This window comes from Rathayibacter sp. AY1A7 (assembly GCF_002930845.1).
Classification (GTDB): domain Bacteria; phylum Actinomycetota; class Actinomycetes; order Actinomycetales; family Microbacteriaceae; genus Rathayibacter.
Genome location: NZ_PSTL01000010.1, coordinates 1 through 57,259 on the forward strand (window position 1 = coordinate 1; position 57,259 = coordinate 57,259).

Consider the following 57,259-nt stretch of genomic DNA (forward strand, 5'->3'; position numbering starts at 1 on the left):
CCCCACGCCCCTCCGCGCCGCCTCGTCGACCCCGCCCCGTCACTCCTGATCCCCCCGCTCACGGGGCAGGCGCCCGCGAGCCGACGCGGATCCTCGCGCGGTGACCCCCGGTCGAGGGACGCCTCGACCTCCGGAGCATGGGTGAAGATGGGCGGATGACATCCGTGGGGGGTGTTCCGGAGCTCGGGCTGGCCGTCGTCGACGACCAGCCCCTCTACCGGCACATGCTGTCCTCGCTGCTGCGCGCGGTGCCGGGCGTGCGGAGCGTCGTGGAGGCCGGATCCGCCACGGAGGCGCGGTCGGTGCTGCGGCCCGCGGAGCTCGACGTGGCGATCCTCGACATCGAGCTCGGCGACGGGGACGGCATCGAGCTCGGGCGCCGGCTGCGGTCCACCGCGCCCGGACTGGGCATCGTCCTGCTCTCGGCCGTCGACGCGATGCACCGCTTCCTCCGCCTCGACTGCGCCGAGGCCCGCGGCTGGAGCTACCTCTCGAAGACCTCCTCCCTCTCCGCCCCCGCGTTGCTCGCCTCCGTCCGCGCGACGGCGGACGGCCGCACCGTGCTCGATCCGGCGCTGGTCGCCGCCCGCGCGGCCCGCCGCGACTCCCCGGTCGCCGCGCTGAGCCCGCGCCAGTACGAGGTGCTCTCGGGTCTCGCATCGGGGCTGACCAACGCCGCGATCGGCGAGCGCCTCGGCATCGCGGTCCGCTCGGTCGACAACCACGTCAACGCCGTCTACGCGTCCCTCGGCGTCCGCTCGGATGGCGAGCGCAACCCGCGGGTCGACGCGACGCTCCTCTTCCTCGAGCACACCGGATGAGCGCCGGCCCGCGCGACGCGCGCGAGGACAACCGCATCGTCCTCGGAGCGATGGCCCTCCTCGGCGGCGTGCTCTCGCTGCTGGCCGCGCTCCAGGCCGTCTTCGCGCTCGGGATGCTGTCGCGGACGCTGCGGGGCGTCGATCCGGGGCCGCTGCTCGACGTGACGACGCGCGTCCTGGTCAACGTGTCGACGATCGGGCTCGCGATCGCCCTGGTCGCGGTGCTGCGTCCCGAGCGCTCGACCGGCAGCGGCCGGGTGGCCCGGACGGCGGTCATCGCCGTGGGGATGGGACTCCTCCGCTGCTGCCTCCAGGTGCTGACCGGCGTCTACCCGCTCTCGGCCCTCCCCGCTCTCGCGGTCGAGCTGGTCGTGGGATCCACGGTGATCGCGCTGATCACCGCCTACGGCTACCTGCTCGTGCGCGCGGCGCGGCGGGTTCGCGAGAAGGAGCGGGAGCACGCCCGCGCCTCCGTGCAGGCGCTCGAGGCGGTGCAGGCCCTGCAGCGGGAGGAGCTGCGGGTGCGGCGCGACGTCGCGCAGAGCCTGCACGGCGGCCTCCAGAACGGACTCGTGGTGCTGACCGCCGAGCTGCACGCGGTCGCGAGCACAACCGACGAGGCGGCCTCGGAGCGGCTGCTCGCCATCGCCGCCCGGCTCGACCGGCTCCGCGAGGACGAGGTGCGCGCGGTCGGCCACGCCCTCTACCCGGTCGAGATCGACCACGGCCTGGTCCCCGCCGTCCGCGACCTCGTCGCGCGCCTCCCTCCCGAGATCGCGGTCGACCTCGACCTCGGCCGCATCCCGGCGCTCGCCGCCGAGGGCGCCGAGCCGCCGCTCGACCAGCGGATGCTCCTGGTCCGGTTCCTGGAGGAGGCGGTCACCAACGCGCTGAAGCACGGCGGCGCCTCCTCGCTGCGGGTGCGCGGCGACGAGGAGGCGGGCGTCGTGGTGCTCACCCTCGACGACGACGGCCGCGGACTCGTCGAGGGGTCGACGCGCTCGGGCCTGGCGCGGCTGGAGCGGCAGCTCGCGGTCTACGGGGGCTCGCTGGAGCTCTCGGACTCGCCCGTGCTGGCGGGGGCGCGGCTGAGGGCGCGGCTCCCGCTGTCCGACGCGGACGGCGGCGGGGCGGAGTAGCGGGACGCGCGCTCGCGCCGTCCCTCACGTCGAGCACAGGGCGGTCCGAGGGACGGATTCATGCCGGATGGCGAGCCGTCTCCTCGTGCCCGCCCCTCACGCCGGGTAGACCAGCAGATCCTGCGGAGCGACGGTGAAGCCTGCCTCGCGGCCGGGCGCGAGGTCGAGGCGCGCCGCGTCGGCCGCCGGGACGTCGGCGGTCAGGAGCGCGCTGCGCACCCGCACCGCGTCTCCCCGCTGCTCCACGTCGGTGATCACGGCGCGGAGGCCTCCCTCTCCGACGGAGACGGCGGAGGGACGGACCGCGGCGAGCACCGCGGCGCCGACCGCGACCGGCTCGGCCGCGACTCCGGACAGCTCGTGCCCGTCGGCGGTGCGCAGACCCGTCGCGGTGCGGACGCCCTCGAGCAGCTCGAGCCCGGCGAGCTCGGCGGTGAATGCGGTGCGCGGGCGCGTGAGGACGCGGGCGGTCGGCCCCTCCTCGACCACCCGGCCGCCGTGCAGCACCAGAACCCGGTCGGCGAGGGTCCAGGCGTCGAGCACGTCGTGGGTGACCACGATCGCCGAGCGGTCGGCGAGCACCTCGCGGAGCATCCGGCGGAGGACCGGGGCGGTCCGGGCGTCGACCGCGGCCAGCGGCTCGTCGAGCAGCAGGAGGCGCGGGTCGGTCGCGAGGGCCCGGGCGAGGGCGACCCGCTGCGCCTGGCCGCCGGAGAGGCTCCCCGGGCGCCGGTCGGCCAGGTCGGCCACGCCCGCGGCGGCCAGCTCGCGCTCCGCCCGCTCGCGGGACCGCGCCCGCCCGGCGCCGGCGCTGCGCGGACCGAACGCCGCGTTCTCGCGCACGCTGAGGTGCGGGAACAGCAGCGGATCCTGCGCCAGCAGGGCGACGGGGCGCCGGTGCGGAGGAGTCCACCGGCGGTCATCGAAGAGCAGCTCGCCGCCGGCGGTCGCCCGCCCGGAGTCGGCACGGACGAGGCCGGCGATCAGCTCGAGCACGGTCGACTTGCCCGCGCCGTTGGGCCCGAGCAGCGCGATCGTCTCGCCCTCGGCCACGTCGATCCGCACGTCGATCCCGCGCGCCGCGAGCCGCGCCTCCAGCAGCAGGCTCACCGCGGCACCCCCCGGGCGGAGCGGCCGTGCGCGAGACCGATCACGAGCACCGCGACCACCACGAGCACCAGCGCGAGGGCGACCGCCGCGTCCGGATCGCTCTCGCGCTGCAGGTAGATCTCGAGCGGGAGGGTGCGCGTCGTGCCCTCGAGGCTGCCGGCGAAGGTCAGCGTCGCTCCGAACTCGCCGAGCGCCCGCGCGAACGAGAGGATCGCGCCCGAGGCGAGGCCCGGCAGGATCAGCGGCAGCGTGATCCGCCGGAGCACCGTACCGGGGGAGGCGCCGAGCGTCGCGGCGACCGACTCGTACCGCGCGCCGGCGCTGCGCAGCGCGCCCTCGAGCGTCAGCACCAGGAACGGCAGGGCCACGAAGGTCTGCGCGATCACGACGGCGGTGGTCGAGAACGCGATGCGGACGCCGAGGGCCTCCAGCGCGCCGCCGAGCAGGCCCATCCGCCCGAAGGTGAAGAGCAGCGCCAGCCCGCCGACCACCGGCGGGAGCACCAGCGGCAGCAGCACCAGCGAGCGGAGCAGGCGCTGGCCGGGGAAGGCCGTGCGGGCGAGCACGAGGGCCATCGGGGTGCCGAGCAGCAGGCACAGCAGGGTCGCGACGGCGGAGGTGCGCAGGCTCAGCAGGAGCGCGGCGACGGAGGAGTCGGAGGTGATCAGCGGCAGGAACTGCGGCCAGTCGACGCGGGCGAGGATCGCGGCGAGCGGGAGCAGCACCAGCAGGGCGCCGAGCGCGGCGACGGCCACGACCCAGCGCGGCAGGCCGGACCCGGTGCGCATCAGCCGCGGGCGAGCGGCGTCTCGACGATGACCGTGGTCGCCTTGACCACCGCCACCGCGGGAGACCCGGGCTCGAGCCCGAGCTCGCGGACCGCCTCGCTGCTCATCAGCGAGACCACGCGGTGCGGACCGCACTGCAGCTCGACCTGCGCCATCACGGTGTCCATCACGATGCCGGTGACGATCCCGACGAAGCGGTTGCGGGCCGAGCGCGCGACCGGGGACGGATCCTCCGGCAGCACGGCGTTCGCGCGGGCGAGCCGGGCGACCTCGAGGCCGTCGACGACGCGTCTCCCGGACGCGTCCTTCGCGCTCTCGAGCGTCCCGTTCTCGATCCAGCGCCGCAGCGTGTCGTCGCTCACGCCGAGCGCGGCGGCGGCGTCCCTGATCCGTATCTGCGGCATGGAGTCGATCCTACGTCCGCGGCTGAGCCTGTGCCGTGTCCCTCTCCTCTCCACGAGGCGCCGCCGCGGTGCGCCTCCTCCGGAGCGCCGCGTACCCGCACGGCATCTTGTGGAGAGGGAGGAGAGGAACGCGGAGGAACGGGCGCTGGGGATCCCGGGCCGCGCGCGCAACCCCCTGGAGGACCGGCGGGAGCACGACGCACGCTGAAGGGACGACGACACAGGAGGCGGCATGCGCGCGATGGTCTACCGGGGCCCCTACAAGGTCCGCGTGGAGGAGAAGGACCGGCCGAGGATCGAGCACCCGAACGACGCGATCGTCCGGGTGACGATGGCGGCGATCTGCGGATCCGATCTGCTTCTCTACCACGGGCTGCTCCCGGACACCCGGATCGGCCACACCTTCGGCCACGAGTTCATCGGCGTGGTCGACGAGGTCGGCTCGTCGGTGGAGAACCTCAGCGTCGGCGACACGGTGATGGTCCCCTTCACCACCTACTGCGGCTCCTGCTGGTTCTGCTCCCGCGGCCTCTACTCCAACTGCCACAACGTGAATCCGAACGCCACCGCGATCGGCGGCATCTACGGCTACTCGCACTCGGCAGGCGGCTACGACGGCGGGCAGGCGGAGTACGTGCGCGTCCCGTTCGCCGACGTGGGCCCGACGAAGATCCCCGAGTGGCTGCCGCACGAGGACGCCCTGATGCTCACCGACGCCTTCTCGACCGGCTACTTCGGCGCGCAGCTCGGCGACATCGTCGAGGGCGACACGGTCGTGGTGCTCGGAGCCGGACCGGTCGGCCTGGCCGCCGCGCGCTCCGCCTGGCTGATGGGCGCCGGCCGCGTCATCGTCGTCGACCAGATCGACTACCGCCTCGCCAAGGCCCGCGACTTCGCCTTCGCCGAGACCATCGACTACACCGAGGAGGACGACCTCGTCGTCACCCTCAAGAAGACCACCGGCGGGCTCGGCGCCGACGTCGTGATCGACGCGGTCGGCGCGGAGGCCGACGGGAACCTCCTCCAGCACGTCACCGGCGCCAAGCTCAAGCTGCAGGGCGGCTCGCCGATCGCGCTCAACTGGGCGATCGACGGCGTCCGCAAGGGCGGCACCGTCTCGGTGATGGGCGCCTACGGTCCGCTCGCGAGCGCCGTCAAGTTCGGCGACGCCGTCAACAAGGGCCTCACGCTGCGGATGAACCAGGCCCCCGTCACCCGGCAGTGGCCGCGCCTGTTCGAGCACATCCGGGCCGGGCACATCACGCCCAGCGACCTGATCACGCACCGCATCCCGCTCGAGCACATCGCCGAGGGGTACCACCTGTTCTCGTCCAAGCTCGACGGCTGCATCAAGACCGTCGTCGTCCCGTAGGAGGATCCCGTGCCGTACACCGCCGACCGCCCCGTCCGCGTGCCGACCGCCGAGGAGCTGCGCGCCCGCATCCCGGGCTGGGGCGCCGACCTCGATCCCGCCGACCGGCCCGCCTTCCCCCGCGAGCGCAGCGACCTCGTGTCGGGCGCGCACTGGGAGCGCCCGGAGAGGATGCGGACGCACGGCCGTCGCGAGAAGAGCATCGAGCACCTCGAGCTGCCCGCCGTCTTCGGCACGGCGCAGCCCCTCCACGGCCTCTCGGGCGCGATCCGCCGCTACGCCTACGACCGGTTCAGCGAGGGGCGCCACGCGCACTGGCTGCTGCTCGTGCTGGGCGACCGGGTGGAGTCGACCGGGGCGCACCTCCGCTCGCTGCTCACGACACGGCCGGACGATCCGATCACCGAGACCGGTGTGCTGGCCGAGGCGCACGCGCACCCGATCGCCTCGCGCCGTGGCCGGTCCGACGTGCGCCACCAGATCCTCGACCCGCTGCTCGTCGGCGGTCCCTGGGTCCTCGCGGCCCTCGGCGCCGTGGCCATCGCCCGCCGCCTCCTGCGCTGACGCCCGTTCCCCTCTCGCGAGAGGCCGCTCCGGTACGCCTCCGTCGGCGTGTCGCGGACCGGAGCGGCGTCCCGCGGAGGAGGACGGGGGTCAGCGGCTGCGGGGCGCGGCGCCCGCGGTCGGCGCGGTGCGGGTGTCGACGCTCGCCGTGAGTGCCGCGGAGTAGCCGGACGCCGGGCTGCCGGACATCGTCGCGAGCTGCAGGGCTCCGCCGTCGTCGCCGAAGACGGAGTCGGTGTCCAGGCCGACCCGGGCGAGGTTCGCGGCCGAGCCCGCGTATGCGTCGAGGGCGTAGACAGCGGTGCACGCCTCCACCTGCAGGGCGACCTGCGAGGTCGCGATCGCGTTCGACGCGTCGGCGATCGAGTCCACCCCCGGGTACACCTCGAAGTGGATGTGCGGCCAGCGGCCGGAGTAGCAGGCCGGGACGATCGAGGCGAAGGAGACGACGCCCGACGCGTCGGCGACCTGCACGCCGCGGAGGTACGTCTCGTCCTCGACGCCGCGGGAGTACATCGAGTAGTCCCCGTTCGCGTCGCAGTGCCAGACGTACACGGCGGCTCCGGCGAACGGCACGCCCCCGCTCGCCGCGTCGAGGATCGTCAGAGTGAGCGCCAGGGGGACCCCGTCGGCCGTCGCGCCGCCGCCGATGCTGGTGCGCAGGTCGCTGCGGACGATGCCGGAGCGCTCGAGGACGTCGACCCCGTTCGAGCCGTCGCCCGGGTAGGGGCCGGCCGTCTCGTCGGGGATCTCGCCGGCGACCGCGGTGCCGGCCCCGGCCGTGGCGGTCGCGGTGGGAGTCGCGGTGGCGGTCGCGGCGGCGGAGGAGGCGGATCCCGATGCTCCGGTGGCGCACGCCGCGAGCCCGAGGGTCGCCGCCCCCGCGCCGACCAGCGTCAGCACGCCGCGCCGCGAGAAGAGGGTGCCCACGTCGAACGGGAGGCCCTGGTCGACCACCTCCTCCTCGGGGCGGTCGAGCCGGCGGCCCTCGTAGGCCGGTCCGTCGGGCGTGCTGCGGGGCTCCGGGATGCGGGTCATGGTCGTGCTCCTCGTCGATCGTGGTGTCCGTCGCGAGCAACCCTGGCGGCCGGGGCTCTGCGCCTCCGATGACCGTCCTACGACCCTCCTATGACCGACCCGCCGACCGCCCTGCAGGCCTCCTCCGACGCCGCGACGCCTCTCACGGTGCTCCGAACCCGGCCGCCGCGAGCACCGCGCGCCCGGCGTCGGAGGCGACGTACGCGACGAAGGCCGCCGCCGTGGCCGGGTCGCCCGCTCCGGTCAGCGCCGCGATCGGGTACGTGTTCACCGCCTCCGAGGCCTCGGCGAAGGGGATGCCGGTGACCGAGCCCGCAGCCCCGCGGACGTCGGTCGCGTAGACGAGCCCGGCGTCCGCCTCGCCCGAGGACACCTTGCCGAGCACGTCGGTGACCGACGACTCCTCGCTCACGGGAGAGATGTCGACGCCGGCGGCCTGCTCGACCGCGGCGGCCGCCGCTCCGCACGGCACCTGCGGCGCGCAGACGACGGTGGCGGTCCCGGGCCGGGCGAGGTCGGCGAGCGAGGCGACCTGCGCCGGGTTGCCGGGAGGCACGGCGATCTCGAGCGTGTTCGTGGCGATGTCGACCGGGTTCCCGTCGACGAGCCCGGCCTCGGCGACGGTGGACATCGTGCGCTCGTCGGCGGAGGCGAAGACGTCGGCCGGGGCGCCGTTGACGATCTGCGTCGCGAGGTCGGAGGAGCCGGCGAAGGAGAGCTCGACCTGCGCTCCGGGCTCGGCGGCCTCGAACCCCGTGGCGAGCTCGGTGAACGCGCCCTTCAGCGAGGCGGCGGCGAAGACCGTGAGGGAGCCGCCGACCGAGGACGTCGCGCCGCCGGGGGCCGCATCGCCGGCGGGGGTCGACGGAGCGGAGCAGCCGGCGAGCAGGAGGAGCGCTGCAGCGGCCGGGACGAGGGGGAGCAGGCGACGACGCACGGGGACCTCCGGATCAGGAGTCCGCAGATGCGGCGGACAGCTGATCCTAAGACCTCAGGTGCGGAGAAGGGCTGTAAGTGAGGCCTCAGGTGCGGCGGAGAGACGATCCGAGGACCGCACCGGCCGGGCGACGCACCTGCGCGGGGAACGACCGCCCGCGCGACGCACAGCGGCGGGCGGACCGCAGCCCTCCGGCTCCGGCCCGCCCGCCGCTCGTCGCGGCCGCCTCGACGGCGGCCCTCCGCTCAGCTCTGCGGCGGCGAGTAGAACTGGAGGTCGTTGCCCTCCGAGTCCTTGAAGGGGAGGATGCGGCCCCACTCGTGGTCGCTGATCACGCCCTCGATCGACGCGCCCCGCGCCGTGAGGCGCTCCAGCTCGTCCTCGATCGAGCCCTCGGGCTGGAACGAGATGACCGCCCCGCCCTGCTCCGCGACCGTTGCTGACTCGCGGGCGTTCAGGCCGATCATCAGCCCGCCGGCGTCCAGCTCCGACCAGTCGTCCGAGGTGTCCTTGACCTCGAGGCCGAGCGTGTCGCGGTAGAACGCGACCGCCCGCTCCATGTCCGTGACGGGGACCCAGACCGTTGCGACTCCTGATGCCATGTCGTGCTCCTTCGCTCGATGATGCCGTTCCTCCGACGCTAGGTCGGGGACGCCCGGAGCGGGGGCCCTTGCGCCGACGCGCGGAGGCTGCTCTCGCGCGGCGCCTCTCCGCCGAGCTGCCGTGCTCACGCGCCCGGCAGCGGTGAGGCGCCGGCTTCCCGCTGCCCGTCAGTGCCGAGACACCGCCCCGCGCCGAGACACCGCCCCTCGCCGGCGTCCCGGCGCGCAGCGGGACGTCTCGGCCCGGCCTCCGCCCGCGAGCGCTCCCCGCCGACGTCACCGACGACGAGGCCGCCGAGGCGGGCGTCGCCTGGATCGAGGAGGCGGTGGGCCCGCTGCGCATCCTGGTCAACAACGCCGGCGTCCAGCACCGCGTGCCCCTGCTCGAGCTCGAGGTCGCCGACTGGGAGCGGGTGCTGCGCACGAACCTCACCAGCGCCTTCGTGGTCGGCCGGGCGGCGGCGAAGCGGATGATCCCGCGCGGCGCCGGGAAGATCGTCAACGTCGCCTCGGTGCAGGCCGATCTCGCGCGGCCGACGATCGCGCCCTACACCGCCTCGAAGGGCGGGATCCGCAACCTCACCCGCGCGATGACGGCGGAGTGGGCGCAGCACGGCATCCAGGTCAATGCGATCGCTCCGGGGTACATCCACACCGAGATGACGCAGGGCCTCGTCGACGACGAGGCGTTCGACAGCTGGATCCTCGGGCGCACGCCCGCCGCGCGCTGGGGTCGCGTCGAGGACCTGATCGGCCCCGCCGTCTGGCTCGCCTCCGACGGCTCGGACTACGTCAACGGGCAGGTCGTCTTCATCGACGGCGGCATGACCGTCGTCGTCTGAGCCACCCCTCGACCCACCGAACGGAACCCGCATGACCGCGCTCGTCCCCGCCTCCACCACCCGCGTCGTCGTCCACGCCGCCGGCCACCTCCGCGTCGAGGAGGCGCCACTCGCGCCGCGCGGCCCCGGCGAGGCCCTCGTCGCCGTCGCGTACGGCGGGATCTGCGGCTCCGATCTGCACTACTGGACGCACGGCGCCGCGGGCGAGTCGATCCTCCGCGAGCCGCAGACGCTCGGCCACGAGGTGGTCGGCACGGTCGTCGAGGCAGCGGCGGACGGCTCGGGACCCCCGGTCGGCGCGGCCGTCGCCGTGCACCCCGCGACCGCTCGCGGCGAGTGGCCCGACGGGCGCCCCAACCTCGCGACCGAGGGCACCTACCTGGGCAGCGCCGCGCGGATGCCGCACACCCAGGGCGCGTTCGCCCGCCACGTGGTGCTGCCGGTGCGCATGCTCCGCGAGCTGCCCGCCGGCCTCGGGCTCCGGGAGGCGGCGCTCGCGGAGCCGGCGAGCGTCGCCTGGCACGCGGTCTCGCGCGCGGGGGAGGTGGCGGGACGGCGCACGCTGGTGATCGGCAGCGGCCCGATCGGGGCGCTGATCGTCGCCGTGCTGAAGCGGGCGGGGGCGGCCGAGATCGTCGCGGTCGACCTGGCCGAGGAGCCGCTCGCGATCGCCCGCGCGGTCGGCGCGACCCGGACGATCCGCGCGACCGACGCCGACGAGATCGCCGAGGTCGCGGCCGACGTCGTCTTCGAGTCCTCGGGCAGCACGCGCGGCCTCGCCTCGGCCGTCCGGGGCGCCGCCCGCGGCGGCACCGTCGTGATGGTGGGACTCCTCCCCTCGGGCGAGCAGCCGGCCCTGATCTCGCTCGCGATCACCCGGGAGCTGCGCCTGATCGGCTCCTTCCGCTTCGTCGACGAGATCGACGAGGTGCTGGCGGCGCTCGCCGACGGGAGCCTCGCGGTGGCGCCGGTGGTCACGCAGGTGGTGCCGCTGGAGCGCGCGCTCGAGGCCTTCGAGCTCGCCCGCGACGCCTCGCGCTCGAGCAAGGTGCTGCTCGACTTCACCCCGTGACTGGCGCTCGAGGCGCCTCCGGAGGGTCGGGATCGCCCGAGCGTTCGGGGTTCCCTCGGACGGCGGCGCCGCCGGAGCACTACCGTTGCACCATGGCGTCCACCGATACCCCCGATTCCGCCCCCGAAGCCGACACCGCTTCCGAGAGCGCCCCCACGCTCACCTTCTCCGACCTCGGTCTCTCCGACCCGGTCCTCAAGGCCCTCAAGGAGGTCGGCTACGAGACGCCCTCGGCCATCCAGGCCGCGACGATCCCGTCCCTGCTCTCCGGCCGCGACGTCCTCGGCGTCGCCCAGACCGGCACCGGCAAGACCGCGGCGTTCGCGCTGCCGATCCTCTCGCGCCTCGACGTCTCGCAGAAGACGCCGCAGGCCCTCGTGCTGGCCCCGACCCGCGAGCTCGCGCTGCAGGTCTGCGAGGCGTTCGAGCGCTACGCGTCCGGCCTCCGCGGCGTCCACGTCCTCCCCGTCTACGGCGGCCAGGGCTACGGCACCCAGCTCTCCGCGCTCCGCCGCGGCGTCCACGTCGTCGTCGGCACGCCCGGCCGCATCATGGACCACCTCGAGAAGGGCACCCTCGACCTCTCGCAGCTGAAGTTCCTGGTGCTCGACGAGGCCGACGAGATGCTCAAGATGGGCTTCGCGGAGGACGTCGAGACGATCCTCGCCGACACCCCCGTCGAGAAGCAGATCGCGCTGTTCTCGGCGACGATGCCCGCGCAGATCCGCCGCATCTCCGGCAAGTACCTGAAGGAGCCGGAGGAGATCACGGTCAAGAACAAGACCACGACCTCCGTCAACACCACCCAGCGCTACCTGATGGTGTCGTACCCGCAGAAGGTCGACGCGCTCACCCGCATCCTCGAGGTCGAGAACTTCGAGGGCATGATCGTGTTCGTCCGCACGAAGAGCGAGACGGAGACGCTGGCCGAGAAGCTGCGCGCCCGCGGCTACACCGCGGCGGCGATCAGCGGAGACGTGGCCCAGGCCCAGCGCGAGCGCACCGTCGAGCAGCTGAAGTCGGGCAAGCTCGACATCCTCGTCGCGACCGACGTCGCCGCCCGCGGCCTCGACGTCGAGCGCATCAGCCACGTCGTCAACTACGACATCCCGATCGACACCGAGTCGTACGTCCACCGCATCGGCCGCACCGGTCGCGCGGGACGCAGCGGAGCGGCGATCAGCTTCGTCACGCCGCGCGAGCGCCGCCTCCTCGCCGCCATCGAGAAGGCCACCCGCCAGCCGCTGACCGAGATGCGGATGCCGAGCGTCGAGGACGTCAACGTCACCCGCCTCTCGCGCTTCGACGACGCGATCACCGCGGCGCTCGCCGACACCGAGCGCCTGCAGCGCTTCCGCGACATCATCGGCCACTACGTCGAGCACCACGACGTGGTCGAGTCGGACGTCGCCGCCGCGCTGGCCATCGTCGCGCAGGGCGAGGAGCCGCTGCTGCTCTCGCCCGACGACCCCCGCTTCGCCCGTCGCGAGCGCGAGGACCGCGACTCCCGGCCCGACCGCGGCGACCGCCCCGAGCGCGGCGACCGCTTCGACCGCGGCGGCGACCGGGGCGAGCGTCCCGAGCGCCGTCAGCGCCCGGCGAACAGCAACCTCGCCTCGTACCGGATCGAGGTCGGCCGCCGCCAGCGCGTCGAGCCCCGCCAGATCGTGGGCGCGCTCGCGAACGAGGGCGGCCTCAACCGCGGCGACTTCGGGCACATCGACATCCGCCCGGACTTCTCGATCGTGGAGCTGCCGGCCGACCTGCCCCAGGACGTGCTCGACCGCCTCGCCGACACCCGCATCAGCGGGCAGCTGATCGAGCTGAAGCCGGACCGCCGTCCGAGCCGCGCCGGCGCCGACCGCGGCGCACGCCCCAGCGGCCCGAGCCGCTCGAGCGAGCGCCCGGAGCGCAAGCCGCGCTACTGACGGCTCCCGCCTCTGCGGACGGGCTTCCGCGAGACGCCACTCCGGTACAGCGACCCTCGCGTGTCGCGTACCGGAGTGGCGTCTCGCGTTCGTGCGGGGGGCGGCCTCAGCGGCGCAGGACGCGCCGGGCCAGCACGTTGCCGAGCAGCTGCACCAGCTGCACGATCACGATGATCACGAGCACCGCGGCCCAGGTGACGACCGGCTCGAACTGCCGGTAGCCGTACTGGATCGCGAAGTTGCCGAGCCCGCCGGCGCCGATGTATCCGGCGACCGCCGACATGTCGATCACGGCGACGAACACGAACGTGTAGCCGAGGATCAGCGGACCGAGCGCCTCCGGCAGCAGCACCGTGCGGACGATCCGGAACCGGCTCGCTCCGACCGACCGCGCCGCCTCGATCACGCCGGGCTGCACGGTCAGCAGGTTCTGCTCCACGATCCGCCCGATGCCGAAGGCGGCGCCGAGCGAGAGGGTGAAGACGATCGCGTCCGTGCCGATGCCGGAGCCGACCACCAGCCGGGCCAGCGGCTGGGCAGCGGCGATGAAGATGATGAACGGGATCGGCCGGAACACGTTCACGATCACGTTGAGCAGTCCGTGGACCACCCGGTTCGCGTAGAGGGCGCCGCCGCGGGTGAGCGCGAGGCCCAGTCCGATCAGCAGTCCGCCGAGCCCGCCGAAGAGGAGGCTCAGCGCGACGATGTAGAGCGTCTCGCCGGTCGCCTGGACGAGCTTGGGCAGGAGCGGGATCAGCTCGTTCATCGGGGCACCTCCGTGAGGGCGACGCGTCCGCCGAGGCGGGCGAGGAGGGGGTCGACGACGCCGTCCGGCGCGTCGAGGGCGACCGTGAGGTGGCCGAAGGCCCGTCCGCGGACGTCGGTGATGCCGCCGTAGACGAGCTCGAGCGGCACGCCGGCCGCCGCGACCTCGGCGAAGACGTCGCCCTGGGAGGCGGAGTCATCCGAGAACGAGAGCGTGACCAGCCGGCCGCGGTGGCGCGTACGCAGCACGGCCGCCTCCGCGGGCGAGGGCACCGAGCGGACGACCGTGGAGACGAAGCGGCGGGTGACCGGCTCGCGCGGGGCCGAGAACACGTCGAAGACGGGCCCGCGCTCCACGATGCGGCCCGACTCCATCACCGCGACCTTCGTCGCGAGCTGCTGGACCACGTCCATCTCGTGGGTGATCACGACGATGGTGACGCCCAGCTCCTCGTTGATGCGGCGGAGGAGGGCGAGCACCTCGCCGGTGGTGTCCGGGTCGAGCGCGCTGGTGGCCTCGTCGGCCAGCAGGATGCGCGGGGAGGCGGCGAGGGCGCGGGCGATGCCGACGCGCTGCTTCTGCCCGCCCGAGAGCTGCTCCGGGTGGCTGCGCGCCTTGTCGCTCAGGCCGACGAAGCGGAGCATCTCGTCGACGCGGGCGCGCTGCTCCGCGCGCGGGACGCCCGCGACCTGCAGCGGGTAGGCGACGTTCTGCCCCACGGTCTTCGAGCCGAACAGGTTGAACTGCTGGAAGATCATCCCGATCCCCAGGCGCAGCCGGCGCAGCTCGCGCTCGGGCAGGCCCACGGTCTCGCGGCCGTCGATCTCGATGCTGCCGCTGGTCGCGGGCTCGAGGGCGTTGACGAGGCGCGCGAGCGTGCTCTTGCCGGCGCCGGAGTAGCCGATCACTCCGTAGACGTCGCCCGCGTCGATCTCGAGGCTCACGCCGTCGACGGCCGCGGTCGGGGCGGCGCCGCGCCCTGCGCCGGGGTACACCTTGCGCACGTCGGTCATGCGGATGAGCGGCACGGGGCGCCCTTTCTATTGCGGGGGAGGCACGGGACCGCGCCGGTGGGGAGCTCCGCGAGCGGAGGACCCGACCGGCGCGGTGCCGCGGGTGCCGGAGTCAGGAGGCGGCGGAGATGTCGGTCTCGGCGGACTCGAGCGAGGTCTCCAGCTCGGAGGCCGGGGTCTTCAGGAAGACCGCGGTGCCGCCGGACTGCTCCGAGACGCCGTCGAGCACGTCCTGGCTGTCCTGGTAGATCGAGACGAGCTTCGTGTAGGTCTCGTTCTCGGCGTCGTCGGCTCGGGCGGCGAAGATGTTCGTGTAGAGCAGGGAGGCGGGGTCGCTCGGGTCGTCCTGGGCGATCGCGTCCGAGGCCTTCAGGCCCGCGTTCTCGATGAAGTCGTTGTTGATGATCGCGGCGGCCACGTCCGGGAGCGACGTCGGGGTGAGGGAGGCCTCCAGCGCGGTGACCTCCACCTTCGAGGAGGATTCGACGTCGTCGACGTTCGAGAGCACTCCGCCGCCGTCCTTCAGCTCGACGAGCCCGGCCGACTGCAGCACCAGCAGCGCGCGCGCCTGGTTGGTCTCGTCGTTGGGGATCGCGACGGTGGAGCCGGCGGGGATGTCCGCGACGTCGTCGTACTGCGAGGAGTAGAGGCCGAGCGGGTAGATCGCGGTCGCGCCGATCGGCACGAGGTCGGCGTCGGCCGAGGTGTTGTACTGCGCCAGGTAGGCGATGTGCTGGAACTGGTTGAGGTCGATCTCGCCCTCGGTGAGCGCCGGGTTGGGCTGGTTGTAGTCGCTGAAGTCGACGATCTCGACGTCGATCCCGGCGTCGGCGGCGGCCTTCTCGTAGGTGGCCCAGTAGGGGTCGCTCGCGCCGACCACGCCGATGCGGACGGTGTCGTCGCCGCCGCCCGCGCCGGAGCAGCCGGCGAGGAGGAGGGCGGCGGAGGCGGCGATCGCGGAGGTCGCGAGGAGTCGGGTGCGCAGGGTCATGGCTGTGGGGATCCTTCCGTGGAGAGGATCCGGCCACTCGGCGCCGACCGGGCGGTGCTGGTCACCGCCGGCGCTGCGACCGGCCTCCGGTCGCTCGGCGCCGCGACTGCGCGGATCCCGGGGATCACCATACGAAGGCGGTCGGACCCGCGCGGAACCCGCGCGTAACACGGCGACTCGGAGGCAGCGGAGGCGCGCGCTCACCGCCTGAGCGCGCCGTGGCGGCCGCTCAGCTCGCGAGCGCGCCGTCCTCGCCCGCCGACGCCTCGTGCTTGGCGATCCTCTTCGCGATCGCGTCGCGCTCGGCCCGGAGCGACGCGATGGTCGGCTTGTCCAGGCGGGGGTCGGCCAGATCGGCGAAGGGGCTCGCGGCGCCGGTGCGCGCGGACACGAGCGCGGCGTACGCCTTCGTCGCGGCGCGGAGCTCGGCTCCGGCCCGTTCGACCTTCCGCGGCTTCGACTCCTTGTCCGAGACGAGTCGGGCGTGCTTGTCGAGGGCGTCTACCAGCGCGCGATGCGCGGCGTCAATCTTCTTGCTCATAGGCGCATTATGGCGCAGGATCGGCGCACGGCGCCGAACGCGTCCCGCACCAGCCCTCCGTCCCCCTCCGCGAGAGGCCGCTCGGGTACGCGACACGCAGGGGAGGCGTACCGGAGCGGCATCTCGCGGGGAGGGGACGGTCGGGTCAGCGGGCGACCGGCGTGGAGACGGACGACGCGCCGGCGCTGGTGGCGACCGCGTCGAGGACGCGCTGCACGTCGAGGGCGTCGGCGAACGTGGGCGTGACGGGGGTACCGCCGGCGATCGCCTCGACGAGGTCGACGACCTGGTGGGTGAAGAGGTGCTCGTAGCCGATGCCGTGCCCGGTCGGCCACCAGGCCGACATGTACGGGTGCGCCGGCTCGGTGACCTGGATGCGCCGGAAGCCCTGCGCCTCCTCGGGGTCGCGGGCGTCGTAGTACTCGAGCTCGTTCATCCGCTCGAAGTCGAACGCGATCGAGCCGAGCTCGCCGTTCACCTCGATCCGGTTGGCGTTGCGGCGGCCGGTCGCGACGCGGGTCGCCTCGAAGACGCCCAGGGCGCCGCCCTCGAAGGAGGCGGTGAAGGCCGCGGCGTCGTCGACGGTCACGGCGCCGCGCGGGGCGTCGGCACCGGCGCGGCCGCCGAGGCCGACCTGCTCGCTGAGCACGGGGCGCTCGGTGGTGAAGGTGCGCAGCGTCGCCGAGACCGAGGTGATGCCGCGGCCGGTCAGCCACTGGGCGGTGTCGATGCTGTGCGCGCCGATGTCGCCGAGGGCGCCCGAGCCCGCGCGCTCCTTCTGCAGGCGCCAGGTCAGCGGCGCCTCGGAGTCGGACAGCCAGTCCTGCAGGTACTGGGCGCGCACGTGGCGGATGTCGCCGAGGCGGCCCTCCTCGATGAAGCGCTTGGCGAGGGCGAGGGCCGGGGTGCGGCGGTAGCTGAAGCCGCACATCGCCACCTTCCCGGAGGCGGCGGCCGCGGCGACCATCCGCTCCGCCTCCTCGACGGAGTTGGCCAGGGGCTTCTCGCACAGCACGTGCTTGCCGGCCTCGAGGGCCGCGATGGCGATCTCGGCGTGGGTGTCGCCCGGGGTGCAGATGTCGACGAGGTCGATGTCGTCGCGGGCGATGACGGCCCGCCAGTCGGTGGAGGCCTCGCTCCAGCCCAGCCGCTCGGCGCGCTCGGCGGTCGAGTCGGGGTTGCTCCCCACGAGCACGGCGAGCTCGGGGCGGAGAGGGAGGGGGAAGAAGCGGGAGGCGGTGCGCCAGGCGTGCGAGTGGGTGCGGCCCATGAAGGCGGTCCCCACCATCGCGACGCGCAGGGCTCGGTCGTTCGACATCGTCGTCCTTTCGTCGGCCGTACGACCCTGCCACGGGTCGGGGCGCGGGCGCTACCGCGCTCGGCGAGGCCGCCTCCGGGGCGACGCGCCCGGGCTGCACGGACATGAGCGCGTTCATAGGGTTCGGAGAGCGCTCTATCACGGACGGAATGTCTCAACCGCCGCCGTCAGATGTCGCGTAATCCCGCGGATCCCAGCCCTGACGCGGCGGCAGGAAGCCCTCGGGGCGACTGGGCGATCACCCGAATCGCCTTCGAATCGGTTCAGAACTTTTGCTTGACCCGCGACGTAAGTGGAAGTAGCTTCATCCGCATGGTCACCGCAGACCCCCGCAGCACTGCTGCACAGCCTCTTCCCCGCACCTCCGACGAGTCTCAGCAGCTGCTTCTGCAGATGCGCGGCATCGTGAAGGTCTTCCCCGGCGCCCGTGCTCTCGACGGCGTCGACCTCGATGTCCGACCCGGTGAGGTGCACTGCCTCCTCGGCCAGAACGGCGCCGGCAAGTCCACCCTCATCAAGACCCTCGCCGGGGCCCACCAGCCCACCGAGGGCGAGATCCTCGTCGACGGGAACGTCGTCACGATCCCGTCCCCGACGGCGGCCCTCGCCCTGGGCATCGCGACGATGTACCAGGAGCTCGACGTCGTCGACGGCCTCTCCGTCGCCGAGAACATCTTCCTCGGCCACGAGCTCTCCCGCGGCGGCTTCACCGCCCGGGCGAAGGCGACGAGGATCACCCGCGAGCTGATGGAGCGCCTCGGCCACTCCGAGATCTCGCCGAACCGCGAGGTCGGCACGCTCTCCGCCGCCGGCAAGCAGATCGTGCAGATGGCCCGCGCCCTCTCGCACGACGCGCGGGTCATCATCATGGACGAGCCCTCCGCGGTGCTCGACTCCGAGGAGGTGGAGAACCTCTTCCACGTGGTGCGCCAGCTCACCGCCTCCGGCGTCGCCATCGTGTACATCTCGCACCGCCTCGACGAGATCCGCGCCATCGGCGACCGGATCACCGTGATCAAGGACGGCGCCACCGTCGCGCAGAACCTCGCGGTCGCCGACACCCCCACCTCGCAGCTCATCACCCTGATGACCGGCCGGGCCGTCGAGTACGTCTTCCCGGACCGCCAGGAGCTCGACGTCGAGGCCGAGACGCTGCTGAAGGTCGAGAAGCTGGGCCTGCAGGGCTCCTTCTCGGACGTCTCCCTCGAGATCCGCGCCGGCGAGGTCGTCGGCCTCGCGGGGCTGGTCGGCTCCGGCCGCTCCGAGATCCTCGAGACCATCTACGGGGCGCGCCGCGCCAGCACCGGGACGGTCAGCGTGGCGGGCAAGCGCCTGCGCGCCGGCTCCGTCACCTCGGCGGTCGACGCCGGCATCGGCCTCTGCCCGGAGGAGCGCAAGAGCCAGGGCCTGCTCCTGGACGAGCCGGTCTACCGCAACATCACCCTCTCGACCTTCGACCGTTTCGCCAAGCGCGGCTTCCTCGACGAGCGCTCCGAGCGCGCGGCGGCGGCCGAGCAGGCGGTCTCCCTCGACCTGCGGCCCTCCGGGGTCGACCGCGACGCCCGCACCCTCTCCGGAGGCAACCAGCAGAAGGCGCTCCTCGCCCGCTGGCTCGTGCGCGGCTGCCGCGTCCTGCTGCTCGACGAGCCGACCCGCGGGGTCGACGTCGGCGCACGGGCCGAGATCTACACCCTGATCAGGGACCTCGCGACCAACGGCGCCGCCGTGCTCGTGGTCTCCAGCGAGATCGGCGAGGTCCTCGGACTCTCCGACCGAGTGCTCGTGATCTCCGACGGCGCCGTGGTCCACGAGGGCCCGGCCGATTCGATCGACGAGCACCGCGTGCTCGATCTCGTCATGGAAGGAAGTGCAGCGTGAGCGGACAGCTCGACACCGCGTCGCCGTCGATCGGCGGTCCGCAGGAGGACGCCGCCCGTCACGCGTCGGCCGCGACGGGAGGCTCCTCCGGGGGCGTGCCCTCGAAGGACTCCCGCTCCGGGATCGCCCGCCTCATGCAGGGCTCCCTCGGCCGCAACGTCGGGCTGCTGCTCGCGCTGGTGATCCTCTGCATCGTCGGATTCGCGACCGCGGGGGAGCGCTTCGCCAGCGTCGACAACGTGCTCACGATCCTCCGCCTCGCCGCCGTCATCGGCGTGCTGAGCATCGGGATGACCTTCGTCATCACCTCCGGCGGCATCGACCTCTCGGTCGGCTCCGTGATGGGGCTCGCGACGGTCTGGGCGAGCACGGTCTCGACCCAGTACTACGCGGCGAACACCTCCTGGCTGGTGATCGTGCTCACCGCGGTCGTCGTCGGCCTCGTCTGCGGCCTCATCAACGGCGCGCTGATCGCCTACGGCCGGGTCGTCGCCTTCATGGCGACCCTGGCGATGCTCGTCGCCGCCCGCGGCTTCGCCGAGCTGATCTCGAACCGCCAGACGCAGGTCGTCACGGTCACGCCGTTCCTCGACTTCTTCCGCGCCGACGTGCTCGGCATCCCGGTGCTCGTGCTGATCTTCGTGGTCGTCGCCGTCGCCGGCTGGATCCTGCTCAACCGCACCACCTTCGGCCGCCGCACCATCGCGGTCGGCGGCAACCCCGAGGCCGCCCGCCTCGCCGGCATCAAGGTCCGCCGCCACACCATGTACGTCTACGGCCTCGCCGGGCTCACCGCCGGCATCGCCGCCGTCATGATGCTCGCCCGCACCACCGCCGGCAGCTCGACCAACGGCCTCCTCTACGAGCTCGACGCCATCGCGGCGGTCGTCGTCGGAGGCACGCTGCTGGCCGGCGGCCGCGGCACCATCGTCGGCACCGTGTTCGGCGTCCTCATCTTCACGACCCTGACCAACGTGTTCACGCAGAACAACATGTCGACCTCGACTCAGGCCGTCGCGAAGGGCGCGATCATCGTCGCCGCCGTCCTGCTGCAGCAGCGGTTCGCCGCCCGCGGCAGGAAGTCCTGACCCCGGGGCTCCGGCCCCGCTCCTCCACACACAGCAACCCACCCGACCACTCAGGTCACCTCTCCGAGGACACGTGTGCCCTCGGACCCCTCGGATCGATCGAAGGAGATCACTTCCATGCCCGCACGCCCCTTCACCCGCAGCCGCCTCTCCCGCACCGCCCGACTCGGCTCGGCCGGCGTCGCCTTCGGCGCCGTCGCGCTGATGCTCACCGGCTGCATCTCGAACGCCCCGGTCGAGACCGGCAACGCCGCCTCCGGCAGGACCGCCGCCGCCGTGGCCGCCTCGGACAACGACGCCTCCGGCGACAACGTCGTCATCGGCTTCACCGCTCCCGCCGCCGACCACGGCTGGATGGGCGCGGTCAGCCGCGCCGCCATCGCCGAGGCCGAGAAGTACGACGACGTGGAGCTCCGCACCGCGGAGGGCACCAACGACGTCAACCTCCAGATCAGCCAGGTCGAGACCTTCATCAACGACGGCGTCGACGCGATCGTGCTCCTGCCGATCGACGGAGCGGCGCTCACGCAGGTCGCCACCCAGGCGATGGAGGCGGGCATCACCGTCATCAACGTGGACCGCGAGTTCTCCAGCCCCTTCGCCGCCCGGTCGACCATCCTCGGCGACAACTACGGCATGGGCGTCAGCGCCGGCACCTACATCTGCGAGGAGCTCGGCGACAACCCCGACGCCGTCGTCGCCGAGATCGCCGGCATCGACTCCCTCCCGCTGACCCAGGAGCGCAGCCAGGGCTTCTCGGACGCGCTCGAGGGCTGCGGACTCGACGTGGACAACCGCGTCGCCGCCGACTTCACCGTCCAGGGCGGAGAGCAGGCCGCGGCCAACCTCCTCCAGGCCGCGCCGAAGATCGACGCCATCTGGAACCACGACGACGACCAGGGCGTCGGCGTCCTCGCGGCGATCGACACCGCCGGACGCGACGAGTTCCTCTTCGTCGGCGGCGCCGGCTCGGCCAACGTGATGCGCGCGATCGAGGCCGACGACTCCGTCGTCAAGGCCACGGTCGTCTACCCCTCGACCCAGGCCGCGGACGGCATCAAGCTCGCCCGCCTCGTCGAGCAGAACAAGTCGATGGCCGACACCAGCTCGCTCGGCGTCCCGCGCCAGATCCAGCTCTTCGCGCCGGTCGTCACCAAGGACAACGTCTCCGAGTACCTGCCCTCGGCCTTCGAGTCCTGATCGGCCCCACCAGCCCGGGTCGGCGCGGGAACCATCCCGCGCCGGCCCCCACCTCGGCGCCGCCCCGGGATCACTGACGACCCGCAGCGCAGCGCCACCGGCATCCGCGAGAGGAGGAGGAGTGCAAGACACCGGCCCCAGGGTCGGACAGGAGGAGACCGGATCCGCTCAGTCGTGCGGACAGCGACGGACCCGGCCTCTGCGATGAACACCTCATTGAAGGAATCACATCACGCATGAATGGTAAGCGATCCTCGAGAAGAAGCATCAGGCGTCTTCTCGCACTCGGCATCGCCGGGATGGTGACGGTCTCCGGACTCACCGCCCTCGGCCTGCCCGCCTCGGCCCACGACGGAGTGGACCACGGTTCCGAGGGCGGAGCATCCGCTCTCGACTGGAGCAACTACGAGAAGGTCCTGCTGACGAAGAACGTCGGCGAGCCCCTCGACCTGGCCGTCCTCCCGGACAAGTCGGTCCTCCACACCGCTCGGAACGGCGAGATCCGCCACACCGACCCCAAGACCGGCACCACCCGTGTCGTCAACACGATCCCCGTATACCAGAACTCGGAGGACGGACTGCAGTCCGTCGGCATCGACCCCGACTTCGCCGAGAACAAGTGGGTCTACCTCGTCTACGCGCCCCCCGGGAACACCCCGACCGGCGCGGCCCCGAACATGCTGCCCGAGGGCGCGACCGACAGCTACTGGGACCAGTGGAAGGGCATCAACCGCCTCTCCCGGTTCAAGTGGACCGGCTCGGGCCTCGACCTCGCGAGCGAGCAGAAGATCATCGACATCGAGACCCAGCGCGGGCAGTGCTGCCACGTGGGTGCCGACTTCGACTGGGACGCCGACGGCAACCTGTACCTCTCCACCGGCGACAACACGCCGGCGAGCGCTCCGGGTGCCGCGGGCTTCGCGCCGAACAACGACGCGCCCCGCATGAACCCGGGCTTCGACTCGCGTCGCGGCGCCGGCAACACGAACGACCTCCGCGGCAAGATCCTCCGGATCACCGTGCAGGAGGACGGCTCGTACACGATCCCCGACGGCAACCTCTTCCCGGTGGGAACCGAGAAGACCCGCCCCGAGATCTTCGTGATGGGCGTCCGCAACCCGTTCAAGATCGACGTCGACGCCGAGACGAACACCCTCTCCTGGGGCGACTACGGCCCCGACGCCACGAAGGCCGCTGCGGCCGACGGCGTCCGCGGCCCGATGGGCCTCGTCGAGTGGAACGCGACCGGACTGGACGAGCCGCACAACTCCGGCTGGCCCTACGTCCACGGACCCAACGCGCCGTACAACGAGTGGAACTTCGAGACGTCGACGCCCCGCGGCTTCTTCGATCCGGAGAACCTGAAGAACAACTCGCGCTGGAACACCGGCCTCGTCGACATCCCGGACGCCAAGGCGGCGACCGTCTACTACGGCGACAACCCCGGCGACCAGCCGTTCGACGAGCTCGTCAACTTCGGGACCAGCACCGGCCAGGGCCCCATGGGCGGACCGGTGTACCACTTCGACGCGGACAACACCTCGACGTCGAAGTTCCCGGAGTACTGGGACAAGAAGACCTTCTTCGGCGAGTTCTCGCAGGACTACATCGCGGCGTTCACGCTCGATGAGGACCGCGCGGTCACGCACATCGAGGACTTCCTCCCCAACGCGGCGCTCAGCCAGGCCGCGCAGCCGATCCACGACAACCCGATGGACATGGAGTTCGGCCCCGACGGGTCGATGTACGTGATCGAGTACGGCGACGGATTCTTCCGCGCCAACCCCGACGCGGGCCTGTACCGGATCGACTACGCCGAGGGCAACAAGGCGCCGCAGGCCCGCTTCACCGCGACCCCCCTGTCCGCCTCGCAGACCCCGCTCGAGGTCACGTTCGACGCCAAGGGATCGACCGACCCCGAGGGCGACGCGCTCACCTACGACTGGGACTTCGACGGCGACGGCACCTTCGACGCCACCGGAGTGACCGTCAAGAAGACCTACACCGAGCTCGGACAGTTCACGGCCCGTCTGCGCGTCACCGACGCCAAGGGCAAGTTCAGCCTGACCTCGCGGGTCATCTCGGTCGGCAACCAGGCGCCGCAGATCCAGATCCAGACGCCCGGCAACGGCTCGTTCTTCAGCTGGGGCGACGCGATCCCCTACCAGGTGACCGGCAAGGACGCTGAGGACGGCGACCAGATCGTCAGCAGCCGCGTGGGCTGGACCTACGGCCTCGGCCACGACGAGCACGCCCACCCCGAGGTCACCGGCACCGGTGCCAAGGGAGCGTTCCCGACGTCCAAGGACTCGCCCGAGCACGGCCCCGGCGCGCTGCTGTACGGCACCGTCGTCGTGACCTACACGGACGGCGGCTTCAACGGCCTGCCCCCGGCTGCGGCCGAGGCGACGCTGCGGCTGAACCCGAAGACGCAGGAGGCGGAGCACGCCGCCCGTGAGGGCGTCCTGCCCTACGCGGACACCACCGCCAGCGGCGGCAACGCCGTCAGCGGACTCGGTGCGGGATCCTTCCTGCGCTGGGACCCGGTGAACTTCGCCAACCTGACCGGCGTCGTGGTCCGCGCCACCGGTGAGGGCACCGTCGACCTCCGCTGGAACGCTGCCGACGCAGCGCCCTTCGGAACGGCGACCATCCCCGCGGGAGCCGGCTGGAAGGACGTCCTCGTCCCCTTCGGCACCAACGTCCCCCGCGGCACCGGCTCGCTCTACGTGACCTCGCCCAACGGCCTGTCGCTCGACTCCCTCACCTTCCAGGGTGCCGGCGCCGGTGACAAGACGGCTCCGACCGTCGCGGCGACCCTCGACCCGGCAGCGCCTGCGGGCGTCGGCGGCGTCTACAACAAGCCCGTGACCCTCGGCCTCACCGCCACGGACAACGGAGCGCTCTCCACCGTCCAGTACTCCGCCGACAACGGCACGACGTGGACCACGGTCCGCGCCGTCAACGGCGCGTACACGGTCCCGTTCACCACGAACGGCGCCCGGACGATCCAGTACCGCGCCACCGACACCGGCGGCAACGTCTCGGCGGTCGGCACGGTGAAGTTCACGATCGACCTGGCCGCGGCGAACGCCCCGACCGCCGCGTCGACCACCACCGTGGCGCTCTCGGCTCCCCGCGTGACCTTCGGGGCACCCGGCGAGGCGACCGTCACGGTCACCGGTCAGGGTGGGAACCCCGGCGGAGAGGTCGTCCTCTACGAGGGCGCCACCGAGCTGGGCCGCGCGACGCTGAAGGACGGCAAGGCGACCTTCGCCCTGCCGAAGACCCTCGGCGCCGGCACCCACACCCTCCGTGCGGCGTACGGCTCGGACGCCACCTTCAAGGCCTCGGAGGGCACCGCCCGCCTGATCGTCTCGAAGGCCGCCTCGGAGCTCACCGCGACCGTCTCGCCCAACCCGGTCAAGCCGGGCGCCAGCGCGCAGGTCACGGTCGACGCGAAGTCCTCGACGGGTGTCGCCGGCACCGGTCAGGTGAGCGTGATGGTGAAGAGGAACCTCTCCACCGTCGCGATGCTCACCGGGACCCTCGACGAGAACGGGCACGTCGTGGTGACGCTCCCGAAGCTCGCGGCGGGCAGCTACAAGCTGACCGTCACCCACACCGCCACGGCGGACACCAACGCCGCGTCGGCGCTGCTGAACCTCACCGTCCAGCAGTAGCCCCCGCGCAGGGGCCGGCCGGCTCGACCGGGCCGGCCGGCCCCCCCACCCCCTGCACCATCTGCCATTTCGAAGGAGAAATGATGCACCACCACCACGCATCCATCACGGCCAAGCCGATGAGCCGGCGCTCGCTGATGACGGCCCTGGCCGCATCGACCGTCGCGGTCGGCGTCGGAGCGGGAGCCCTCGCGGCGCCCGCCACGGCCGCCCCCGCGCCCTCGTCCGGATCCACGCGCCTGGTCCCGATCAACCGCATCGGCATCCAGCTCTTCAGCGTCCGCGACAAGGTCTCGTCGCTCGGCTTCCGGGCCGTCTTCGAGGAGCTCGGCCGCATCGGCTACAGCGAGATCGAGTTCGCCGGGTACACCCAGGGCAACGTCGGAGCGATCACCCCGCAGCAGATCCGCCAGCTGCTCGACGACAACGGCCTCCGCGCCGTCGGCTCGCACGTCGGCACCAACCTCCTCCGCTCGGAGCTGGGCAAGCAGATCGAGATCGCGCAGATCCTCGGCACGCCGCACCTCGGCACCGGCAACGCGCCCACCAACGTCAACACCAAGGCGGGCTACCTCGCCGCGGCGGAGGAGTGGAACAAGTGGGGCCAGCAGGTCTCGGCCGCGGGCATGAAGCTCTACCAGCACAACCACGCCGGTGAGTTCGGGTTCGCCACGGACGACCCCAAGACCCGCCTGTACGACCTCTTCTACGACAACACCGACCCGCGTCACGTGTACCTCGAGATGGACGTCTACTGGGCGTACGTCGGCAAGAAGCTCTACCCGGGCTTCGAGCCGCTCGACTACATCAAGCGCAACCCTCGCCGCTACCCGATCCTGCACCTCAAGGACGGCAAGACGAACAACGCCAACACCAACGGCTACGACATCGTCGAGTTCGGCGCGGGCAACCTGCCCTACCAGGCGTTCCTCTCGGAGCTGCGCGACCGCGGCCAGCGCTTCGGCGTCTGGGAGCAGGACACCGCTCCCACGCTGGCGACGCCGCCGAGCACGGGGAACTCCCTCGAGGCCGCTTCCCGCAGCTACTCCGCGATCGCTGCGCTCCGTGGCTGAGCGCACCCCGCGCCGCGCGCGCCGCACCGACAGCACCACCACCAGCACGACGCGCACGAGCGCACCGAGGAGAACCCCCATGAAGTGGAAGACGCCCACGGCGGTCCTCGCGGCCGCCTCCCTCGCGATGGTCGCCGCACCGTCCGCCTTCGCGGCGACGACGGACTGCACCACCGAGCTCGGGAACCAGACGATCACCGGAGACCTCAACGTCGGCGCGGGCCAGACCTGCGTGCTCGGCAACGTGACCGTCACCGGCAACGTCATCGTCGGCGACGACGCCTGGCTGGACGCCACCTCGGCGACCATCGGCGGCGACGTCATCGGCACCGACGCGTACGGCATCTCGATCGACGGCACCAGCGTCGGCGGAGACGTCGTGTCGTTCTCGGACGGCAGCCGCAACGGCTTCCTCTACCTGCGCGACCTCACGGTCGGCGGCATGGTCGAGGCCGGCGGGATCGACGTCGAGTTCAGCGACCTCTCGGTCGACGGCTCGGTCAGCACCGACGCGGCGAACTACGTCGACGTCGATCGCACCAGCGTCGGCGGCGACGCCACCTTCGCCGGCAGCGACTTCGGCGTGAACGTGCAGGGCGCCATCGTCGGCGGCTCGCTCGCCGTCACCGGCTCCTCGCGCGGCGTCCTCCTGGGCGCGAACGAGGACGGCTCGGCCTCGGCCCTCGGCAACACGGTGGGCGGGAACCTCACGCTCTCGGGCAACTCCGGCAACGTCCAGCTCGCGGGCTCGACGGTCGGCGGGCGCATCGCGCTCGCCGACAACGCGCCGGCGGTCAACTTCGGCGCGGGCAACACCGCCGCCGGAGTCGACGGCACCTTCACGGGAACGGCGGCGGGCGCTGCGGCGGCCGGCGACCAGGCCGTGGCCGTCATCGTCCCCGAGGCCAACAAGGGCGAGCTGACCTGGACGCTCGAGGGCACCAGCAACCTGGTGAACCTCGGCGTCGCCGAGGAGCAGGGCGACCACTTCGCCGCCTCCGGTGAGCTCGTGCCGGTCCGCGTGACCGACACCCGCCTCAACGGCCCGGCCTGGTCGGTCACCGGCCAGCTGAGCGACTTCCGCTCCGGCGAGAAGACGTTCTCGGGCAAGCACCTCGGCTGGACCCCCGAGGTCCTGGAGAACACGGGCGGTGCCGTCGCCGGCGCTGCCGTCCCCTCCGGGTTCGACTCGGGCAACGGCCTCGCCACGCCCCGCGTCCTCGGCTCCGCCGCGGCGCAGCACCCGACCGGATCCTCGGTCCTGAGCGCCGACCTCGACCTGAAGCTCCCGCTCTCGGTCGGAACCGGCACCTACACCGCGACGCTGACGCTCACCGCGCTCGGCTAGCACCGGTGGGGCGGCCTCCGGGCCGCCCCACCCTCCCCCCGTCTCCCCGCGAGACGCCACTCCGGTACGCCCCGCTCGGCGTGCCGCGCACCGGAGCGGCGTCCCGCGGGGAGGCATCCCCCCTTGCAACGGAAGCCTGATCGATGTCGCTCATGCCACGCACCTCCCGCACCACCGCCGCCCTGCTGCTGATGACGCTCCTCGCAGCCGGCGGCCTCTCGGCTCAGGCGGGTGCCCAGGAGGCGGACCCCGCCTCCACGCCGGTCACCTGGGGGGTGCGCCCCGCCGACACCGAGCAGGGCAGCGAGCGGCCGAACTACGCGTACGCCCTCGATCCCGGCGGACGCCTCAGCGACGCCCTGATCGTCTCCAACTACGACGACGAGGAGCAGACGTTCCGCGTCTACGGCTCCGACGGCTTCATCACCGAGGCCGGCCAGCTCGACCTGCTCCCCGCCGCGGAGCCCTCGACGCAGCTCGGCAGCTGGATCGCGTTCCCCGAGCCCGAGGTCACCGTGCCCGCCGGCGAGAGCGTGCAGGTCCCGTTCGAGGTCGTCGTCCCCGAGGACGTGACCCCGGGCGACTACGCCGCGGGCGTCGTCTCCTCGATCCTGGTGCAGGGCGAGACCGGAGTCTCGGTCGACCGGCGCCTGGGCTCGCGGATGTACCTCCGCGTCGGCGGCGAGCTCGCCCCGCGCCTGTCGATCGACGGCCTCGCCGTCTCGTACCAGGGCGGCTGGAACCCCTTCGCCCCCGGCTCCGCGACCGTCGACTACATCGTGACCAACGCGGGCAACACCCGCATCGCGCCGGGCGCCGAGATCAGCGTCGCCGGCCTCTTCGGCCTCGCGCCGGTGTCCGCGACCGACCCGGAGCCGCTGCCCGAGCTCCTCCCCGGAACCTCCGTCTCGCGCACCGTGACCGTCGCCGGAGTCTGGCCGCTCTTCGTCGCGACCGCCCGCGCCGCGCTCTCGGGCACCGTCGTCACCGCCGACCAGGCCGCGCAGGCCGACTCCGCCGTCGTCGTCCCCGACGTGCCGGTCGCCACCGCCGAGACCTCGGCCGCGGCCGTGCCGTGGAGCGCCGTGCTCCTCCTCGCCCTGCTCATCGGGCTCATCGTGCTGACCGTCGTCCGCCGCCGCCGCCGGGCCGCGGGGGAGCAGGCGCGCATCGACGCCGCCGTCGCCGCCGCTCTCGGCGCCCAGCCGGAGGACGCCGACCGCGCGGAGGTCCGCTCCTGACCGGGTGCGGCCGACGCGGTCCGCGGGGGATCGCGCCGGCGCGGCCCGCCGCCTCCGGGCGCGCGGCCGCCGCTCTAGCGGACCGCCCGCCCCTCGGCGCGCAGCTGCTCGAGGAAGCCGTCCACCACGGCGGGGCTGAGCAGGTGCCCGCGCAGCATCAGCGCGGCACCGCGCACGCCCCCGCTGCCGCCCAGCTCGGCGGTCACCACGTCGAGCCGCTGCGTCGCGAGGGGGAGGGAGCGCTCGTCGATCACCGAGCGCACGGCCGTCAGGATCTCCGGGCTGGCAAGGGCGACCGCGCCGCCCAGCACGATGACGGACGGGTTGAGCAGGCTCACGCAGGTGGCCAGCACCTCGCCGAGCTGGAGTCCCGCGATCCGCGCCGCCTCGACGGCCTCGGGATCGCGCGCCTTCAGCAGGTCGATCAGCTCGCGCACCGACTGCACGTCGCGGCCCGCCCGGGCGAGCCCGGCGGCCAGAGCGGAGCCGCCCGCGACCGCCTCGAGGTCCCCCTCCTGACCGCCCGCCGCGGCCGGGGCCGTGCGCGGCACCTGGACGTGGCCGAGATCACCCGCGGAGCCGAGGGCTCCGCGCTGGAGCAGCCCGGACGAGACGATGCCCGCGCCGATGCCGGTGCCGACCTTCACGAACATCAGGTCGAGGGCGTGCGGGAACCGCGAGGCCCGCTCGCCGAGCGCCAGCAGGTTCACGTCGTTGTCGACGAGCACCGTGGTGTCGTAGCGCCGGCGCACGAAGGCGGGGATGTCGAAGCCGTCCCAGCCGGGCATGATCGGCGGGCGCACCGGGCGGCCGCTCGCGTGCTCCACCGGGCCGGGCACGCCGACCCCGATGCCCGCGAGGGCGGTGCGGTCGACCCCGGCCGCGGCGAGGATCCCTTCGCAGACGTCGAGCGCGTGCCCGAGCACCGCCACGGGGCCCTGCGCGATGTCGAGCTCCTCGCGGCGCTCGGCGATGATGCGGCCGTCGAAGTCGGTCAGCGCGATGGTCGAGTGCGCCGCGCCCAGGTCGATGGCCAGGAGCGAGCGGACGGCCGGGTCGAAGACGAGGCGCGCGGACGGGCGGCCCCCGGTCGACGGAGCGCGGTCGAGGTGCGCGATCAGTCCGAGCTCGAAGAACTGCTCCAGGCGCGTCATCACCGCGGTCCGCGCGAGACCCGTCTCCTCGACCAGCTCGGCGCGGGTGCGCGGTCGACCGTCGGCGAACAGCCTCAGCATGTCGCCGGTCGCGGTACCGGCGCGCTCGGCCACGCTCAGCTCCTTCTCTCGGCCCGGAGGACGGGTTCGGGGGACAGCACACCTGAGGAAACCAGTCGACGCACGGTCGCGCAATCTCGGCGGGCCCTGCGTGCGGGTCCTGCGCAACACGGCCGGCCGGAGGCGCGACGCGCGCCCGGCCGCGGCCCCTCCCCACTCCGATCGCCCGGGTGCGCCCCGACGATCGCCGCTCAGCCAGCCCTTCCAGACAGGAGAGAACGATGACCTCGTCCGACACCAACACCACAGGCGCCCCCCGATCGAGCGGGCGCATCGGCCTCTGGCTGATCGGGGCCCGGGGCAGCGTCGCCACCACGGCCGCCGTGGGCCTGCACGCCATCGCCGCCGGAGCCGCGCCCAGCTCGGGCTGCGCCACCGCGACCCCCGCCTTCGAGGACGTCCCGCTCGCCGGGTTCGCCGACATCGTCATCGGCGGCCACGACGTCTCGCCGACCCCGCTGCTCGAGAAGGCCACGGGCCTCGCGGCCGGCGGCATGTTCCCGACCTCGGTCGTCGCCGAGGTGGCCGACCGGATCGACGCGACCGACGCCGAGATCCACCTCGCCCCCGCCGACGCCGCGTCGCAGCAGGAGGAGATCGACCGCCGGGCCGCCGACATCGTCGCCTTCCGCGAGCGCCACGGCCTCGCCCGGGTCGTCGTGATCGACGTCGCCTCGACCGAGGTGCTGCCGGCCGACCGTCCCGAGTTCCACGACCTCGCCGCTCTGCGCGCCGCCCTGGCGCGTCCGGGCGAGCGCCTCCTGCCGCCGAGCTCGATCGCCGCCCTCTCGGCCGTCGTCGCGGGCGCGGCCTACGCCTGCTTCACTCCCTCGACCGCGCTGGCTCTGCCGGCCCTGGAGGAGTGGGCCGCCGAGGCCGGGATCCCGATCGCCGGCCAGGACGGCAAGACGGGGGAGACCCTGCTCCGCAGCGTGCTCGCGCCGATGTTCACGGCGCGCGGGATGCGCGTGCTCTCGTGGGCGGGCGCGAACCTCCTCGGCGGCGGCGACGGGCAGACCCTCGCCGACCCGGAGGCGGTGCGCTCGAAGCTCGTCTCGAAGAACCGCGGACTGCGCAGCCTCCTCGGCGACGACGTCGTCACTCCGCTCCACATCGACAACGTCCCGGACCTCGGCGACGTCAAGACCGCTTGGGACCACGTGCACGCCGAGGGCTTCCTCGGCTCGCGGATCACGGTGCAGACGATCTGGTCGGCGTACGACTCGGCCCTCGCGGCGCCGCTGATCCTCGACCTCGCCCGCCTGCTGGCGCTCGCGGACGAGGCCGGCGTCTCGGGCCCCGTCGGCGAGCTCGGCTTCTTCTTCAAGGACCCGTGGGGCAGCGACGTGCACGGCTTCGCCGAGCAGACGGCGGAGCTGGTGGCCTGGTCCGCCCGCACCGGCGCCCTCGTCGCCGAGCGCCGCACCCCGGTGACGAGCGGGACGCGGAGCGATGGCTGAGCTGCGCGACTACCTCGAGCTCGTCCGCGCGAAGGCCGCGCTGACCGTGATCGGCGACACCGTCGCGGGCGGAGCGTGGGCGGGCCGCGGAGTGGGAGCGCGCACGGTCGCGCTCCCGCTGTCCTCGGCGCTGCTCTACTCGGCGGGCATGGCGCTCAACGACTACGCGGACGCCGAGCTCGACGCCCGGGAGCGGCCCGAGCGGCCGATCCCCTCGGGGCGGATCCGGCGCTCGGCGGCGCTGGGCACGGCGGCCGCGCTGACCGCGGCGGGGATCGCCGTGGCGGCCGTCGTGGACGGGCGGCGCTCGCTCGCACTCTCGCTGCCGCTCGCGGCCGGGATCTGGTCGTACGACCTGCTCGCGAAGCCGACTCCGCTGGGCCCGGTCGTGATGGCGGCCTGCCGCGGTCTCGACGTGCTGCTCGGCGCGGGCGTCGACGGCGTGCGCGCGGCGGCCCCCGCCTCCGCCGCCGTGGCCGCGCACACGCTCGGCGTCACCGTGCTCTCGCGCGGCGAGGTGCACGGCACCACCCCGGTCGCGGCGGGAGCGGTCTCGGCCGGCACCGCGGCGATCGCGTTGTCCACCGCGGCCGGCGCTCTGGCCGAGCGCCGGGCCGCCCCCGCCGCGGTCGTCGCCGCGGGCCTCGGGCGCTGGCTCCTGCTCGTGCTCACCGCGCAGCTGCAGTCCGTGCGGACGCCGACGGCCGCGGCCGCGCGGACGGCCACCCGCGCGGGCATCACCGGGATGATCCCGCTGCAGGCCGCGCTCGCCGGTCTGAAGCGTCCCGAGCTGGGGGCGGCGCTGCTCGCGCTCGACGCGCTCGGCTCCCTCCTGCTCCGCCGCCCGCGGACGGCGGACATCACATGAGCGCCACCGGACCCGTCCTCGGCTACGGCACCAACGGCTTCGCCGACCACACCCTCGACGACGCGCTCACGGTGATCCACGCCGCGGGGTACCGCGCCGTCGCGCTCACCCTCGGGCACCCGCACCTCGATCCCTTCGCGGCCGACTGGCGCGAGCGGACGCTGGCGCTCCGGTCGCGGCTCGACGAGCTGGGCCTGCGCGTGGTCGTCGAGACGGGCGCGCGGTACCTGCTCGACCCGTTCGCGAAGCACCGCCCCACGCTGGTCGACGAGGAGGCCGGCCCCCGCGTCCGCTTCCTCGAGCGCGCGATCGAGATCGCCGCGCTGCTGGGCGCCGACGCCGTCTCCCTCTGGTCGGGGGTCGTGCCGGCGGGCGCCGATGCGGCCGCTGCCTGGCGGCTGCTCGTCGAGCGCATGCGCGGCGTCGTCGCGACGGCCGAGCGCCACGGCGTGCGGCTGGCCGTCGAGCCCGAGCCGGGGATGCTGGTGGAGACGGTCGCCGACGCGCTGCTGCTGCGCCGCGAGCTCGGTGACCCGGAGTCGGTCGGGCTGACGGTCGACCTCGGCCACTGCGTCGTGGTGGAGCCGGACGGCGTGGTCGGAGCCCTCCGCAGCGCCGGGGACCTGCTCCTGAACGTGCAGGTCGACGACATGCTCCCGGAGCGGCACGAGCACCTCGAGCTCGGCACCGGATCGCTCGACCTCGCGGCCGCCTTCGCGACCATCGCCGAGATCGGCTACCGCGGGATCGCCGCCGTCGAGCTGCCCCGGCACTCGCACGACGCGCCCCGCCTGGCCGTGGCGAGCCTCGCGGCGATGGAGGAGGCGCTCGGCGGCGCCTCCTCGCACGCCGAGCACCCGTGGACCGCGGCCGCCCGCGCCGCCGTCCTCGAGCGCCCGTCGCGGATCGAGCGCTTCTTCCCCGCCGCGGGCCGCGAGGCCGGACGCGAGCCGCTCCGGCCCGCCGAGGACCCGCACGGCCTCGTCCACGGCACGCACGACGACGCGGCCCGCGCCGCCCTGGTGCAGGCCGCCGCGCAGGCGCTCGGCGACGACGACCTGGCCGCTCTCCTCCTCCGCCTCTACCGGGGCGGGGACGGCGCCGAGCGCCGCGGAGTGCTGGCCGGGCTGAACGCCCTCGGCGACCCGGGACCGGCGACGACCCTCGCCGGCCTCGAGCTGACCGCCGACGCCCTGCGCGCCAACGACACCCGGCTCGTCGCCGCGGCGATGGGCTCCTTCGCCCGCCGCCACCTCGACGCGCACGCCTGGCGGCACGGGGTGCTCAAGCTCGTCTTCCTCGGCGTCCCGCTCGCGGCGGTCGCCGGGCTGGAGGAGCGCAGCGACGCCGAGCTGCGCGCGATGGCCGGCCGCTTCGCGGACGAGCGCCGCGCGGCCGGGCGCCCGCTCCCGGACGATCTGGCGGTGCTCCTGCCGAGCTGACCGCCCCCGAACGCCGCCCCGACCGCGGGGCACCACCACCGATGAGAAAGGCGCGACGATGCGCATCTTCGACCCGCACATCCACATGACCTCCCGCACCACCGACGACTACCAGGCGATGTTCGACGCCGGCGTCCGCGCGGTCGTCGAACCCTCCTTCTGGCTCGGCCAGCCGCGCACGAACGTCGGCTCGTTCACGGACTACTTCGACGCCCTGATCGGCTGGGAGCGCTTCCGCGCCGCGCAGTTCGGCATCCGCCACCACTGCACCATCGGGCTCAACCCGAAGGAGGCGAACGACCCGCGCTGCCGGGCCGTCCTGCCCGAGCTCGACCGCTACCTCGCCAAGGACGGCGTCGTCGCGGTCGGCGAGACCGGCTACGACTCGCTCACCCCCGAGGAGGACCAGGTCTTCCGCCAGCAGCTCGAGCTCGCCGGCGAGCACGGCCTCCCCGCGATGGTGCACACCCCGCACCGCGACAAGGAGTCGGGCACCCGCCGCACCCTCGAGGTCGTCGCCGACTCGGGGCTCGAGCCCGGGCGGGTCCTCGTCGACCACCTCAACGAGGTCACCGTCGACGCGGTCCGCGACTCCGGCTGCTGGATGGGCTTCTCCATCTACCCCGACACGAAGATGGACGAGACCCGCCTGGTGACGCTTGTCGAGCGGATCGGGCTGGACCGCGTCCTGGTCAACTCCGCCGCCGACTGGGGCCGCTCCGACCCGCTCACGACCGCGAAGACCGGCCGCCTCCTCCTCGTCGCCGGCTTCAGCGCGGGCGACGTCGACCGGCTGCTCTGGCAGAACCCGGTCGAGTTCTACGGGCAGAGCGGACGCCTGGACCTCTCGCCCGTCGCGGGCTTCGACGTGCAGGAGTCGGCCGGCCGCACCTTCGAGGGCAACTCCGTGCTCCGGGGCGCCCCGCGCGTGGCGGAGGTCGTGTGATGCACCTCTCCTACTGCACCAACGTCCATCCCGCCGAGGACCTGGCCGGAGTCGTCCGCCAGCTCGACGTCTACGCCGGGCCCGCGCGCGTGGCCGCCGGGCTCGCCCTGGTCGGAGTAGGCCTGTGGATCCCGCGCGACCTCGCGGCCCGCCTGGTCGCCAGCGCCGAGGACCGGGCCGTCCTCCGCGCGGCCCTGCAGCGCAACGGCCTGGAGGTGCGCACGCTCAACGCCTTCCCGTACGCCGCGTTCCACGCCGAGGTCGTGAAGCTCGACGTCTACCGCCCCGACTGGACCACGCCGGAGCGCCTGCAGTACACGATCGACTGCGCGCGGATCCTGGCCGACCTGCTGCCCGCCGGCGCCGACGGCAGCATCTCGACGCTGCCGCTGGGCTGGCGCGAGTGCTGGGGACGGGAGCAGGACGAGGCCGCCTGCCGGAACCTCGCCCGGCTCGTCGAGGAGCTGCGCGACCTGCGCCGCTCCACCGGCCACGCGATCCGCCTGGCGATCGAGCCCGAGCCCGGCTGCATCCTCGACACCGTGGACGACGTCGTCGACTGGCTGCACCCGCGCATCGGAGTGGTCGACCCGGCGTACGTGGGCGTGTGCCTCGACACCTGCCACCTCGCCGTCTCCTTCGCCGACCCGGTCTCGGCCGTCCGCCGCATCCGCGACGCGGGCCTGCGCGTGGTCAAGGTGCAGGCCTCGGCCGCGCTCCACCTGGAGGACCCCTCGGGCCGCGCCGCGCTCACCCCGTTCGTCGAGAAGCGCTACCTGCACCAGACCCGCGAGAACGGGATCGACGGGGTGCTCCGCGTCGACGATCTGCCCGAGGCGCTGGACACGCTCCCCGGCACCGGCCCGTGGCGCGTGCACTTCCACGTGCCGCTGCACCACCGGCCGGAGGCGCCGCTCTCGGCCACCACGGCGGTCCTGGCGGAGGCGGTCTCGGCGGTCGACGCCGCCTGGCCGTACGACGAGATCCACCTCGACGTCGAGACCTACACCTGGTCGGTGCTCGCCGACGCCCCGAGCGACCTCTCGACGGGCATCGGCGCCGAGCTCGCCTGGGCGGCCGCGCACCTGCTCACGCCCGCCTCCCGAGAGGCGCTGCTGGCGCCCCTCCTCCCGCAGGCGGCGGCGCTGTGAGGCCCGTGCTGCTGCTCGACGTGGTCGGGCTGACCTCGTCGGCGCTCGCCGACATGCCCCGCCTCTCGCGGCTGGCCCGCGGGGGCGGGCGCCTGCCGCTGGACACGGTCCTGCCCGCGGTCACCTGCAGCGTGCAGTCGACCATGCTCACCGGCTCGATGCCCGCGCAGCACGGGATCGTCGGCAACGGCTGGTACTTCCGCGACCTCGGCGAGGTGCACCTGTGGCGCCAGCACAACCGCCTGGTCACGGGAGAGAAGGTCTGGGAGACCGCGCGCCGGCTGAGCGGGGAGCCGTACCGCGCGGCCAACATCGGCTGGTGGTACGCGATGGGGGCGACGACCGACGTCACCGTCACTCCGCGCCCGATCTACCACGCCGACGGCCGCAAGTCGCCGGACGCGTACGTGCGCCCGCCGGCGCTGCACGACGAGCTGGTCTCGCGCTTCGGCGCCTTCCCGCTGTTCCAGTACTGGGGGCCGACCGCGTCGCTCCGCTCGACCCAGTGGATGGTCGACGCGACCCGGCATGTGCTGGCGGGCGACGGCTCCGGCCCGCCCGAGCTGACCACGGCGTACCTGCCGCACCTCGACTACGACCTCCAGCGCTTCGGACCGGACTCGCCCGAGGCGCGCCGGGCCGCGTCGGAGCTCGACGTGGTGCTCGCTCCGCTGCTCGACGACGCGGAGGCGCTGGGCGCGTCGGTGATCGTGGTCGCCGAGTACGGGATCGCCGACGCCGACACTCCGGTCGACGTGAACCGGGCGCTCCGCCGCGAGGGCCTGCTCGAGGTCTACGTGCAGGACGGCCGCGAGCAGCTGGACCCGTGGACGTCGCGCGCGTTCGCCGTCGCCGACCACCAGGTCGCGCACGTCTACGTGCAGGACGCGGCGGACCTGCCGCGGGTGCGCTCGATCCTCGAGGGGCTCGACGGCGTCGACGAGGTGCTCGACCGGGAGGCGCAGGCCCGCTACGGCCTCGACCACGAGCGCTCGGGCGAGTTCGTCGTGGTCGCCCGGCCGGGGGCGTGGTTCACCTACTACTACTGGCTCGACGACGACCGCGCGCCCGACTTCGCCCGCGGCGTCGACATCCACCGCAAGCCCGGCTACGACCCGGCCGAGCTCTTCTTCGATCCGGCCGACCCGCTGGTGAAGGCGAAGGCGGCGGGCAACCTCGCCAAGAAGGCGCTGGGGCTGCGCTACGCGATGAACCTGGTGCCGCTGGACGCGTCGCTCGTGCGCGGCACGCACGGGAGGCTGCCGTCCTCATCGGCCGACACCCCGCTCGTGCTGGCCTCGGACGCGGACCTGCTGCCGGCCGGAGCCGCGTCGCTCCCGGCCACCGCGGTGCGCGACCTGGTGCTCGCGGCGCACGGCCCGGCCCTCGCGAAGGAGGCGTCGGCGCTCGCGCGCTGAGGGAGGGGACGCCCGGCGGCCCGTGCGCGGGCCGTCGGGTGCCGGGGGCTCAGCCGGGGTCGCCGCGGTCCGACGCGGGCTCAGGCGAGCTCGCCGCGGTCCGACGCGAGCTCAGGCGAGCTCGCCGCGGACCGCAGCGGGCTCAGGTCCTCGCCGCGGACCCAGCCGGGCGGCCGGGCGGCTCAGCGCGGCACGAGCCCGGTGAACCGCGCCGTCAGCCGCTCGACGGGACCCGCACCGAGGAACCGCCACCACAGCACGGCGGCCGCGCACAGCCCGAGCACGAGGGCGAGAGCGGCGAGCGGAGTGTCGGCGGAGTAGCCGAGGCCCGCCCGCGCGAGCGCCGCGACGAGAGCCACCTGCAGCACGTAGACCGAGAGCGCGAGCGTGCCGATCGCCCGGAGCGGCACCAGCAGCCGCTGGACAGCGGGGGAGCGCGACGTGGTCAGCAGCACCACCGCGACGTAGGCCAGGAGCACGAGCCCGAGGTCGTGCAGGGTGTCCGGGAGGCTGCCGGAGGGCGACTCCACGCCGAGCAGGAGCGCGACCAGCGGCCGCACCGGGTACGCGACGACCGCGACCGCCGCGAGCACCGGCAGCAGCCGGTCGCGCTGCGCGCCGTGCCGCAGCAGCAGGGCTCCGAGGAGGAAGAAGGGGAGCAGGTTGGTCGCGCGGTAGCTCGGCCCGGTGAAGAGCCAGAGGGCGAGCGGAGAGCCGGATGCGGCGGCGGCGACCGCGGCGTTCACGGGACCCGCGGCGAGCGCGAGTACGGCGGCCAGCGCGGCGATCGTCCGGGAGCGGAGGAGCAGCAGCGGCGTGCCGAGCACGAGCAGGACGCCGAGGTACTGCAGCACGATCGCGATCCAGCTGCCCCAGGTCTCGAGCCAGACGCCGAGCGCCACGAGCACCGCGCCGCGGATCGCGTTCCGCAGCAGCACCCGCCCGGGGGAGGCACCGGGCCGCGCGAGCACCAGGGCCGCCGACATCCCCATCACCAGCGCGAACAGCGGCGACGCGAGATCGTTGACGTTCCACGCCAGGAACCCGACGACCCCCGTGCGCGCGCTCGGCACGAGCGGCATCGCGTGCGCGACGAGCATGGCCGCCACCGCCACTCCGCGCAGCACATCGGGGGCGACCAGTCGGTCGTGCCGGAGTCGCGGAGCCGTCGCAGTCATCCCGCGAGAGTAGGCGCGCCCCCGCCGCCGCGCCCCGCGCGAGCGCACCTCGCGCCACCGGCCGCCCGCCGGGCCGTCCGCCGGGCCGTCGGCCGGGGCGCCACCCGCTCCGCCGACGTGCGCTGCTGTCCGCTCCCCTCCGTCGGCCGGGGCCTCCGGCCGCCCGCTCCCAGCCGTCGCTGACCGGCCGCGGCGCCGCCCGCCCCGCCCGCGTGCGCTGCTGTCCGCTCCCCTCCGTCGGTCCGGGCCTCCGGCGGCCCGCGCCCACCCGTCGCCGCCCGGCCGCGGCGCCGCCCGCTCCGCCGACGGGCGCTGCTGTCCGCTCCGCTCCGTCGGCCCGGCCTCCGGCCGCCCGCTCCGATCCGTCGCTGACGGCCCGTTCCGTCCTCCCGCACGGGCCGTTCGTGACGGATCGACGCCCGGCGCCCTCCGGCAGGCCCGCGCTCGCTCCGCATGCGGCGCCCAGTCGCGCCCGGCCCGCTCCGATCCGTCGCGGACGGCCCGTCCTGCGCTCCTCCGCAGGCCGTGAGCGACGGATCAGCGCCCGCCCGCGCCGCCGCCTCGCGCGGATCCCCGCCGCGATGCCCCGTCCGTGCCCTCGGCCTGCTCCGATGCGGCACGAACGGCTCCTTCCGTCCTCCCGAAGCGACCGTTCGCGACCCCTCGGCGCCCGTTCGTCCGTACGCGCGCTCGCGCCGCCGGCTCGCGCGGATCCCCGCCGCGACGTCACGGTCCCGCCGCGGCCTGCTCCGATGCGTCACGAACGGCTCCTTCCGCCCTTCCGAAGCGACCGTTCGTGACCCCACGGTGCCCGCTCGTCCGCACGCCCGCCCGTGCCGCCGCCTCGCGCGGATCCCCGCCGCGACGTCCCGGTCCCGCCTCGGCCTGCTCCGATGCGTCGCGAACGGCTCCTTTCTCCCTCCCGAAGCGACCGTTCGTGACCCTTCGGCGCGCGTTCGTCCGTACGCGCGCCCGCGCCGCCGCCTCGCGCTCGGCGCCGCCGCCTCGCGCTCGGCGCCGCCGCGACGTCCCGGCCGTGCCTCCGGCCTGCTCCGATGCGTCACGAAAGGTCCCTTTCTCCCTCCCGAAGCGACCGATCGTGACCCCTCGACGCCCGCCCGCCCGCGAGCGGCCTGCACTCGGCCCGCACCGAGCACGACCGGGCATGCTGGACGGATGACCGACGCCGCCCCGTCCCCCGACCGCCCGCGCCGTGCCCGCAGCCAGCACGTGCTCATCGTGCTGCGGACCGAGCGCCTCACCGGCCACCTGGTCCGCGTGCACCTCGGCGGCGACGGGCTCAACGCGTTCCTCGCCGAGTCCGACCCCGAGCGCCTCGCCGCGACCGATCGCTACGTGAAGCTCCTGCTCCCGCCGCGCGGCTCCGACCTCCAGCCGCCCTTCGACCTCGATGCGCTCCGGGCGAGCGTCGCCTCCGAGCAGCTGCCCGTGCGCCGCACCTACACCGTCCGCTCGGTCGACCTCGAGCGGCGCTCGATCGCCGTCGACTTCGTCGTGCACGGCGACGAAGGGGTGGCGGGACCGTGGGCGCTCGCCGCGGCTCCCGGTGACCGGATCGCGCTCTCCGCGCCCGGCGGCGCCTGGTCGCCGAGCGCCGACCCCGAGGCCGTGCACCTGCTGCTCGGCGACGACTCCGCTCTGCCGGCGATCGCCTCGGCCCTCGAGGGGATGCCCGCGCACGCGCGCGGCCTCGTCCTGATCGAGGTGGACTCGGCCGCCGACGAGCTCGATCTTCCCGCTCCGGCCGGAGTGGAGGTGCGCTGGCTGCACCGCGGCGGTCTCGAGGCCGGCCGGGCGCTGGTCGCGGCCGTCCGGGCCGAGCGGAGGCCCGAGGGCGTGCTCGAGGTCTTCGCGCACGGCGAGCGCACCGCGATGAAGCAGCTGCGGGCCCTCCTGCAGGACGAGTGGGGCGTGGAGCGCCGGGCGCTCTCGCTCTCGGCCTACTGGGCTCTCGGCCGCGCCGAGGACCGCTTCCAGGCCGAGAAGTGCGAGCCGGTCGGCGCCATCTTCGCCGACTGACGCGGGAGCGCACTCCGTCCGCGCACCTGCGGGAAGGGACCAGGTCACGATCACCACCCGGGACGGCTCGAGCCGCGAGGCTACCGCCCGTGAGCGGGCCGCGGCACTCCCGTTCGGACGGGCCGGAGCAGGAGGGGACGGGTGCGCGCGTCCTGTCCACGCGCTTCACCGACGTCCACTACCTCGACGAGGGACCGAAGGACGGCACTCCGCTCGTGCTCGTGCACGGCTTCCCCGACGTCCCCGCCACCTGGGACGGCGTCCTGGAGCTGCGTCCCCCCGGGCTCCGGGTGGTGCGCCCCTTCCTGCGCGGGGTCGGGCGGACCCGGGTCGTCGACCCCGGGGCGCGGTCCGGGCAGGTGGCCGCGCTGGCCACCGACCTGCTCGATCTCCTCGAGGCGCTCGACCTCGGGCCTGTCGTGCTCGTCGGCCACGACTGGGGAGCACGGAGCGCTCACGCCGTCGCGGCGCTCGCGCCCGAGCGGGTCGGCGCACTGGTCACCCTCGCCACCGCGTACGGACCGTCGAGCGAGCTGAGCGGCGGCGAGGTCCTCGACGACGCCGCCGCGGCCTGGTACCGCTACTGGCTCTGCACGGCCGCGGGAGCGGAGGCGTTCCGGGGCGACCCGGCGCAGCTCGTCCGCTGGGCCTGGCGGGAGTGGTCGCCTCCGGGCTCCCTCCCGCCGGAGGCCCTGGAGGAGGTCCTCGCGGCGACGGCGACCAGCGGCTTCGCCGACACGGTCGTCGACTACTACCGGCACGGCGCCGGGGAGGCGCCCGGCCGGGCCGTGTACCGCGCCGCGCAGGAGGCCCTCGACGCCTGGCCGCGCATCGACGCGGCGACGACCTTCCTCCTCGGGACGGCCGACGGCTGCGAGACGCCCGCCCTCGCACGGGCGAACGGCAGGTACTTCTCCGCAGGCCGCGAGCTGATCGAGCTCGACGGCGTCGGCCACTTCGTGCAGCGCGAGGCCCCCGGGGCGGTCGCGGCCGCGATCCTCCGGCACCTCCGACCGCTCGCCCCTCTCGGGACGTGCTAGAGCGTCTCCGGCCGCGGACGGTCCGTGCCCACCCCGCGGACGCTCCTGCTGGAGGCCGCGAGGAGCGAGGCGACGAGGACGACCGCGGCGCAGCCGAGCAGGGTGCGGTCGAGCCCGACGAGGTCGGCGAGCGGGCCCACGAGCGCCTCCCCGAGCGGCACGGCGAGGAAGGAGCCGACCATGTCGTAGGAGTAGACCCGGGCGAGCGCCTCGCGGGGGACATGGGTCTGCAGCGTCTGGTCCCAGGCGATGGCGAAGATCTCGAGGGCGACTCCGCCGAGGGCGAAGGCGAGGAGGAGGGCGGGCAGCGCCGGGACGGCTTCGAGGGCGGCGACCGGGACGGCCGTCACCGCCACGAGGGCGACCCCCGCCCCGAGCGCACGGCGGGGCCGCCAGCGCAGCGCGATCACGGCCCCGATCACCAGACCGACGGTCTGTGCGGCGATCACGAGGCCCCACGCCGCTCGGCCGAAGGACCGGTCGGCGACGACCGGGCCGAGGACCGTGGTCGCGCCGACGAACGCGGCGTTGACGGCGGTGAACTGCGCCACGACGATCCACACCCAGCGCCGGCTCGTGAACTCCCGCCACCCCTCGCGGAGGTCGGCGAGGACGGAGGCGCCCGGGCCCGAGCGGACCGTCCGCGGCAGCCGCACACGGGAGTAGAGGACCGCGGCCAGGGCGAAGCCCGCGGCGTCGACCGCCAGCCCTCACCCGGGACCCACCAGTGCGACGAGCGCGGCCCCGGCCGAGGCGCCGACGATGCTCCCGGCGTTCAGGCCCAGGCGGAGCAGGGCGTTCGCCGGGCGGAGCTCGCCGACCGGCACCGTCTCGGGGACGAGGGCGGCCGCGGCGGGCAGGCTCATCGCCGCGACGGCGCCGTTGAGCACGCTGAGCACGACCAGGGCCGCGACGGTCGCCGTCCCCGTGATCACCGTCACGGCGACCGCGGCCTGAGTGGCCGCCGCCGCGAGCGAGGTGCCGACGAGGATCACGGAGCGGGGGAGCCGGTCGGCGAGGACGCCGCCGAGCAGCAGGACGGCGACGTTGGCGAGGGAGCGCGCGGCGACGACGAGTCCGAGGTCCGTCGGCGAGCCCGTCAGGTCCAGCACGGCGAAGGCCAGGGCGATCGGAGCGACGGCGTTGCCGAGGACCCCGGTCGTGCGGGCGGCGAGGAGCCAGCGGAAGGGGCCGTGCGCGAGAGGTCCGTGCGCCAGCGGCCCGCGCTCATCGCGGGTCACGGCCGGCGGAGCGGGAACATGGCGGTCGTCATCGACACCGGCGCGGTCCCGGGGGTCCTCGGCGGCCGGGCCGCCGCGTGCAGCAGCGCGGACGCCTCCCCGACGTGCCGCACGACCCGCCGCCAGACCTCGGGGTCGACCCAGAGCTCCGCGTCCGTCGAGAGCTGAGGACCGTCCGCCCGGCTCGACGAGCGCCGCCGGAGCTCCTCGATCAGGGCCTCGAGGTGCAGGTCCCGCTCCTCCTCCGGCCCGACGTCCACTGACGCGGTCACGTCGAAGGGCCTTCCGGAGGCCTCGTGCCGGTACCGCTTCGCCTCGCCGCCTCGCAGGCGCACGGTCTCGACGACGGCCACGAGCCCGGCGCGCTCCAGCACGCGGAAGTGGTAGCTCGCCGTCGCCTGCGACAGCTGCAGCTCGCGGGCGGCCTCCGCGGCGCTCATCGCCGCTCCCGTCACCAGGGACAGCAGGCGGAGGCGGATCGGATGCGCGGTGGCGCGCAGCTCGTCGAGAGAGGACATGCGGCCATGGTGACCGGCGGCTCCCGCACCGTCAAACAGGGCTTTGGGGGTGGGGCGGCGCTCACCGGGCCGCTCCGGTGCACATCGGGCGGCGCTCGCCGGGCCGCTCTGACGAGCGATCCGGAGGGCCCACCGCTCTCCCCAGCGATCAGGGAGCGGGGCCCGGAGTCGTCCTCCGGGCCCCGTCGCTCAGACCTGGGCGGTGCCGCTGTCCTCGACCGGGCCGGACGCGTCCGACTCCTCGGTGATCTCGGTGTCGGTCTCGTCGGCGCGGTCGCGGAGCGCGTCGGCCATCGCGCCGGCGCCCTCGGCTCCGTGGTCGTGCTCGACTTGGTCGATCAGGCCGCCGAGCTTCTCGTCGTTGCTGGCGTCCTCGGCTCCGTCCATCACGGGGCTGTTCTGCTCGTTGTCGCTCATGGCGCTCCTCCTGGGTCGACCGGCCTCTGCGCCGGTGGTCCGACGCTACGCGCGCGGCCCGTGCGGTGCAGGTGATCGACGGGAATCGGCCGGTCCGCTATCGGGGTGCCGAGCGGCGTTCCCGGTCATCCCCGAGTCGAGCGGATATCGCTTTCCACCCTCCGGAGAAGTGAGCGGATATCGCCTGTCGAATGAGCCCCTATCGCTTTCCGGCGAGGTGAACAGTTCTCTCAGAGAAGTGCCCCTCGGAGACCCTCCCTGCTATGATCGGGCGACTTCTGCACCAGGGACCGGGGGGTCGTTCTCGGCGGACGATCGATCATCCACACGCCTGTTATCTCGATCATCACCAGTGAAGGCGCGTATGGCTTCGTATCTCTTCGTCTGCTCCGGCGGCGGGCATCTCAAGGAGATGTTCGCCCTCTCGGGGCTCCTCGGAGTCGACCCGGAGGAGCAGCACTGGGCGACCGTCGACAGCGCCCTCAGCCGCACCCTCCTCGCCGACCGGCGCGTGACCCACCTCGCCGATCCGCCGCCCCGCGCCGTGGTGCCGGTGCTCCGCAACGCGATGATCGGCCGCTCCCTGCTGGCCCGCGGGTCCTTCGACGCCGTCTTCAGCACCGGCGCCAGCCCCGCCCTCTCCTTCCTGCCGCTCGCGGCCTCGCGCGGCATCCCCGCGCACTACATCGAGAGCGCCGCCCGCGTGCTCGGCCCGTCGATGACCGGTCGGATCCTCGCCCGGGTCCCCGCCGTCTCGACCTACACCCAGTACCGCTCCTGGGCCGACGACCGCTGGAGCTTCGGCGGCTCGATCTTCGACACCTACCGCGTCGAGGACGTCGTCCCGCAGCCGATCCGCCGCGCCGTGGTCTCGGTCGGCACGCAGGACGGCTACCCGTTCCCCCGCTTCTTCGCCGCGCTCGCGCCGCTGCTCGAGGGCGTGGAGGTGCTCTGGCAGACCGGAGCGAACGACGTCTCCGGGCTCGGGATCGACGGCCGCCACTCCGTGCCGCACGACGAGCTCAACGCCGCGATGAAGGCGGCCGACGTCGTCATCGCGCACGGGGGAGTGGGCACCGCGCTCAGCGCCATCGAGCAGGGCCGGGTGCCGATCCTGGTTCCGCGCCGCGCCTCGTTCGGCGAGCACGTCGACGACCACCAGGTGCAGATCGCCACGCGCCTGGCCGACTCCGGCCTCGCGGTCACCGTCGACATCGAGGGCCTCTCCCGCGAGACGCTCGAACTCGCCGCGGCGAGGCGGGTCGTCTCCGCCGATTCCGCCGTGCCCTTCGTGGTGCACGAGACGGCCGAGAAGTCCTCGGGCCTCTCCCGCCGACTCTTCCCCTCCTCCCGCTGATCCCCGCCCGAGCGACCAGACGTGATGAGAACGACATCCACGCGTCATCCGCGGCCCGTACACTCTCGAATGGGTTGGGGGGCCGGACGTCACTTCATGTGCGTCGAATTCGGAATGGTCGGCCGACTCGACACTGATGGCGAAAGCTCCGAAGGATTCTCGATATGACTGACACCCCGCGCGGCCTCTCGCGCCGCCTCCTGCTCGCCGCCTCCGCTGTCGGAGCCGCCGCGACCGCCTCCGCTCTCGTAGCGACCCCGGCGCTCGCCGCGCCGAACTACAGCGTGATCCCGAGGCTCCCGGGCGAGGTCTCGCGCCTCGACACCAAGTTCTCGAGGAACGGCAAAAAGCCGTACGAGGTCATCGACGTCAAGATCGGCAACGACCTCACTCAGCTCTTCGTCCCGCACTCGGCGAAGCCGGGATCCGGCTCCCCGGTTCCGGTGGCGTGGTTCTACCACGCCAGTGGCAGCGCCTACACGGCGCTCTACAATGCGTACAACTACTCGGCCGACCCGCTCGTCGATCTGGGCTTCGTCAGCATCTGCCCGAACTTCGGCGGCCCGAGCAACTACACCAACCCCACGGCGCTCGCCGTGCAGACGGCCGCCACGGCCTGGGTGCAGAGCCTCTGGAACGTCCGCGGGAGCTTCCTCCGCTCGAACTCCGGCGGCGGAGCGATGATGTGCTGGGCCTACGCGAAGAAGATGGTGCCGAACATCTACGGGGCGTACCACGCCAGCAGCGTCTTCGACGTCGAGGACCTCGCGGCGCGCGACGACAGCCAGCCGAACCGCGTCCTCGCGGTGTACGGCGGAGACCGGGCGCTGATGCGCGCGACCAACCCCGCCCGGCTGCCGCAGTCCGCCTGGCAGGGCATGCGTCTGCGCGTCAGCGCCGGCACGGCCGACCAGCTCGCTCCTGCCGAGCTGCACGGCGGACGCCTCCGCCGCCTCGCGCTCCCCGTCGCCAAGGAGGCGACGATCGCGTATCACAGCAGCGACGGCTTCAAGGGTGGCCACACCGTCCCGCCCTTCACCAACAAGGACTCGGTCGAGACCTTCCGCCGCTGGCTCCAGGAGGGCCCCGCCTGATCCGCGGCAGGACCGACGCGACCCCTCCTCCCCGGGGGTCGGCGCCAGGGTCGAGCAGTGGAGGAGGAGGGCACGGCATCGCAGGCGTCCCAGCCGCCGAGAGGCGGCTCGCGAGGGCATCGCGATCCTCATCGAGGCCGACGGGACCACTCCCGTGAGCGCCGCACCGCCCGCCCCCTCCTCCACCACTCCGCTCCGACGCCAGAAGGACTCCCTGACGTGATCGACATCCTCCCGCGACGACTCCTCGTCGGCGCGCTCTTCTCGGTCGCCCTGGTGATCGTCCTCGGGATGGGGTACATCTTCTCGACCCGGGAGCCGGCCACCGGCCTCCTGGTGATCGCCGCCGGAGTCGGCGGCATCGTCGGCGCCTACGTGCTGCTGCGGGTCCCCGCGCACTGGCTGCCGGCGATGGCGCTCGCGTTCTTCGCGCTCGTCCCGACGCCGCTCACCCCCTCGACCCTGACGTTCCGCATGACGCTCTGGGCGGTCATCCTCGTGATCTGGGCGATCCGGCGCGGGCTCGCTCCCGAGCTGTGGCGCGCCCCCGTCAAGGCGTGGACCCGCGAGCTCGTGCTCTCCCCGTGGCGGGCCGTGGTGATCCTCGCGTTCATCGCCCTCATGCTCTGGTCGGCCCTGGCGACGGTGCGCAGCTCCTTCGCGAGCGAGGGCGTCTCGTGGATGTTCAGCTTCGCGATCTGCGTGGGCGTGCCGATGCTCGTCTTCGACGCCCAGCGCGAGGCCGTGCTGCTGCGCAAGACGTGGGTGATCCTCTCGGGGCTGCTCGCCCTCTACGCCGCCCTCGAGCTGGTCGCGCAGAGCTCCCCGATCCTCGGTGCCGTCTACGGCGCCCTCGGCTACGAGCAGGACCAGCACTGGTCGCTCTACCGCGCCGAGATCACCTTCGGCCACCCGCTGCTCGCCGGCACCTTCCTCACGGTGGGCGCCGGTCTCGCGTTCGGCTCCTGGCTCCAGGGCTCCCGCAAGTCGGACCTGCTGCTGGGCATCCTGGCCTCGGGCGGCGTCGTCGCGACCGTCTCGCGCGGACCGATGGCGGCCATCGCCGTCGCGGTCGTCGTCGCGCTCGTCGCCGTGGGCTTCCTCAACCCGAACCGCTCGCTGCTCCGGCCCGGCTCGATCCTGATCGCCGGGCTCGTCGCGGGTGTCGGAGTCCTGAACTTCGAGCCCGTCACCGCCCGCAACAACAACCTCGACGCCTCCATCTCGGCCGGCGCCCGCGACCTCGCGGTGACCGTGTCGCTGAAGGCGGCCGAGCTCACGCACTGGCTCGGCTCCGGAGCGGCGACGTCCGGCATCAGCGGCAGGCGGTTCTCGGACGTCGTCATCGAGAACTCGTTCCTGCAGCTGCTGATCAGCGTCGGCATCCCCGGCCTGCTGCTCTTCGTGATCATGGTGGCCGCGATGTTCGGCGCCACGCTCAGCCGTCGCGACGTCGGTCCTGCGGCGGGCCTGCTCGGCTTCATGGTCTGCCTCGCCGGCTACAACGCCATCGACGCGGTCCGCCCCAGCCACCTGCTCCTGGGCTTCCTCGTCATCATCTGCCTCAACCCGGTGCACGTCCCCGACTTCTCGAAGGGCATCCGGATGCGCCAGCCCCTCGGGGCGAGGATCTTCGACGCGCCGATGGCCGTCGGGATGCGGGGCGAGCGATGAGCCGCCTCGCCCGCAGGAACGACTCGTCGCCGGCCGCGCTCGTCGTCCAGCAGTCGCTCGCGCCGCCGGACTCGACCACGCAGTACGTCGACTCGATCGTCGACGGCCTGGCGCCCGGCGTCGAGCTGCTGTTCTTCTCCTGGCGCAGCGCCCTGCTCGCCGACTACGACGTGCTGCACGTGCACTGGCCCGAGCTGATGATCCGCGGCCGCAGCCCGCTGCACCGCTTCCTCCGCCGCCGCGCCCTCGACGTGCTGCTGGTGCGCCTCGCGCTCCAGCGCATCCCGCTCGTGCGGACGGTGCACAACCTGCACCCGCACGAGCTCGGTCCCGCCGCCGAGCGCCGCTCGCTGGCCCGGGTCGACCGCGCGACCGACCTGTTCGTCCGCCTGAACCCGACGACCGTCGCTCCCGGCCGGGCGCCCGCCGTCACCGTGCTGCACGGCCACTACCGCGACCAGTTCGCGCAGCACCCGCTGCCCGAGCGCGAGCACGGCCGCGTCCTCTACTTCGGCATCATCCGCCCGTACAAGGGCGTCGTCGAGCTGATGGACGTGTTCCGCGGCGTGGAGGACGACTCCCTCTCCCTGCACGTGGTCGGCAGCCCCAGCACGGGCCAGCGCGAGCTGGTCGAGGAGCGGGCCGCCCGCGACACCCGGGTGCGCACCACGCTCCGCCGGGTCGACGACGCCGAGATGGTCGACGAGATCGGCCGGGCCGAGCTGATCGTCCTTCCCTACCGCGAGATGCACAACTCCGGCTCGATCCTGGTCGCCCTGTCGCTCGGCCGGCCGATCCTGGTGCCTCGCACGCCCACCAACACGGCCCTGGCCGAGGAGGTCGGCAGCGACTGGGTGATCGAGTACGACGGCGAGCTCACCCCCGAGCTGATCACCGCCGCTCTCGAGCGTACGCGCACCCGGCCGCCGGAGGGGCTCCCCGCCCTCTCCGGTCGGGACTGGGACGTGCTCGGACTCCAGCTCAAGAAGGCCTACGAGGGCGCGATCGCCACCAAGAAGGGCTCGACCCGATGACCGGGACCACGCAGAAGCCGTCACCGAGCCTCAGCCGCTCGGCGAGCCGCGGCGCCGCCGTCACCATCGGCGGGCAGGCGATCCGCATCGCCGTCCAGCTGGGCGGCATCGTCATCCTCGCGCGCCTGCTCTCGCCGGCCGACTACGGCCTGCTCGCGATGGTCACGGCGATCATCGGCATCGGCGAGATCTTCCGCGACTTCGGCCTCTCCTCCGCCGCCATCCAGGCGAAGGAGATCACGCCGGGCCAGAAGAGCAACCTGTTCTGGATGAACTCGGGCATCGGCCTCACCCTCACCCTGGTGGTCATCGCGGCCTCCTGGCCGATCGCCGCCCTCTACGGCGACGACCGGCTCCAGCTGCTGACCGTCGTGCTCTCCTCGACGTTCCTCCTCAACGGAATCTCGACGCAGTTCCGCGCCGACCTCGCCCGTCACCTCCGCTTCGTGAAGATCACCCTGGTCGACATCGTCGCCCAGGTGCTGGGCCTCGTGGTCGGCGTGCTGATGGCGCTCGGCGGCGCCGGCTACTGGGCGCTGGCCGGGAGCCAGATCGTGCAGCCGCTCATCAGCGTGCTGATGCTCGTCTTCATCACGGGCTGGCGTCCCGGCCGCTACCGCCGCGGCGAGGCGATGGGCCACTTCCTCCGCTACGGAGGCGGGGTCTTCGCGACCCAGGCGCTGACCTACGTGAGCAAGAACGTCGACTCCGTCATCATCGGCGCGCGCTTCGGCCCGGTCGACCTCGGCCTCTACAACCGCGCGTTCCAGCTGATGATGCTGCCGCTGCAGCAGTTGAACTCTCCGGTGCAGCGCGTGGCACTGCCCGTGCTGTCCAAGCTGCAGGACGAGCGCGAGCGGTTCCGCACGTTCATCCTCTTCGGCCAGTCGGCGATGCTGACGGCGATGGGCCTCGTGCTCGCCGTCCTCGGCTCCCAGTCCGACTCGGTCATCCGGATCCTGGTGGGGGAGCGCTGGCTCGCCTCGGTCCCGATCTTCCAGATCCTGCTCGTGGCCGGGTTCTTCCAGGCCACGGCGTACTGCTCCAACTGGGTGTTCCTCGCCAAGGGTCTCGTGCGCCAGAGCGTCTGGTACAGCCTGGCGACCCGCCCGCTGATGGTCGTCCTGATCCTGCTCGGCTCCAACTGGGGAGTGACGGGCGTCGCGGTCGCGTACGCCGGCTCGCTCGCCCTCACCTGGCCGACCGCGCTGATCTGGATCGGCCGCACCTCCGATGCCCCCGTCCGCGAGATGTTCACCAACGGCCTCCGCAGCGGCATCACGTTCGGATCGATCACGGTGGGCGCCTACTTCTCCACCGTCTGGATCGCCGCCGACCAGCCCGTCCTCCGCCTCCTCCTGGGCGGCGCCGCCGTCCTGGTCGGGGTCGGGCTCTGGATGCTGATCCTCCCCGCGTTCCGCCGCCAGATCCTCAGCCTCGCCGACCTGCGCCGCCACTTCCGCCGCAGCCGCCCGGCCGCCGCTCCCGCCCCGGCCACGGTCGACGCCACCAGCCCCACCGGTGACAGCGCGCTGGTCGACGGAGCCGTCACGGCCGGCATCCCCGACTCCGAGCGGCCTCCCGCCGCCGTTCCCCCCACCGAAAGAGATCGATGAAACTCAAGCTCGGCGTCGTCAAGTCCTGGAAGAAGGACTTCGTCACGACGACCCGCCTGCCCGCCCGCCGCGACGCGGCGGTGCTCCGCGCCGCCCTCGCGGACCTCCGACCCGAGCCCGAGTCGCACCTGGTGATCGCCGCTCCCGGCAGCGGCAACATCGGCGACCAGGCGATGCTGGAGGCGTTCCTCGAGAACACCACCGGTCCTGTCGTGGTCGTCCAGCGCTACGCCGGCGACGTCGTGATCCCCGAGGAGCAGGCCGACCGGGTCGAGGTCGTCGAGCTCCCGCACCTGGTCTACGGAGTGGGCGACGCGCACGCCGCCGACCTCCGCGCCTACGCCGCGCTGATCCGCCGCGCCCGCTCGGTCTCGGTCGTCGGCGCAGACATGATGGACGGCAAGTACAGCCTCCGCGGCTCGGTCCGCCGCTCCCTGCTCGCGCAGGCGGCCGCCGAGGCAGGGGTGCCCACGCGCATCCTCGGCTTCTCCTGGAACGCGGCGGCCCGCCTCGCCGCCCGCCGCTCCCTGATCGCCGCCTCCCGCGCCGGCGTCGTCCCGATGCTCCGCGATCCGCTCTCGGCGGAGCGCGCCCGGAGCATCGGCGTGCAGCGCGTCGAGGAGGTCACGGACATCGTCTTCTCGGCGCGCACCCGCGACCGCAGCTTCCGCGAGGGGCTGGGACTGCCCGAGGGCGTCCCCTTCGCGCTCGTGAACGCGAGCGCCCTCGTCGCCGGCATGGTCGACCAGGTGCCGGAGTACGAGCGCATCGTCGACCGCCTCCGCGCCGCCGGCGTGCACGTCGTGCTCCTCCCGCACGTCTCCCGCCCCATCGGCGACGACAAGGTGGCCGTCCGCGCGGTCGCCGAGCGCGTGGGATCCGAGGGCGTCACCGTCGTCGACCGCGTGCTCATGCCCGCCGAGATCCGCGGCCTCGCCGAGGACGCCCTGCTGACCGTCACCGGCCGCATGCACCTCGCGATCATGTCGCTCTCGCTCGGCGTCCCCGCGATCACCCTCGCCACCCAGGGCAAGGTCGAGGGCATCATGCGCCTCATCGGCCTGCCGCAGCTGTGCGTCGAGCCGGTCCCCGGCTTCGCCGACCGCGTCCTCCCGGTGATCGACCGCATCCTCGCGGAGCCGGGCGACGGCGGCGTGCGCGCCACCATCGACGCGGCCATGCCCGAGGTGCGCCGCCTCTCGGCGCTCAACACCCGCGGCCTCGGCGCGGAGGTCGTGCGATGAGCGCGGCGCAGGAGAAGGGACCGCGCATGCGGATCATGTTCGTCGTCACGTCGCTGCACGGCGGCGGGGCCGAGTTCGTCGCCCGCACCTGGATGGGCTGGCTCCTCGAGCAGGGCCACCACGTCGACGTCGTCACCACCTCGGTGAAGGGCACGGACGAGTACCTCCCCGAGGGCGCGGTGCTGCACCGCATCGGCGAGGGCAAGGGCCACGTCGGCAAGGCGCGGATGCTCAAGGAGCTGTTCCGCCGCCGCACCCCCGACGTCGCGGTCGCCCTGCAGGGCTACCCGAACATCGTGCTCCTGGCCTCGGCCGAGATGACCGCGAAGGCGGACCGCCCGAAGACCATCGTGAGCGAGCGCAACCTCGTCTCGCTCGGCATCCCGGGCTTCTCGAGGACCCAGAAGGTGCAGCTCGGGCTCGCCAAGACGCTCTACCGCCGCGCCGACCACGTCATCGCGATCTCGCACCCCGTCGCAGGCGAGCTCGTCGCCGGCTTCGGCGTCTCGGGCGAGCGCTGCACCGTCGTGCCGAACCCGGCGACCGCCAAGGTCGACCGCTCCCGCCAGGTCTCGCGCACCCCCGGCACCGCGGCGGGCCTGCAGATCGTGCTGCCCTGCCGCCTCGTCGTCCAGAAGCGCCCCGAGCTCGCGATCCTCGCGGCCGAGGAGCTGGAGCGCCGCGGCATCCCCGCGAAGGTCGTCTCCTTCGGCGGCGGCCCGCTGCTCGGCAGCATGAAGGCGGAGGCGACCGCGCGCGGCGTGGACTTCCAGGACATGGGCTGGGTCGAGGACTGGTTCCACCACTTCGACGAGAACGCCGTCGTGCTGCTCCCGTCGCTGCGCGAGGGCTTCGGCAACGTGCTGGTCGAGGCGGCCGCCGCCGGCGTCCCCTCGGTCGCCGTGTCCGGGGCGCTCGGAGTCGCGGACGCGATCGTCCCCGGCCTGACCGGCGAGCTCGCGCTCACCCCCTCCGCCTCCGACCTCGCCGACGCGCTGATCCGCGCGAGCGAGCTCGAGATCACCGGCATCGACCGCTGGCTCGACCGCTTCTCGCTGGAGTCCAGCGGCCGCGACCTCGAGACGGTGCTCCGCCGGGTCGTGGGGCAGAAGTGACCCTCGTCTCGGTGGTGGTCCCGGCGCACCAGGAGGAGGCGCACCTCGCCTCGGCCCTGGAGCGCCTGCTGCGGCAGACCCACGCCGAGCTCGAGATCCTCGTGGTCGACGACGCCTCGACCGACGGGACCGAGGCGATCGGCCGCGCGTTCGCCGAGGAGCACGAACGGATCCGCTACCTCCGCCAGGACGAGAACCAGGGCGTCGCGGCCGCTCGCGAGCGCGCTGTCGGCCAGGCCGCCGGCGAATGGGTCTGGCTGGTCGACGCCGACGACGAGTGGCCGGAGACCGCGGTCGAGGCCATGCTCACCGCGGGGGAGGCGGGCCGCGCCGACGTGGTGGTCGCCCAGGCGGTCACGGTCGACGCCACCGGATCCACGCCCGTCGGCTCCCTGCGCGGCCCGCTCGCGCTCTCGGGCCGGGGCGCCTTCACCGCGCTCCTGGTCGGGGAGCTGACCGGGCACCTCTGGAACAAGCTGTTCCGCCGCGAGCTGTTCGACGGCATCGACTTCACGCGGATCCGCCAGCACTCGGACCAGGCGCAGGTCGCGCAGCTGCTCGCCGCGGCCGACGAGGTCGTCGTCGTCCCCGACTCCGTCTACGAGTACCGCCTCCGCTCCGGCTCGATCATCCGCTCGGGGGCGAAGCGCGCCGACTCGCTCGCCGGGCTCGCCGCCGTGATCGAGCGGACGGCCCGCGGGCTCGACCCGCGCCTCCTCGACTCGCAGGACTACTCCTACTACCGCGCGCGCTTCTCCCTGCTCTCACGCTTCAAGGACGCCACCTCGGGCGCGCACAGTCCCGAGGAGGCGGACCGGCTCTGGCGGGCCGCGCACGACGAGGCGGGACTCCGGCACCTGGTCGCGCTCGTGCGCCGGCGCGACCTCAAGCGCTCCGTCCTCTTCGGGCTCGCCGCCGCGGCGCCCGCGCTCTACCGAGCGGCGATGAGCGCCGGGAACGGACGCCGGTGACCGTCGTCTCCTCGGTGAGCGGAGAGGCCGGAGTGCGCTTCCCGGCAATCGAGTCCTCGTCACTATTCCGACGAATGTGCGGCGCAGACGGTACACCCTTAGTCTTGATCCTCGGTCGCATTCTGCGACCGAGCCTGCGTCCTTCTCTGAGCCTTGTTCACCTCGGATGGAATTCACGAGCGGTACGACCGGGCACAAGGGGGAGAGAATGAAGCTGCTGAAGCCTGCGGGCGGGGCCCGACGCGAATGGGTGGATTTCGCCAAGGGTGCCGCCATCCTGATGGTCGTGTACTACCACACGTCGTTGTACCTCGGTGACATCGGGGTCGAGAACACTCTCGGCCGCATCAAGGTCGTGTTCGAGCTCTTCCCGATGCCCCTCTTCTTCCTGGTGTCCGGCCTCTTCGGCTCGCGCATCCGCACCTGGAGCTTCCCCGACCTCTGGCGTCGCAGGCTGTACCCGCTGCTCTGGCTCTACGTGGTCTGGTCCGTGATCCGCATGGCCTTCTACCTGGTCGTGCCGCTCGCGAACGGCGGACTCGGCGAGCTCCCCGCGACCGACCCGCTCAACCTGCTCCTGCTGTTCTTCTGGCCCAGCAGCAGCTACTGGTTCATCTACGGCCTCGTCCTCTTCACGCTCGGCGCGTGGCTCCTGCGCAAGGTCGACCACCGTGTGCAGGTCGCCCTCGCCGCGGTGATGGGGACGATGTTCACCACCGGTCTCCTCAACACGACCAACGTGGGCTGGAACCGCATCGGCGCCCTGTTCGTCTTCTTCCTGGTGGGCACGCTCTACTCGAAGAGGATCATCGACTTCGTCGAGCAGAAGGGGAGGCGCGCGTTCCTCTACGTCACTCCGGTCTTCGTCGTGCTGAGCGCGGTGCTCTTCCTCTTCCCGATCCGCTGGGTGCCGTTCCTCGCCCTCGCCGGCCAGATGGCCGCCGTCGCGATGGGCATCCTCGTGTCGCGGGCCCTCTCCCGAGTGCGATTGCTGAACTTCTTCACGATCTGCGGCGAGCGCAGCCTGCACATCTACCTGCTGCACCTCTACTTCATCGTGATCGCCATCACGATCCTGCGGGTGATCCTCCCCGAGGACCGCTCCGAGATCGGCGGCTTCGAGGTGCCGCTGCTGCTGGTCGTGATGGTGCTCGCGGTCGTCCTCTCGCTCTTCGTGACCCGCTACCTCTCGAAGGTCAAGTGGATCTACGTCCCCCCGGCCGCCCTCGGCGGCCCCGGCAAGCGGCGCAAGCCCGTGCCCGTCCCTGCGCGCGGCCCCGGAGTCGTCTCCGATCCCGTCGCGGTCCCGGCCGATGAGCCCGGCACCTCCCCCAGTTACGAGAAGAAGAGAGCGGAGTCCCACGAGTGAAGACGACACGAGCACGCAGAGCCGGAGTCCTGGCGGCCGTCGTGGCCGTCGCCCTCGGGCTGGCCGGCTGCTCCTCGCAGCCCGAGCCCGTCCGCACGCCCGACGGCTTCACGACGGAGAAGGCGATCGAGTACCGCTCGGTCGACGGCGTCTCGCTGAAGGCCGACGCCTGCCTCCCCACCGCGGGCGGCACCGACCGCCCCGCGCTGCTGATGCTGCACGGCGGAGGGTTCGTCGACGGCGCCCGCGACGAGGGCGGGATGACCGAGCTCTGCGAGTACTACGCCGAGCGCGGCTTCGTCTCGGTCTCCGTCGACTACCGCCTCCTCCAGGACAGCCGGTACCCCGGCCAGATCGAGGACGCGCAGGCCGCCGTGGAGTGGCTGCGCGAGCCCGCGCAGGTCACGCGCTTCGGCCTCGACCCCGCCCGCATCGGCGTGATGGGCAGCTCCGCCGGAGCGATCATCGGAGCGACCATGGGCACGCTCGGCGAGGGCTCCCTCACCGAGGGCTCGCGGGTCAAGACGGTCGTCGCCTTCTCGGCGGTGGCCGACATGACCGAGACCGGGATGTCGCTGGGCACGCCGCTGCCCGAGGCGAAGGAGCAGATCCTCTCCTACCTGGACTGCGACGAGATCGACTCGACGACCTGCCCGCAGAGCATCCCCGCGTCGCCGATCACCTCGGTCGACTCCACGGACGCCCCGCAGATCTGGCTGACCTCCGAGGACGAGCTCGTCCCGGTCGAGCAGGCCGACGCGATGCAGGTCGCCCTGCAGGACGCCGGAGTGGCGTCCGAGGTCGGCGTGGACGGCTCCGGCCACCACGGGCTCCAGAACAACACCCCGAACAACAAGAAGGCGATCCTCGCCTTCCTGCAGGCCCACCTCTGATCCACCGCTCCCGCGCGAAACCTCGCGGCCGGTTCCGCGCAACGCGGACGACACATCACGACGCTACAGTCAGACCCCCTGCACTCCGGTGCAGTCGACGAAAGGGACACCACACACCATGACCTTGAACGGACTGTTCGCCGGCATCGGCCGGAGGTGGGTCTACATCGTCGCCTTCGCTCTGCTCGGCGCCGTGGCGGCCCTGGTACTCAACGCCGTCCTCCTCCCGCAGTACAAGGCGGACGCACGCGTGTACGTCGCGGTCTCCTCGTCCGGAGTCCTCTCGACCGCGGACCGGGTCGCGGCCAACAGCGCCGCCTCCCAGGCCACGGTCACCTCCGTCGCCCTCGGCACCTCGGACACCGTCCTGCAGGGCGTCATCGACGGCCTCGGCATCGACGAGCCCATCGAGGAATTCGCCAAGCGCGTGACCGTCCTCGCCGAGCCGGAGTCCGTGGTCATCACGATCTCGGCCACCGACCCCTCGCCCGAGCAGGCCGCGGTCATCGCCAACGCGGTCGCCGCCCAGCTCGACGCGGCCGTGAAGGGGGCCGACCCGACGACCACCACGAACGGCGTCGCCGTCCCGCAGATCCAGCTCCAGGTGCTCAGCCAGGCGCTCCCGCCGGAGCTGCCGGTCACCGGTGGCATCCTCGTCCTGCTCGCGCTCGGCATCCTCGGCGGCGCCGTGGTCGGCGTGGGAGTGGCGATCGTGATGACCGCCCTCGACCGCCGCCTCCGCAGCGGCGACGACGTCCGCTCCGCGATCGACCGGCCGCTGCTGGGCATCGTCCCGGTCAAGGCCACCAAGCTCGACGAGATGCTGAACTCGACCGAGATCCCGGCCCGCTACTCGGCCGTGGCGTTCGAGCTCTCCGCCATCGCGCGCACCCGCTCGTACTCCTCCTTCGCGATCGCCCCGGCGTCCGAGAAGACCCCGCACACCGCCAGCGCGGTGCTGCTCGCCAAGGCGCTGGCCGTGCTCGGCTCGTCCGTCGTGATCGTGGACGGCACCGCCGAGGGCTCGGCTCTCGCTTCCGCCTCGGGCGGACGCCCGGGCCTGCGCGAGGTGCTCGCCGGAGCCGCCTCGCTCGACGACGCGATCATCAAGCGCTCGACCGACCGCGTCGACCTGCTCCCCG

General features: G+C 73.3%; 48 protein-coding genes and 1 pseudogene (1 of these 49 cut by a window edge). 33 read left to right on the forward strand and 16 right to left on the reverse strand.

Annotation, left to right across the window (positions count from 1 at the left end; all coding sequences use genetic code 11):
• Window positions 1-155: 155 nt before the first annotated feature.
• Both C5B95_RS09430 and C5B95_RS09435 read left to right on the forward strand, forming a co-directional pair.
• Window positions 156-821, forward strand: coding sequence for a response regulator transcription factor (locus C5B95_RS09430; protein WP_104349017.1), 666 nt, complete (start codon window positions 156-158; stop codon window positions 819-821).
• A complete protein-coding gene (locus tag C5B95_RS09435; protein WP_104349018.1) occupies window positions 818-1,960 on the forward strand; it encodes a sensor histidine kinase in 1,143 nt (380 codons plus the stop codon). Before C5B95_RS09430 ends, C5B95_RS09435 begins: the two co-directional genes overlap by 4 nt.
• A gap of 96 nt (window positions 1,961-2,056) precedes the next feature.
• Here C5B95_RS09435 and C5B95_RS09440 read toward each other — a convergent pair whose 3' ends face one another.
• From C5B95_RS09440 to C5B95_RS09450, 3 genes are read right to left on the reverse strand one after another with little or no spacing between them, the layout of a single operon-like run.
• The gene (locus C5B95_RS09440; protein WP_104222445.1) at window positions 2,057-3,070 is read right to left on the reverse strand and encodes a sulfate/molybdate ABC transporter ATP-binding protein; all 1,014 of its coding nucleotides are present in this window, start codon (window positions 3,068-3,070) and stop codon (window positions 2,057-2,059) included.
• Window positions 3,067-3,858, reverse strand: a complete 792-nt coding sequence (locus C5B95_RS09445; protein ID WP_104222446.1) for an ABC transporter permease — start codon at window positions 3,856-3,858, stop codon at window positions 3,067-3,069. The genes C5B95_RS09440 and C5B95_RS09445 overlap by 4 nt, the downstream gene beginning before the upstream one ends.
• On the reverse strand, window positions 3,858-4,262 hold the full coding sequence (locus tag C5B95_RS09450; RefSeq protein WP_104222447.1) for a molybdopterin-binding protein: 405 nt from the start codon (window positions 4,260-4,262) through the stop codon (window positions 3,858-3,860). Before C5B95_RS09450 ends, C5B95_RS09445 begins: the two co-directional genes overlap by 1 nt.
• Window positions 4,263-4,494: 232 nt before the next feature.
• Between C5B95_RS09450 and C5B95_RS09455 the strand changes: the two genes are divergently transcribed.
• Both C5B95_RS09455 and C5B95_RS09460 read left to right on the forward strand, forming a co-directional pair.
• On the forward strand, window positions 4,495-5,634 hold the full coding sequence (locus C5B95_RS09455; RefSeq protein WP_104349019.1) for a zinc-dependent alcohol dehydrogenase: 1,140 nt from the start codon (window positions 4,495-4,497) through the stop codon (window positions 5,632-5,634).
• Window positions 5,635-5,643: 9 nt separating this feature from the next.
• Window positions 5,644-6,198 carry a hypothetical protein gene (locus C5B95_RS09460; RefSeq protein WP_104349020.1) on the forward strand — a complete coding sequence of 185 codons (555 nt, stop codon included), beginning with the start codon at window positions 5,644-5,646 and terminating at the stop codon, window positions 6,196-6,198.
• Between the two features lie 90 nt (window positions 6,199-6,288).
• Here C5B95_RS09460 and C5B95_RS09465 read toward each other — a convergent pair whose 3' ends face one another.
• The 3 genes from C5B95_RS09465 to C5B95_RS09475 all read right to left on the reverse strand — a co-directional run bounded on the left by C5B95_RS09465 (window position 6,289) and on the right by C5B95_RS09475 (window position 8,775).
• Window positions 6,289-7,236: a 3,4-dioxygenase subunit beta gene (locus C5B95_RS09465; RefSeq protein WP_104349021.1), complete on the reverse strand. Its 948-nt coding sequence runs from the start codon at window positions 7,234-7,236 to the stop codon at window positions 6,289-6,291.
• 142 nt (window positions 7,237-7,378) lie between these two features.
• Window positions 7,379-8,173 (reverse strand): molybdate ABC transporter substrate-binding protein, encoded by a 795-nt coding sequence (gene modA, locus C5B95_RS09470; protein WP_104349022.1) that lies wholly within the window; start codon window positions 8,171-8,173, stop codon window positions 7,379-7,381.
• Between the two features lie 245 nt (window positions 8,174-8,418).
• The gene (locus C5B95_RS09475; RefSeq protein ID WP_104349023.1) at window positions 8,419-8,775 is read right to left on the reverse strand and encodes a VOC family protein; all 357 of its coding nucleotides are present in this window, start codon (window positions 8,773-8,775) and stop codon (window positions 8,419-8,421) included.
• A 161-nt stretch (window positions 8,776-8,936) separates the two neighbouring features.
• On the opposite strand from C5B95_RS09475, the gene C5B95_RS09480 reads away from it, so the two are divergent.
• The 3 genes from C5B95_RS09480 (at window position 8,937) to C5B95_RS09490 (ending at window position 12,617) form a co-directional block, all read left to right on the forward strand.
• Window positions 8,937-9,617 (forward strand): SDR family oxidoreductase, encoded by a 681-nt coding sequence (locus C5B95_RS09480; RefSeq protein ID WP_104349024.1) that lies wholly within the window; start codon window positions 8,937-8,939, stop codon window positions 9,615-9,617.
• A gap of 31 nt (window positions 9,618-9,648) precedes the next feature.
• Window positions 9,649-10,689: an L-idonate 5-dehydrogenase gene (locus tag C5B95_RS09485; protein WP_104349025.1), complete on the forward strand. Its 1,041-nt coding sequence runs from the start codon at window positions 9,649-9,651 to the stop codon at window positions 10,687-10,689.
• Between the two features lie 92 nt (window positions 10,690-10,781).
• On the forward strand, window positions 10,782-12,617 hold the full coding sequence (locus tag C5B95_RS09490) for a DEAD/DEAH box helicase (RefSeq protein ID WP_104237941.1): 1,836 nt from the start codon (window positions 10,782-10,784) through the stop codon (window positions 12,615-12,617).
• Between the two features lie 106 nt (window positions 12,618-12,723).
• Here the strand turns inward: C5B95_RS09490 and C5B95_RS09495 are convergent, their stop codons facing one another.
• The 5 genes from C5B95_RS09495 to C5B95_RS09515 form a co-directional block, all read right to left on the reverse strand.
• The gene (locus C5B95_RS09495; RefSeq protein WP_104233527.1) at window positions 12,724-13,383 is read right to left on the reverse strand and encodes a methionine ABC transporter permease; all 660 of its coding nucleotides are present in this window, start codon (window positions 13,381-13,383) and stop codon (window positions 12,724-12,726) included.
• A complete protein-coding gene (locus C5B95_RS09500; RefSeq protein WP_258059905.1) occupies window positions 13,380-14,411 on the reverse strand; it encodes a methionine ABC transporter ATP-binding protein in 1,032 nt (343 codons plus the stop codon). The genes C5B95_RS09495 and C5B95_RS09500 overlap by 4 nt, the downstream gene beginning before the upstream one ends.
• Before the next feature lie 97 nt (window positions 14,412-14,508).
• Window positions 14,509-15,387, reverse strand: coding sequence for a MetQ/NlpA family ABC transporter substrate-binding protein (locus C5B95_RS09505; RefSeq protein ID WP_104237943.1), 879 nt, complete (start codon window positions 15,385-15,387; stop codon window positions 14,509-14,511).
• Between the two features lie 229 nt (window positions 15,388-15,616).
• Complete coding sequence (locus C5B95_RS09510) at window positions 15,617-15,928, reverse strand: hypothetical protein (RefSeq protein WP_104233529.1); 312 nt, start codon at window positions 15,926-15,928, stop codon at window positions 15,617-15,619.
• A 145-nt stretch (window positions 15,929-16,073) separates the two neighbouring features.
• The gene (locus tag C5B95_RS09515) at window positions 16,074-17,246 is read right to left on the reverse strand and encodes a Gfo/Idh/MocA family protein (RefSeq protein ID WP_104335832.1); all 1,173 of its coding nucleotides are present in this window, start codon (window positions 17,244-17,246) and stop codon (window positions 16,074-16,076) included.
• 393 nt (window positions 17,247-17,639) lie between these two features.
• Between C5B95_RS09515 and C5B95_RS09520 the strand changes: the two genes are divergently transcribed.
• The 7 genes from C5B95_RS09520 to C5B95_RS09550 all read left to right on the forward strand — a co-directional run bounded on the left by C5B95_RS09520 (window position 17,640) and on the right by C5B95_RS09550 (window position 28,757).
• Window positions 17,640-19,124 (forward strand): sugar ABC transporter ATP-binding protein, encoded by a 1,485-nt coding sequence (locus C5B95_RS09520; protein ID WP_219812904.1) that lies wholly within the window; start codon window positions 17,640-17,642, stop codon window positions 19,122-19,124.
• Between the two features lie 134 nt (window positions 19,125-19,258).
• A complete protein-coding gene (locus C5B95_RS09525) occupies window positions 19,259-20,212 on the forward strand; it encodes an ABC transporter permease (protein WP_068256795.1) in 954 nt (317 codons plus the stop codon).
• Between the two features lie 117 nt (window positions 20,213-20,329).
• Window positions 20,330-21,412, forward strand: coding sequence for a substrate-binding domain-containing protein (locus C5B95_RS09530; protein WP_104349026.1), 1,083 nt, complete (start codon window positions 20,330-20,332; stop codon window positions 21,410-21,412).
• 236 nt (window positions 21,413-21,648) lie between these two features.
• Entirely contained in the window at window positions 21,649-25,095 is a 3,447-nt protein-coding gene (locus tag C5B95_RS09535; protein ID WP_146076960.1) for a PQQ-dependent sugar dehydrogenase, read from the forward strand.
• An 83-nt stretch (window positions 25,096-25,178) separates the two neighbouring features.
• Window positions 25,179-26,168 (forward strand): sugar phosphate isomerase/epimerase, encoded by a 990-nt coding sequence (locus C5B95_RS09540; RefSeq protein WP_219813837.1) that lies wholly within the window; start codon window positions 25,179-25,181, stop codon window positions 26,166-26,168.
• Between the two features lie 79 nt (window positions 26,169-26,247).
• Window positions 26,248-27,516 carry a hypothetical protein gene (locus tag C5B95_RS09545; RefSeq protein WP_104349027.1) on the forward strand — a complete coding sequence of 423 codons (1,269 nt, stop codon included), beginning with the start codon at window positions 26,248-26,250 and terminating at the stop codon, window positions 27,514-27,516.
• Window positions 27,517-27,668: 152 nt separating this feature from the next.
• On the forward strand, window positions 27,669-28,757 hold the full coding sequence (locus C5B95_RS09550; RefSeq protein WP_146076556.1) for a hypothetical protein: 1,089 nt from the start codon (window positions 27,669-27,671) through the stop codon (window positions 28,755-28,757).
• Window positions 28,758-28,831: 74 nt separating this feature from the next.
• Here the strand turns inward: C5B95_RS09550 and C5B95_RS09555 are convergent, their stop codons facing one another.
• Entirely contained in the window at window positions 28,832-30,025 is a 1,194-nt protein-coding gene (locus C5B95_RS09555) for an ROK family protein (RefSeq protein ID WP_258059906.1), read from the reverse strand.
• Window positions 30,026-30,252: 227 nt separating this feature from the next.
• Here C5B95_RS09555 and C5B95_RS09560 point away from each other — a divergent pair, with 227 nt between their 5' ends.
• Genes C5B95_RS09560 through C5B95_RS09585 form a run of 6 tightly spaced genes read left to right on the forward strand, consistent with a single transcriptional unit; the run spans window position 30,253 to window position 37,316 of the window.
• Window positions 30,253-31,491 carry an inositol-3-phosphate synthase gene (locus C5B95_RS09560; RefSeq protein ID WP_104349029.1) on the forward strand — a complete coding sequence of 413 codons (1,239 nt, stop codon included), beginning with the start codon at window positions 30,253-30,255 and terminating at the stop codon, window positions 31,489-31,491.
• Window positions 31,484-32,359, forward strand: a complete 876-nt coding sequence (locus tag C5B95_RS09565; protein WP_219812601.1) for an SCO3242 family prenyltransferase — start codon at window positions 31,484-31,486, stop codon at window positions 32,357-32,359. The genes C5B95_RS09560 and C5B95_RS09565 overlap by 8 nt, the downstream gene beginning before the upstream one ends.
• Window positions 32,356-33,801, forward strand: coding sequence for an EboA domain-containing protein (locus tag C5B95_RS17880; RefSeq protein WP_104349030.1), 1,446 nt, complete (start codon window positions 32,356-32,358; stop codon window positions 33,799-33,801). The genes C5B95_RS09565 and C5B95_RS17880 overlap by 4 nt, the downstream gene beginning before the upstream one ends.
• Before the next feature lie 58 nt (window positions 33,802-33,859).
• Window positions 33,860-34,747: a TatD family hydrolase gene (locus C5B95_RS09575; RefSeq protein ID WP_104222466.1), complete on the forward strand. Its 888-nt coding sequence runs from the start codon at window positions 33,860-33,862 to the stop codon at window positions 34,745-34,747.
• Window positions 34,747-35,898, forward strand: a complete 1,152-nt coding sequence (gene eboE, locus C5B95_RS09580) for a metabolite traffic protein EboE (RefSeq protein ID WP_104349031.1) — start codon at window positions 34,747-34,749, stop codon at window positions 35,896-35,898. The genes C5B95_RS09575 and eboE overlap by 1 nt, the downstream gene beginning before the upstream one ends.
• Window positions 35,895-37,316, forward strand: a complete 1,422-nt coding sequence (locus C5B95_RS09585; RefSeq protein ID WP_104349032.1) for an alkaline phosphatase family protein — start codon at window positions 35,895-35,897, stop codon at window positions 37,314-37,316. The genes eboE and C5B95_RS09585 overlap by 4 nt, the downstream gene beginning before the upstream one ends.
• Window positions 37,317-37,498: 182 nt before the next feature.
• On the opposite strand, the gene C5B95_RS09590 is transcribed toward C5B95_RS09585, so the two are convergent.
• A complete protein-coding gene (locus C5B95_RS09590; RefSeq protein WP_104349033.1) occupies window positions 37,499-38,494 on the reverse strand; it encodes a DUF418 domain-containing protein in 996 nt (331 codons plus the stop codon).
• 1,176 nt (window positions 38,495-39,670) lie between these two features.
• On the opposite strand from C5B95_RS09590, the gene C5B95_RS09595 reads away from it, so the two are divergent.
• Window positions 39,671-40,534, forward strand: coding sequence for a siderophore-interacting protein (locus C5B95_RS09595; protein WP_104349034.1), 864 nt, complete (start codon window positions 39,671-39,673; stop codon window positions 40,532-40,534).
• Window positions 40,535-40,623: 89 nt separating this feature from the next.
• A complete protein-coding gene (locus C5B95_RS09600) occupies window positions 40,624-41,574 on the forward strand; it encodes an alpha/beta fold hydrolase (RefSeq protein ID WP_181068041.1) in 951 nt (316 codons plus the stop codon).
• On the opposite strand, the pseudogene C5B95_RS18085 reads toward C5B95_RS09600, so the two are convergent.
• The 3 genes and pseudogenes from C5B95_RS18085 to C5B95_RS09615 form a co-directional block, all read right to left on the reverse strand.
• Window positions 41,571-42,815, reverse strand: a pseudogene (locus tag C5B95_RS18085) (MFS transporter). The gene C5B95_RS09600 and the pseudogene C5B95_RS18085 sit on opposite strands and share 4 nt — an antisense overlap.
• On the reverse strand, window positions 42,812-43,333 hold the full coding sequence (locus tag C5B95_RS09610; RefSeq protein ID WP_104349036.1) for a helix-turn-helix domain-containing protein: 522 nt from the start codon (window positions 43,331-43,333) through the stop codon (window positions 42,812-42,814). The pseudogene C5B95_RS18085 and the gene C5B95_RS09610 overlap by 4 nt, the downstream one beginning before the upstream one ends.
• A 189-nt stretch (window positions 43,334-43,522) precedes the next feature.
• Window positions 43,523-43,750: a hypothetical protein gene (locus C5B95_RS09615; RefSeq protein WP_104222474.1), complete on the reverse strand. Its 228-nt coding sequence runs from the start codon at window positions 43,748-43,750 to the stop codon at window positions 43,523-43,525.
• Between the two features lie 364 nt (window positions 43,751-44,114).
• Here C5B95_RS09615 and C5B95_RS09620 point away from each other — a divergent pair, with 364 nt between their 5' ends.
• From C5B95_RS09620 to C5B95_RS09670, 11 genes are all read left to right on the forward strand, one after another.
• Entirely contained in the window at window positions 44,115-45,107 is a 993-nt protein-coding gene (locus tag C5B95_RS09620) for a glycosyltransferase (RefSeq protein ID WP_104260670.1), read from the forward strand.
• Window positions 45,108-45,271: 164 nt separating this feature from the next.
• Complete coding sequence (locus C5B95_RS09625; protein WP_104349038.1) at window positions 45,272-46,201, forward strand: S9 family peptidase; 930 nt, start codon at window positions 45,272-45,274, stop codon at window positions 46,199-46,201.
• A 219-nt stretch (window positions 46,202-46,420) separates the two neighbouring features.
• The gene (locus C5B95_RS09630; RefSeq protein WP_104349039.1) at window positions 46,421-47,875 is read left to right on the forward strand and encodes an O-antigen ligase; all 1,455 of its coding nucleotides are present in this window, start codon (window positions 46,421-46,423) and stop codon (window positions 47,873-47,875) included.
• A complete protein-coding gene (locus C5B95_RS09635; RefSeq protein WP_104226616.1) occupies window positions 47,872-48,909 on the forward strand; it encodes a glycosyltransferase in 1,038 nt (345 codons plus the stop codon). The genes C5B95_RS09630 and C5B95_RS09635 overlap by 4 nt, the downstream gene beginning before the upstream one ends.
• A complete protein-coding gene (locus C5B95_RS09640) occupies window positions 48,906-50,525 on the forward strand; it encodes a lipopolysaccharide biosynthesis protein (RefSeq protein ID WP_104349040.1) in 1,620 nt (539 codons plus the stop codon). The genes C5B95_RS09635 and C5B95_RS09640 overlap by 4 nt, the downstream gene beginning before the upstream one ends.
• Window positions 50,522-51,769, forward strand: a complete 1,248-nt coding sequence (locus C5B95_RS09645; RefSeq protein ID WP_104233543.1) for a polysaccharide pyruvyl transferase family protein — start codon at window positions 50,522-50,524, stop codon at window positions 51,767-51,769. The genes C5B95_RS09640 and C5B95_RS09645 overlap by 4 nt, the downstream gene beginning before the upstream one ends.
• A gap of 26 nt (window positions 51,770-51,795) precedes the next feature.
• Window positions 51,796-52,884, forward strand: a complete 1,089-nt coding sequence (locus C5B95_RS09650; protein ID WP_181067812.1) for a glycosyltransferase — start codon at window positions 51,796-51,798, stop codon at window positions 52,882-52,884.
• Window positions 52,881-53,855 carry a glycosyltransferase family 2 protein gene (locus C5B95_RS09655; protein ID WP_104349041.1) on the forward strand — a complete coding sequence of 325 codons (975 nt, stop codon included), beginning with the start codon at window positions 52,881-52,883 and terminating at the stop codon, window positions 53,853-53,855. The genes C5B95_RS09650 and C5B95_RS09655 overlap by 4 nt, the downstream gene beginning before the upstream one ends.
• 208 nt (window positions 53,856-54,063) lie before the next feature.
• A complete protein-coding gene (locus C5B95_RS09660) occupies window positions 54,064-55,224 on the forward strand; it encodes an acyltransferase family protein (protein ID WP_181068042.1) in 1,161 nt (386 codons plus the stop codon).
• The gene (locus C5B95_RS09665) at window positions 55,221-56,117 is read left to right on the forward strand and encodes an alpha/beta hydrolase (protein ID WP_146076557.1); all 897 of its coding nucleotides are present in this window, start codon (window positions 55,221-55,223) and stop codon (window positions 56,115-56,117) included. The genes C5B95_RS09660 and C5B95_RS09665 overlap by 4 nt, the downstream gene beginning before the upstream one ends.
• A gap of 118 nt (window positions 56,118-56,235) precedes the next feature.
• A protein-coding gene (locus C5B95_RS09670) for a Wzz/FepE/Etk N-terminal domain-containing protein (protein ID WP_104296024.1) crosses the window boundary here: on the forward strand, window positions 56,236-57,259 show its 5' portion. The gene runs 296 nt beyond the window's last position; the window shows 1,024 of its 1,320 coding nt (coding positions 1-1,024); its start codon is at window positions 56,236-56,238; its stop codon lies off the right edge, out of view.

Bases quoted from the DNA above. Each gene is read 5' to 3' on its own strand.
- C5B95_RS09615 (WP_104222474.1), bottom strand. From the start codon at position 43,750: ATGAGCGACAACGAGCAGAACAGCCCCGTGATGGACGGAGCCGAGGAC.
- C5B95_RS09495 (WP_104233527.1), bottom strand. From the start codon at position 13,383: ATGAACGAGCTGATCCCGCTCCTGCCCAAGCTCGTCCAGGCGACCGGC.
- C5B95_RS09490 (WP_104237941.1), top strand. From the start codon at position 10,782: ATGGCGTCCACCGATACCCCCGATTCCGCCCCCGAAGCCGACACCGCT.
- C5B95_RS09435 (WP_104349018.1), top strand. From the start codon at position 818: ATGAGCGCCGGCCCGCGCGACGCGCGCGAGGACAACCGCATCGTCCTC.
- C5B95_RS09540 (WP_219813837.1), top strand. From the start codon at position 25,179: ATGCACCACCACCACGCATCCATCACGGCCAAGCCGATGAGCCGGCGC.
- C5B95_RS09565 (WP_219812601.1), top strand. From the start codon at position 31,484: ATGGCTGAGCTGCGCGACTACCTCGAGCTCGTCCGCGCGAAGGCCGCG.
- C5B95_RS09620 (WP_104260670.1), top strand. From the start codon at position 44,115: ATGGCTTCGTATCTCTTCGTCTGCTCCGGCGGCGGGCATCTCAAGGAG.
- eboE (WP_104349031.1), top strand. From the start codon at position 34,747: ATGCACCTCTCCTACTGCACCAACGTCCATCCCGCCGAGGACCTGGCC.
- C5B95_RS09445 (WP_104222446.1), bottom strand. From the start codon at position 3,858: ATGCGCACCGGGTCCGGCCTGCCGCGCTGGGTCGTGGCCGTCGCCGCG.
- C5B95_RS09625 (WP_104349038.1), top strand. From the start codon at position 45,272: ATGACTGACACCCCGCGCGGCCTCTCGCGCCGCCTCCTGCTCGCCGCC.
- C5B95_RS09610 (WP_104349036.1), bottom strand. From the start codon at position 43,333: ATGTCCTCTCTCGACGAGCTGCGCGCCACCGCGCATCCGATCCGCCTC.
- C5B95_RS09645 (WP_104233543.1), top strand. From the start codon at position 50,522: ATGAAACTCAAGCTCGGCGTCGTCAAGTCCTGGAAGAAGGACTTCGTC.
- C5B95_RS09550 (WP_146076556.1), top strand. From the start codon at position 27,669: ATGCCACGCACCTCCCGCACCACCGCCGCCCTGCTGCTGATGACGCTC.
- C5B95_RS09530 (WP_104349026.1), top strand. From the start codon at position 20,330: ATGCCCGCACGCCCCTTCACCCGCAGCCGCCTCTCCCGCACCGCCCGA.
- C5B95_RS09525 (WP_068256795.1), top strand. From the start codon at position 19,259: ATGCAGGGCTCCCTCGGCCGCAACGTCGGGCTGCTGCTCGCGCTGGTG.
- C5B95_RS09535 (WP_146076960.1), top strand. From the start codon at position 21,649: ATGAATGGTAAGCGATCCTCGAGAAGAAGCATCAGGCGTCTTCTCGCA.
- C5B95_RS09485 (WP_104349025.1), top strand. From the start codon at position 9,649: ATGACCGCGCTCGTCCCCGCCTCCACCACCCGCGTCGTCGTCCACGCC.
- C5B95_RS09475 (WP_104349023.1), bottom strand. From the start codon at position 8,775: ATGGCATCAGGAGTCGCAACGGTCTGGGTCCCCGTCACGGACATGGAG.
- C5B95_RS17880 (WP_104349030.1), top strand. From the start codon at position 32,356: ATGAGCGCCACCGGACCCGTCCTCGGCTACGGCACCAACGGCTTCGCC.
- C5B95_RS09575 (WP_104222466.1), top strand. From the start codon at position 33,860: ATGCGCATCTTCGACCCGCACATCCACATGACCTCCCGCACCACCGAC.
- C5B95_RS09635 (WP_104226616.1), top strand. From the start codon at position 47,872: ATGAGCCGCCTCGCCCGCAGGAACGACTCGTCGCCGGCCGCGCTCGTC.
- C5B95_RS09545 (WP_104349027.1), top strand. From the start codon at position 26,248: ATGAAGTGGAAGACGCCCACGGCGGTCCTCGCGGCCGCCTCCCTCGCG.
- C5B95_RS09520 (WP_219812904.1), top strand. From the start codon at position 17,640: ATGCGCGGCATCGTGAAGGTCTTCCCCGGCGCCCGTGCTCTCGACGGC.
- C5B95_RS09505 (WP_104237943.1), bottom strand. From the start codon at position 15,387: ATGACCCTGCGCACCCGACTCCTCGCGACCTCCGCGATCGCCGCCTCC.
- C5B95_RS09560 (WP_104349029.1), top strand. From the start codon at position 30,253: ATGACCTCGTCCGACACCAACACCACAGGCGCCCCCCGATCGAGCGGG.
- C5B95_RS09430 (WP_104349017.1), top strand. From the start codon at position 156: ATGACATCCGTGGGGGGTGTTCCGGAGCTCGGGCTGGCCGTCGTCGAC.
- C5B95_RS09590 (WP_104349033.1), bottom strand. From the start codon at position 38,494: ATGACTGCGACGGCTCCGCGACTCCGGCACGACCGACTGGTCGCCCCC.
- C5B95_RS09660 (WP_181068042.1), top strand. From the start codon at position 54,064: ATGAAGCTGCTGAAGCCTGCGGGCGGGGCCCGACGCGAATGGGTGGAT.
- C5B95_RS09455 (WP_104349019.1), top strand. From the start codon at position 4,495: ATGCGCGCGATGGTCTACCGGGGCCCCTACAAGGTCCGCGTGGAGGAG.
- C5B95_RS09450 (WP_104222447.1), bottom strand. From the start codon at position 4,262: ATGCCGCAGATACGGATCAGGGACGCCGCCGCCGCGCTCGGCGTGAGC.
- C5B95_RS09515 (WP_104335832.1), bottom strand. From the start codon at position 17,246: ATGTCGAACGACCGAGCCCTGCGCGTCGCGATGGTGGGGACCGCCTTC.
- C5B95_RS09595 (WP_104349034.1), top strand. From the start codon at position 39,671: ATGACCGACGCCGCCCCGTCCCCCGACCGCCCGCGCCGTGCCCGCAGC.
- C5B95_RS09465 (WP_104349021.1), bottom strand. From the start codon at position 7,236: ATGACCCGCATCCCGGAGCCCCGCAGCACGCCCGACGGACCGGCCTAC.
- C5B95_RS09640 (WP_104349040.1), top strand. From the start codon at position 48,906: ATGACCGGGACCACGCAGAAGCCGTCACCGAGCCTCAGCCGCTCGGCG.
- C5B95_RS09510 (WP_104233529.1), bottom strand. From the start codon at position 15,928: ATGAGCAAGAAGATTGACGCCGCGCATCGCGCGCTGGTAGACGCCCTC.
- C5B95_RS09650 (WP_181067812.1), top strand. From the start codon at position 51,796: ATGCGGATCATGTTCGTCGTCACGTCGCTGCACGGCGGCGGGGCCGAG.